This is a genomic window from Aphanothece microscopica RSMan92 (assembly GCF_046613545.2).
Lineage (GTDB): Bacteria > Cyanobacteriota > Cyanobacteriia > PCC-6307 > Cyanobiaceae > NIES-981.
On the sequence record NZ_JBKKKY020000008.1, the window covers coordinates 1 to 54069 of the forward strand.

Below are 54069 nucleotides of genomic sequence, written 5' to 3' on the forward strand. Positions count from 1 at the left end.
ACGGCTTCGCCCAGTCGGAACCCGATGCCCAGCGGCTGCGGCGCCTTGGCCTCCACCGCGTCGAGGCGGTGGGCTCCACCAAGTGGGATGCGGAGTCTCCCCGCCGGGATCCGGCGCTGCTGGAGCGGCTCGAGCCCTTCCGGGCGGGGCGACGGGTGCTGCTGCTGGCCAGCAGCCACAACGGTGAGGAGCAGCTGCTGCTGCAGGCCTGGCCGCGGCTGCGCCAGGCGCTCGGCCCCCTGCTGCTGCTGCTGGTGCCGCGCCATCCCGAGCGGGCCAGGGCCGTCTGTGCCCTGGCGGCACGAAGGCAGCTGAAGGCGAGACCCTGGGATGATCTGGAGACTGATCGGGAGGCCATGGCGGATCCTGGATCCTGCGGAGCCCTGGATGCGGTGGTGGTGGATCGGCTTGGCAGCATGGGCAGCTGGATTGCTGCGGCCGATCTGGTGGTGATGGGAGGCAGCCTGGCCCCGCACGGGCGCTGCGTCGGGGGCCACAACCCGCTCGAACCCGTGCGCGCCGGCAAGGTGGTGGTCTGCGGTCCCGACATGGCGAACTTCGCCGGGCTGACCGAGACCCTGGCGGCCATGGGCTGGCTGCATCAGTTCCCCAGTACCGAAGCCCTCTGGTCCGGGGTCGTCAGGCTGCTGGAGGGCGCCTGCCCGGCCCCGCCACCGCTTCAGCTGGAGGGCCCCTCCGCCCAGATCGCACGGCGGATCATCGCCGAACTGGTGTCGGGCGCGAAGCTGCTGCCGATGGCGTCCCGCTGATGCTGCTGGCCACCCCCCCGTTCTGGTACCGCCGCCGTCCCTCCCTGCGTGCCCAGCTGCTCAGGCCCCTGGCCCTGCTGTATGCCCTTGGCGTCGGGCTGCACCGTGGCTGGGTGAGGCCTCTGCGGCTCCCGGTGGCCGTGGTCTCGATCGGCAACATCACCGTCGGCGGCACGGGCAAGACCCCACTCGTGATCGGCCTGGCCCGGATCCTGCGCGAGCGGGGCGTGCGGCTGGCCGTGCTCACCCGCGGCTATGGCAGTGGTCGCCGCAGCCCGATCCGCCTGCTCGGGGCCCTGGGTCAGGAACCGCGGCTCCCCGGCCTGCTCACCGGGCTGGGGGACGAAGCCCTGGAGCTGGCCGGCAGTCTGGCGGATGTGCCCGTCTGGGTGGGTTCCGATCGCAGGGCCGCCGCCCGCCAGGCGGTGGCGGAGGGGGCGGAACTGCTGCTGCTCGATGACGGTCTGCAGCACTGGCCCCTGGCCCGTGACTGTGACGTGACCGTGCTGGATGCCCGCCATGGGCTCGGCAACGGCCTGCTCTTCCCGGCCGGTCCCCTGCGGGAGCCGGCGTCGCACTTCGGTCGTGCCGACCTGCTCGTGCTCACTGGCTCCGCCGCCGACGCCGCTCCCGAGGGCTGGCCGGCGGACAAGCCCTGGCTGGCGGTGCCCACCAGCGTGCATCCCGCCCCCAGCCTTCGCCATCGACCCCTGCTGGCGTTCTGCGGGATCGGACTGCCGCGCAAGTTCTTTGCCGCCCTGCGTCACGCCGGCCTGCACCTGGTGGCCACCGAGGTGTTCCCGGATCACCACCCCTATGCTCAGGCTGACATGGACCGGCTGGCGGCATTGGCCCAGGCCAGGGGAGGAGCCACCCTCGTGACCACCGTCAAGGACTGGCACCGCATCCCGGCCAGCCAGCGTGCCGGCGTGGCCGCCGTGCCCCTGCTGCTGGATCCCGAGGCGCTCACCTCCCTGGCCGATGCGGTGCAGAGCCTCCTGCGCCAGCGGGATGCCGGCCGTCATGGCTGAGGGCGCCCGCCGGCCGAGGGTGCTGCTGGTGGCGGGGGAGGCCTCCGGCGACCTGCACGGGGGGTTTCTGCTCGAGGCCCTGCGGCGGCGCCTGCCCCGGCTGAAGGCGGTCGGCGTGGGGGGCGAGCAACTGCGGGCCGCCGGGCTGACCCCGTTGGCCGACATCCGCAGTCTCTCGGCGGTGGGGCTGATCGAGATCATCGGCAGCCTCGGGCGGCATCACCGGGTGATGGAGCTGCTGAAGCACCAGATGGACCACCACCGCCCCGATGCGGTGGTGCTGATCGACTACCCGGGCTTCAACCTGCTGGTCGCCCGCCAGGCCCACCGCCGGGGCATTCCCGTCTTCTTCTACATCGCGCCGCAGGTGTGGGCCTGGGGGCGGGGCCGGGCCCGCCGCATGGCGCGGTTCATCGACCGGCTGGCGGTCATCTTCCCGTTCGAGGAGCCCCTCTTCAACGCCTACGGCCGCTCCTTCGCCCGCTATGTGGGCCATCCCCTCGTGGATGAACTCCAGGTGACCGTCGGCCGGGAGGAAACCCTGCGCCGCCACGGCTTCCGCGTCGATCAGCGCCTGCTGCTGCTGCTGCCCGGCAGCCGAAGGGCGGAGATCCGCCTGCTGCTGCCTGCGCTGCTCGGCGCCGCCGCGATCTTCCGGAGTGAGGGCTGGCAGGTGGGGCTGCTGCAGGCTCCCACCGTGGATCAGGCCTTCCTGGAGCAGGTCGCCGGCCAGGCCCCACTGCCGGTGACCTGCATCCAGGGCGATACCTACAACCTGCTGGCCGCGGCCGATGCCGGTCTGATCACGTCGGGCACGGCCACCCTGCAGGCCGCCCTGCTCGGCTGCCCCCATGTGATCGTCTACCGCTTCTCCTGGCTCACCCACCTGCTGGCCAGGCTGATCACCCGCCACCGGGTGCTGGGCCTGCCCAACGTGATCCTGGGGCGGGGGGTGTTCCCCGAACTCCTGCAGCAGGCCGTGTCGGTGCCCAACCTGGTGGGGGCCCTGCGGGGCCTGCTGGCCGAACCCGCCGCCGTCAGCGCGGCGGTGGAGGACCTCAGGAGCAGGATGGGGCCGCCCGGCGCTTCCGAGCGGGCGGCGGATGAACTGGTGGACCTGCTGTCATGAGTGTGGATGTCTACGGGCGCTTTTTCGCCTACGGGAAGCGCTACCTGTGGCCCACGTTCCTGCTGGCCCTGCTCTTCAACCTGGGCTACGGCGCCTCCACGGGTTTCGTGCCCCTGGTGATCCGCTACCTCTTCGATGAGATCCTGCCGGGGAGTGATCGAACCCGGCTCTATGCGGCGCCCGCGGTCATCCTCGGGGTCATCACCCTGCGGGCCGTCTGTCAGTACCTCGGGGCCTATCTCACCGAAAGCGTGAGCCAGTCGATCACCGCAGACCTGCGTTCCGACCTGGCGGCCAAGGTGATGGAGCTGCCCCAGGCGTACATCGATCGCCATCCCTCCTCAGGCCTGATCTCCCGGGTGCTGAGTGATGTGAACCTCGTCAAGACCGGGATCGTGGATGGCTACTCCTCGATCTTCAAGGACACCCTCACCCTGGTGGCCCTGGTGATGGTGGCCTTCTACCAGGACTGGCTGCTCGCCCTGATCGCCTTCATCCTCTTCCCGGTGGCGATCCTGCCGATCCTGCGCTCCTCGAAGAAGGTCCGGCGCCATTCCAGTCAGGGTCAGTCGAGCCTGGCCCGGCTGGCCAGCTACCTGCAGGAGTCCCTGGTGGGATCCCGGGTCGTGAAGATCTTCGGGATGGAGGCCTACGAGCTGCGGCGCTTCCAGGAGGAAAACCAGTCGGTGCTCCGCTCGGCGCTGCGCACCACCCGCGCCAAGCTGGCCAACCAGCCCCTGATGGAGCTGCTCGGGGCGGTGGGCTTCAGTGCGGTGCTGCTCTACGGCGGCGAGGCGGTGATGGCCGGAACCCGCACCACCGGCAGCTTCTTCGCCTTCCTCACCTCCCTGTACCTCTGCTATGCGCCGTTCAAGGGCCTGGCGAAGGCCAACGCCACCCTCCAGCAGGGGGTCTCGGCCGCCACGGACCTGTTCGCCATACTCGACACCTCCCCCGATCCGGTCGAGGCGGAGCGCCCCCGCGTGCTGGAACGCTTCAGCCAGGGACTGCTCGCCGAGGGGGTCCGTTTCGGTTACGGCGAGGAGCTGGTGATCCGCGACCTCGACCTCGCCGTCCCGCGAGGCAGCACCGTGGCCCTGGTGGGAGCGAGCGGCGGCGGCAAGAGCACCATCATCGACCTCTTCTGCCGGTTCTACGACCCCAGCGCCGGTCGCCTCACGATCGACGGCATCGATCTCCGCCAGCTCTCGCTGCGCTCGCTCCGCGCGCTGATCTCCGTGGTGGACCAGAACACCTTCCTGTTCAACGACACCGTGGCCAGCAACATCGCCTACGGCCATCCCGAGGCCTCCCCCGAGGAGATCGTGGCCGCCGCCCAGGCCGCCAACGCCCACCGGTTCATCGACCGTCTGCCCCAGGGCTACGACACCTTGATCGGCGAGAACGGCACCCTGCTGTCGGGGGGGCAGCGCCAGCGGATCGCCATCGCCCGGGCGCTGATCAAGAACGCACCGATCCTGTTCCTCGACGAGGCCACCTCGGCCCTGGATTCAGCCTCCGAGCAGGTGGTACAAGAGGCCCTCGACCGGCTGATGAGCAACCGCACCACTCTGGTGGTGGCCCACCGGCTGTCCACCGTGGTGAATGCCGACCGGATCTGCGTGATCGAAGCCGGTCAGGTGGTGGAGTCGGGCACCCACGGGGAGCTGCTGGCCAGGGACGGCCGCTATGCGAGCTTGTTTTCGACACAATTCTCAAACACAGACACGGTGGTTCCGGTATGACCCTTGCTCCCAGCCGTCCTGCGGCCTACGACCGCGCCGACTGGTCCAGCGCCTTCCGGAACGTCTCCACGGAGCTGGTCGATGTGGCGCTCCAGCCGGCCCGTGGGGTGATCCCGGCCGAGCTGGCCGGCAGCCTCTACCGCAATGGCCCCGGCCGGCTCGAGCGCGGCGGGCAGTGGGTGCACCATCCCTTCGACGGCGACGGGATGATCACCGCCCTGCAGCTCGAGGCCGGTCAGGCCCGCCTCACCAACCGCTTCGTGCGCACCGAGGGCTGGAAGGCGGAGGAAGCGGCCGGCCGCTTCGTCTACCGGGGCGTCTTCGGCACCCAGAAGCCCGGCGGCCTGTTCGCCAATGCCTTCGACCTGCGGCTCAAGAACATCGCCAACACCCACGTGGTGCGCCTGGGGGATCAGCTTCTGGCCCTCTGGGAGGCGGCCGGGCCCCATGCCCTCGATCCCCTCACCCTCGAGACCCGTGGCCTCACCCTGCTGGACGGGGTGCTCAGGCCCGGGGAGGCCTTCAGTGCCCACCCCCGTTTCGATCCCGGTCACCACGGTGCTCCCCGGATGGTGACCTTCGGCGTCAAGGCCGGGCCGACCAGCACCATCCGGCTGATGGAGTTCGCCACGGCCGACGATCCGGCCACGGGCGTGCGGGCCGGCCAGTTGCTGGCCGAGCGCCAGGACAGCTTCCGCGGCTTCGCCTTCCTGCATGACTTCGCCATCACCCCCAACTGGGCGGTGTTTCTCCAGAACGCCGTGGCCTTCAACCCGCTGCCCTATGTGCTCGGTCAGAAGGGAGCAGCCCAGTGCCTGGCCTCCCGCCCCGGCGAGGCCGGTCAGTTCTGGCTGGTGCCCCGCCCCGGGAGCGCGGCGGCCTCCCGCCATCCCCGGCCGCTGCAGATTCCTGCCCCTGAGGGGTTCGTCTTCCACCACCTCAACGCCTTCGAGGACGAGGCCAGCGGCGAGCTCGTGGTCGATTCGATCTTCTATGCCGATTTCCCCTCGATCGGTCCGGGGGAGGACTTCCGTGAGGTCGACTTCGAGGCGATCCCCGAAGGTCAGCTGCAGCGCTGTCGCATCGACCTGGCCGGGGCCGCGGACGATCCCCACGCAGCGGTGCGAACCACCTGGCTGGAGCGCCGCTGCTGTGAGTTCGGGATGGTCAACCCGGAGCGCCAGGGGCTGGAGGCCCGCTACGCCTGGATGGCCGTGACGGAGCAGGAGCGCGGCAATGCCCCCCTGCAGGCGCTGGAGAAGCTCGATCTGCGCAGCGGTGAGCGGCGCCTCTGGAGCGCGGCGCCCCGGGGGTTCGTCAGCGAGCCCGTGATGGTGCCCCGCCCGGGGGCCGTGGCGGAGGACGACGGCTGGCTGCTGTGCGTCGTCTGGAATGGCGCCCGCTCTGCCAGCGATCTGGTGATCCTCAACGCCGCCGATCTCTCCGAGCAGGCCCTGCTGGAGCTCCCCCTGGCCATTCCCCACGGGCTGCACGGCAGCTGGGTGGCCAGGCCCCCCAGCGGTGGCTCCGCTTCGTAGACACTCCCCCCGCCCATCCCCCGGGCCCCTTCCCCGTGCCCGGCCTCAGGACCGCAGCAGCTGGCGCAGCCGCGGTTCCAGGGCCGCGAAGGCGCGGCCGCGATGGCCGATCCGCTGCTTCGTCTGCCGGTCCATCTCGGCGAAGCTGAGGCCGACCGCAGGCACGTGGAAGACCGGGTCGTAGCCGAATCCCCCCGCACCGCGCGGTGACGGCAGGATCGTGCCGGGGCAGACGCCTTCCACCTCCAACCGGATGGTGCCCGTGGGGTCGGCCACCGCCAGGGCCGCGGTGAAGTGGGCGCTGCGGTCGGCCGGCTCTCCCCGGGAGGCGGCGGCCTGAACGGCCGCGTCCAGTTCGCGCAGCAGGCGCGCGATCCGTCCGGCGTCGCTGTCGCCGTAGCGCGCCGAATGCACGCCGGGGGCGCCGCCCAGGGCATCGACGCTGAGGCCGGAGTCGTCGGCCAGGGCCCAGCAGCCGGTGCGGCGGGCCACCGCCTCGGCCTTCAGCCGGGCGTTCTCGGCAAAGGTGCGGCCGCTCTCCTCCACCTCCAGGCCCTCGGGCTGGGGGTGGAGCTCGAGCCCCAGTCGGGCCAGCAGCTCGGAGAACTCGCGCACCTTGCCGGCGTTGCCGCTGGCGATCACCAGCACGGACGGGCCGGCCGAGGGCTGGGCCGGGGAGGGCTGGGCTGGGGAGGGCTGGGGGTGGGCGCTACACATCGGGGCAGCCGCTGATCGGGGGGCATGGGGCGCGGCTCGGGCGAGCGGTGCGGGTGTGGGCGGTTCAGACCTGCTCGGCGAGCTGCCGCGCCCAGTCCAGCACCGCGGCCACCCGCTCCTCCCCCGGGGCCTCGCAGTACAGCCGCAGCAGGGGCTCGGTGCCGGAGAAGCGCAGCATCAGCCAGTGGCTCGGACCCAGCCGCAGCTTCACCCCATCGGTGCGGATCACCTCCTGCACGGCAGCGCCGGCCACTTCGGCCGGGGGGGTGGCGTTCAGCAGGGTCTCCAGCCGGCCCCGGGCCGCCATGTCCGGCAGGCGCAGGTCGAGCCGGTCGTAGGCCGCCGCGCCACCGCAGCGCTGCTGCAGCGCATCGATCCGCTGCCCGAGCGGCACACCGCCCTCCACCAGGGCCTCGATCAGCAGCAGGGCGGCGAAGGGGGCATCGCGCTCCGGCAGGTGCATGCCGAAGCCCACCCCACCGGATTCCTCCCCGCCCACCAGCACCTCCCCCGCCAGCATCTCCGCGGCGATGTACTTGAAGCCCACCGGCTTCTCCAGCACGGTGCGCCCGAGGTCCTCGGCCACCCGCTGCATCAGGTCGGAACCGCTCACGGTCTTGATCACCGTGCCCGGCAGCTGGCGGCAGCCGGCCAGGTGGTCGATGAACAGGGGCATCAGCAGCTGGGTGCTGCAGAAGCGGCCGGTTTCATCCACGGCCGCGATGCGGTCGCCGTCGCCGTCGAACACGATCCCCATGGCCGGCCGGCCGGCGGCCGTGCTGGCCTGCACCGCCGTGATCAGCTCCTGCAGGTAGGGGGCGAGCGGTTCGGGCGGATGGCCGCCGAAGAGGGGATCGCGGCCTGAGCGGATCTCCTCGATGGCCCCGGAGGCCACGGCCTGCTCGCCCAGCAGGGCCGGCAGCACGCCCGCGGCGGAGCCGTGCATCGGATCCACGATCACGCGGAGGCCCAGGCGCTGCAGCCCCTCGGCCAGTGCCGTGGTGTCCACCTTGGCCTTCAGGCCCGCCAGGTAGGTGCCCAGGGCGTCGAAGCGCTGCACCGGCCCCGGTCGTGGCACCGTGATGCCGCCGGCGGCCAGCCGGGTTTCCACCCGCTGGGTGAAATCCCCCTCCACCGAGCCGCCGAAGGGACCCTTGATCTTCAGCCCCAGCCACTCGGGGGGGTTGTGGCTGGCGGTGATCACCAGGGCCCCCAGGGCCCCCCGCTCCACCACGGCCCAGCTGGCCGCCGGCGTGGGGCTGGGGGTGTCGGCCAGGATCGGCACCAGCTCGGCGCCCCGCACCGCCGCGCAGATCGCCTCGGCCAGCTCGGGGGCGAGGAAACGGCGGTCGAAGCCGATCACCACCTCCCGACTGGCCAGATCCGGGGGGGCGGAGGCCTCCAGCTCCCGGGCCGCGGCCGCGGCCACCGGCAGCAGCCGCTCGACGGTGATGTCGACACCCAGAATGCCCCGCCAGCCATCGGTGCCGAAGCTGATCGGTGCAGCCTCCAGGGGCAGGGGGGCTGAAGCCATGGACCTTGCATGCTGTGCCCGCCAGCTTGCCCGATCCGTTGCCTCCCTAGCCTGGCCGGATGTCCCAGGTTGTGGTCACCGACCGGCTGCTGCGCAGCTGGCTCCGCTGCCGGCGGCGCGCCTGGCTCGATCGCCATGGCGATTCCCGACAGCGCCTCTGGACGGCCCACCGCGCCCTGGCCCTCAGCGATCAGCTGGCCAGCTTCCAGACCCTGTTGCCCCAGCGGCCGGGCCACGGGGAGGCGGCCTGTGCCGCCGGGGCGCCGGGGGTGGTCGGGCTGCGGCTGCGCGGCCGGGCTGCGGGCGGCGAGGACCTGGAGGCCCATCCCGTTCTGCTGGAGAGGGTGAACGGTGCCAGTGTCTGGGGAAGCCATGCCTACCGGCCGGTGCTCGGACGGCAGGGGCGCCGCCTCACCCGGGAGCATCGGGTGCTGCTGGCGCTGTGGGGGCGCCTGCTGGCCGAGCGTCAGCAGGCGCCTGTGCCCGAGGCTCTCGTGGTGGCGGGTGCCGGCCGGGGGCTGCAGCGCGAGCGGCTCTCCCTGGGGGGAGGGCTTCAGCGCCAGCTGGATGAAGCCATCGCGCGGCTCGTTTCCGAGCTGCAGCGCCAGGAGCCCCCGCCGCTGGTGGCGGACCGCAAGAAGTGTGTGCTCTGCAGCTGGCGTGGTCTCTGCGACCAGGAGGCCGCGGCGAGCGGCCATCTGAGCGAAGTGAGCGGGATCGGCGGCAAGCGCCGCGAGCTGCTGCTCCAGCTGGGCATCACCAGCCTGGCCGAACTGGCGGCCCGGGAGCCCGACGGCCTTGCAGAGGCCCTGGCCGTGCACGGTGAGCAGCACCGGGAGATCGCCTCCCAGCTGGTGGCCCAGGCCCGGGTGCAGGCCAGCGGCCGACCGGAGCGGCTGACCGCTGGGGCCGGCGCGGGCCCCGCCGATCCCTTGCCGGAGCTGGCGGGATGTCCAGGCGTCCTCCTCTATGACATCGAGTCGGATCCCGACGCCCGGGACGACTTCCTCCACGGCTTCGTGGTGGTGCCGCGGGCTGACGACGGCCGCTGGCGGCCCGGCCTGGCGGCCAGCGGCCGCTACCAGCCCTTGCTGGCGCTGCATGCCCATGGCGAAGCGCGGCTGTGGCATCGGCTGCGGCGTCTCCTGGCCCGCTATCCGGACTGGCCGGTGCTCCATTACGGCGAGACCGAGGCGATCGCCCTGCTGCGCCTGGCCCAGCGCCAGGGCGTCGGGGAGGAGGAGCTGGCGGCGCTGCGGGCCCGCCTGCTCGATGTGCACGCGCGCCTGCGCCGCCACTGGCGGCTGCCCGTGAGCAGCTACGGCCTCAAGGCGGTGGCCAGCTGGCTCGGGTTCCGCTGGTCGCAGAGCGGGGTCGATGGGGCCCGCTGCCTGCTGTGGTGGCGCCAGTGGCGGCGCGATGGCGGCACCCAGCGGCTGCAGAGGATCTTCCGCTACAACCGCGATGACAACCTCGCCACCTGGGCGGTGGTGTGCTGGATGCTGGATCAGGGAGCCTGAGCGCCCGCCCCCACCGGTGGGGGCACGAAGGTCGGCGGCACCGAGAGCTGCAGGCGGGGCCCCTGGGGGTCGTCCCCGAGCCGGAGCTCCCGGGCCAGCAGGGCCTGGCGCCGGACCAGAGCCAGCCCGATCCAGTCGCCCGAGGGCAGCTGCAGCACCGAGGTCACCGTGCCGAGACGACCCCCGAGCGGGTCGTCCGGGTCGACCAGCCGCTCGCCTGGCTGCGGTGCCTGGGCCGGCGGGAGGGGTCCGGCGCTGTGCCAGCGGCGCAGCTGTTGCTTCACCCCGTCGTAGGTGGCGAGCTTGGCCAGGGTCTCCTGGCCCACATAACACCCCTTGGCGAGGCTGACCCGCTCGGCCAGCCCCAGCTCGAAGGGGTTCGTGGACGCATTGATTTCCCCCGGCACCGCCGGCAGGCCCTGCTGGATGCGCCAGCGTTCCTGCTCGTGGGGTTCCAGCCGCGGGCGCTGCGCCAGCTCCGCAGGGCAGCTCCCGGGGACGCCGGGGGCGAGCGGCACCAGGATGTGGCTGCCCATCCGCCACCCCCCTCCGCCCGGCAGCTCGGCCCAGGCGAGGGGCGTCGCATCCGCGGCGGGCTCGCCTGGCGGATCGACCGGGCTGACCAGCAGCGCGGTCTCCAGGGGGCCCAGGGTCACCTGATCGGCCGGGAACAGAACCCGGTCGAGGGATTGCCGCACCGCTGCGCCATCGCCTGCGGTGACGACCAGCCAGGCCCCCTGCTCCTCCACCAGCACCTCCACCAGGGCCAGCATCCGCCCCGTGGGGCCGATGCAGCAGGTGGGCACCCAGGCGCCCGCCGCGGCCTGCTCGATCGCCGCGCTGGTCTGGCCGTGCAGAAAGCGTCGCGTGTCCGGCCCGGTGAGGTGCAGCAGGCTCACGCTCCGCTCCAGGCGGGCGGGCTGCGCCGGTGCCCAGCCCCAGATGGTCTCCATCACAGTTCAGCCGCCCGGGACGCCACCTCATCGAGCAGAAAGAGGCTGCAGAGCTCCAGACCGGCGGCCTGCATCGCCTCAGCTCCGCCCTCCTGGCGATCGACGATCGTCACCACCCGCTCCACCCGATAGCCGGCCTCCCGCAGCTGGAGGACGGCCTTGAGCGAGGAGCCGCCGCTGGTGACCACGTCCTCCAGCACCGTGATGCGGCTGCCGGGGCTGGGCAGGGGGCCCTCCAGCCAGGCGCCGGTGCCGTGGCCCTTGGCCTCCTTGCGCACGATCAGGGCGTCGAGGCCGCGGCCCTCGAGGGCCGCCTGCAGCGCGACGCCGCTGACGAGGGGATCGGCCCCCAGGGTCAGACCGGCCACGGCGACGGCCTCCGCTTCCACCTGCTCGAGCAGCAGGGGGGCGAGCAGCGCGAGGCCCACGCCACTGAGGCTCACAGGTTTGCAGTTCACGTAATGGTCGCTGGTGCGGCCCGAGGCCAGGGTGAAGCTGCCGTGGCGGTAGGCCCCATGGGCCAGGCGATCCAGCAGTTCCTGGCGCCTCGCTGCGGGGGTGGCCGGCAGAAGCGCCCGGGTGAGTGGCGCGGAACCGGATGGATTCGACGAGGAAAGCCTGGACAAGACTGGTCGAACGGCGTTGTCTTGATTAGTTTGCGTCCACCCTGGTCGTGTTGTCCGTCGCGGACGGCCGATCGCAGCCCCCCCCCCCGGCACCCTCGGAGATCACTGGCGATGGCGAACCCCCAGTTGTTGGAACCCCACACCTCAGTTCCGTTCCCAGCGCAGTTCCCAGCTCGGTTCGGACCCGTAGCGCTGCTGGCGCTGGGGACTGCCGCCCTGGCGATCACCCTGGCGCCGGCCGCACCCGCTCAGGCCAGTCCGATCGTCTGCACCACCACCCTCGAGGCTCCGCTGACGGGCGGTGGCGGTCTGGATGGGCGGCCGCCGGCCCCCGTCGAGGTCACCCGCTGTGAGGCGGTTCAGACCGTGCCCAGCCTGGTGGAGCGCCGTTACTACAGCTACACCGCCCCGTATGCCCGCGGTGTGAGCATCACCAACCAGATCACCGACCTGCTCGGCATCGCCATGGGCGGTGGTGACGGCACCCGGATGATGGGGTTCGGCTTCCCAGACCAGGCCATCATCTGGGACGGATCGGCCATCCAGAACACCTACCAGGTGCTGAACGAGAACCAGAGCGATCCGATGCCCTGGCGCACGGCGGATGTCTCGAACGGCTTCTCCGGCAACCTCGGCAACGAGCAGCCCGCCCAGACCCCCTGGCAGGACACGGGCTCCACCTGGTCCCCCCCGGTGCGGGGCCTGTGGTAGACCTCCCGCTGCGGGGGTCTAGCAATCTGGTGAATGCAGCGGACTCATAATCCGCCTTAGGCGAGTTCGATCCTCGCGACCCCCACTCGAACCGGGGTGTGCGCGGTCCCGTCCGGCGTTGGGAACCGGTGCTCCCGGTTGCCCAAGCCGGTCGTGTACACCCGCAAGCCTTAGGGTTCGTGCCGTCCACCGGAGCGCCATCATCCAAGCCGACGGCCTGCGACATCCCCTGCTTGCCCTGCCACGGTCCGCCGGGCCTCGGGGGATGTGATGCAGCTGCTGGCCCTGCTGGTGCTCGTGGCCCTGCTGGCCTTCTTCTCGGCGGGGGAACTGGCCGTGATCCGGCTGAGGCCCAGCCGGGTCAGCCAGCTGGTGGAGAGCGGCGAGCCCGGCGCCAGGGCCGTGGCCGTGCTTCAGCAGCGTTTGCGCAGGGTGCTGGTCGCCACCCAGCTGGGGGCTGTGCTCGCCCTGGTGGCGATCGGCTGGGCTGGGCGGGGCGTGGCGGAACGGCTGACCGTCTCCGTCTTCGGGGCTGGGATGCCCCCGTCGTGGGTGGATGCCGGCGTCTTTCTGGCCCTGGTGCTGGGCGCCACCCTGGTGGGGGGGCTCGCCCCGAAGGCCTGGGTCCTGCATCGCCCCGAAGAGTCCGCCCTGCGGCTCTCCCCTCTGCTGGCGGCGGTGACCCGCAGCCTTGCCCCCCTGATCGGACTGATCGAGCGGATGGGGGGGATCCTGCTGCGCCTGCTCGGGCTTCCCCGCAACTGGGACGAGCTGGTGCCCCTGCTCTCGGCCGGCGAGCTGGAAACCCTGATCGAATCCGGCAGTGTCACCGGGCTGATGCCCGATGAGCGCAACATCCTCGAAGGGGTCTTCTCCCTGCGGGACACGATGGTGCGGGAGGTGATGGTTCCCCGTTCCGGCATGGTGACCCTGCCGGTGGATGTGACCTTCGCCGAGCTGATGCGGGCCGTGCACGACACCGCCCACGCGCGCTTTCCCGTGATCGGTCAGTCCCTCGACGACGTGCGCGGTCTGCTGGATCTGCGGCGGCTGGCCGATCCGATCGCCCGGGGCCTGCTCAGTGCCGACTCACCGCTGGCTCCCTATGTGGTGCCCGTGGCCCAGGTGCAGGAGAGCACCTCCCTGGCCGACCTGCTCCCGCTGATCCGCAGCGGCCAGCCGCTCCTGGTCGTGGTCGACGAACATGGGGGCACCGAGGGGCTGGTCACGGTGGCCGACCTCACCAGCGAGATCGTCGGTGAGGATGACGATCCCCAGGAACTGCAGGATGACCTCCAGCAGCTCGGCGAGGGGCTGTGGTCGGTGGCGGGGGACCTGGAGATCTTTGAACTCAACCGGCATCTGCCCCTGCCCCTGCCGGAGGCCGAAGGCCACCACACCCTGGCGGGATTCCTGCTGGAGCGGCTCCAGCACATCCCCGCCGCTGGGGAGAGCCTGCGCTGGAAGGGGTACCAGTTCCACATCCAGGCGATGGAAGGTCCGCGGATCGCCCGGGTGGCCATCGAGCGCCGCAGCGAGGGCCCGCCGACCGCCTCTGTGGCGGCTGGGCCCCGCGAGCCCGTGGGGGAGCCTTGATCCCTGATAATTCCGCTGTTTGGGTGCCCTTGCCATGAACCCGGTTCGCGTGGGTGTCATCGGCATCGGCAACATGGGCTGGCACCACGCCCGGGTGCTCAGCCTCCTCAAGGATGCCGATCTGGTGGGCGTGGCGGATCCGGATGTCCGGCGTGGGCAGCTCGCGACCGAGCAGTTCGGATGCCGCTGGTTTCCCTCCTTCGAGGAGCTGCTTCCCCTGGTGGATGCGGTCTGCATCGCCGTTCCCACCCTGCTGCATCACCGGGTGGGCCTCTGCTGTCTGCAGGCCGGCCGCCATGTGCTGATCGAGAAGCCGATCGCCGCCAGCCAGGACGAGGCCTCTGACCTGATCGCCGCCGCCGAGGCCGCCTCGGTGCTGCTCCAAGTGGGTCACATCGAGCGGTTCAACCCCGCCTTCCGGGAACTGATGAAGGTCGTGGCGGGAGAGGAGGTGGTGGTGCTCGAGGCGCGCCGCCACAGTCCCCATCCGGATCGTGCCAACGACGTGTCGGTGGTGCTGGACCTGATGATCCATGACATCGACCTGGTGCTGGAGCTGGCCGGGGCCCCCGTGGTGCGACTGGCGGCGGCCGGGGGGCGGTCCGGCGAGGGTCCGATCGACTACGTGAATGCCACCCTGGCCTTTGCCAACGGCGTGGTGGCGAGCCTGACGGCGAGCAAGATGGCCCACCGCAAGATTCGCAGCCTGAGCGCCCATTGCCGCGCTTCGCTGGTGGAGACCGACTTCCTCAACCGCACGCTGCACATCCACAGGCGCGCCCATGAATCGGTCAGCGCCGACCATGGCGAACTGGTCTACCGCTCCGATGGGGTGATCGAGGAGGTCAGCACCACCTCGATCGAGCCGCTCTACGCCGAACTCGAGCACTTCCTCCAGTGCGTCCGTGGTCAGGAAACCCCTGCCGTGGATGGCCTCCAGGCTTCGCGGGCGCTGCTGCTGGCCGACCTGATCGAGCAGTGCGTGGATCAACCCAGCCTCTGCATGACGCTGGAGCAGCCGCTCTGACCGTGGATCCGCCGATCCGAACTCAGCCGTCCAGGGTCAGCTGACGCAGGGCCTCCAGCTGCCAGTGGCGGCAATGGGCCGGGGACGAGCGGTAGAAGGCATCCCAGGCGGCGGCCTTGTGGGCCCCGTACTCCTCATCGCTCACCTCGGGATGGCGCTGCTGCCAGCCCACCCGCACGGCGTGGCCGATGACGACGTCCAGGGCCAGGTCATCCTCGAAGGACACCTGGGGATTGGCTCCCGCGAAGGCCATCAGGGTGATCAGGGTCTCGGTGCAGAGCTGGCGGTATTCCGGAGCCTCGATCTTGCTGAGCAGATGCTCGATCAGCGAGGCGAAGTTCCGCTCTCCCGGCGTCTTCTCGCTCAGCAGGGGCCCGCTGGCCAGCCGGTTGCGCTTCTCCAGCTTGTCGCCGATGACGATGCCGCGGCAGTGGTGGAGCAGTTCCCAGATGCCGGCGTAGAAGTCCCGCGGCACCTGGCCCAGGGCCCCGAGGCGCACCCGGTGCTGAAGCCAGCAGTTGCCGCTGGGCAGTTCCTCCAGCGGGGGCGGGACACTCCAGTGCACCCGCCCGCTGACGTGGAGCTGCTCCTTGCGTTTCAGGGAGGCCTTGGCATGCTCCACGTCCGCGAGCAGGGCCTGCAGGCGGCGACGGATCGCGTGGGGGGGCTGGCCGCAGAGCGCTTCGAAGGCCTCGCTCGGACTGAGGTCGTCTTCGGCGGCCAGTTCACTCGTCAGCAGCAGCAGCAACTGGCCGAGTTGCAGGGTGAGGCTGCCGCTGAGCAGGCGGGGTTCGTGGCGGGCCAGCCCATCGAGGGCCAGCAGCAGTTCCTGCTGCAACATCCATTCGCGGCTGTCCTCACCGCTGAACTGCCGGATCATCTCCGCGATCGCCGCGCTCCCCTGGGGTTCGGTGAGCAGGGAGTCGCGCGTGTAGTTGCGGCCCACCACCACCTGCCGCTGCCGCACCAGCAGGTCCGTCAGGGCATCCTCCAGCTGGGGGTGCACCAGCCCCAGGCAACCGGCCACCCGGCGCACCACATCCCAGTCCGTCTCGGCGAGGGCCCGGCGGTAGACCTCCTCCAGCAGGCTGCGCAGGGAGACGGCCTGCTGGCCATGGGGGCCGTGGAGCACCGCCTCGAGCCCGAGCCGACGGACCAGCTGCTCCAGCACCTCCCCCTGTTCCTCCAGGGAGGTGCTCTGCCAGAGCCGCTCGGCCAGCTCGCCGATGCTCAGATCGTCGCGCTCGAGTTCCTGTTCCTCGGCGGCGGAGAGGGGGGCCTGGCGGGTGCTCGCCAGCAGCGGCAGACCCGCGGCTTCAGAGGCCGGGGCGGCGGCGGTCGCCTGCGGCGGCAGGTCCACCCAGTGGGCCCGTTCGGCCAGCTCGTCCAGGCTGCCGAGCTGGACGGGGACTCCCTGCACATCGCCGGCCAGCAACTGGGCCCCCAGGGCGAAGAAGGGGGCGGGATCGCTGCGGAAGGTCGCCTCGGCCACCGGCACGAGCAGCAGCGGTGCGCCGGGACCGCGCCACTGCCGCTGCAGCATGCGCAACTCCGCTTCCACCGTGTCGACCAGCTGCTCCGGGTCATCGACCAGGTAGAAGGTGCCCTCCTCCAGCACGGCCGGAATGAAGGCGAGCCGCTCCTCTCCCGGGCCATCGGGCCGGGGGCCGCGGTACAGCCGCGCCGTGGCCAGGGTCTCCATCCGCACGGGCGGATGACCCGACAGCCCCAGCCGGGGGTTCGCGCCCACCTGGGCCAGACGCCGGGCCAGGGCCTGGGAACCCTGGATGCGAATGGTCTCACCCCCGGCCTCACGGCCGGTGGCGGCCTCCTCCTCGCCACCAGGGCTGACCATGGTGGTGGGCAGGCCCCCCTCCGCCAGTGCTGAGGCCACGGCTGCGCTGCCGGGCACCAGGGCCACGAGCACCTGGTCCGCCCGGGGCGGGGCCGGATGGCGCCGTCCGCAGGGATCGAGGTCGGCCGGGGTGATCAGGCCGGCCAGGAGCAGGTCGCCCAGCCAGGTGAGGCTCTGGGTCCACAGCAGGGGGACGTTCGGGTTGGGCTGGCGGGGCTGGCTGCCGGGTTGGCGCCGTTCCCGCTCCACGGCTTCCTGCGGCACCAGATAGAGCTCCGGGAGCAGCGGGATCCCCTCCACGACCAGGCTGACGCTGGCCAGCCGGCCCCGCCACTGGCGTGCCTCGTTCCAGCGCTCCTCGCAGCAGGCCGTCACCAGTTCATACGCCCAGAAGAGCGGCCACTCGCACTCGATGTGCTCGAACTGCGCCAGTTCCTCCCGCTCGTAGTGGAGGCGGGTGTGGTCCTCCACCACGGTCTGATGGCCGTCGCGGCGGAAGCGCTTGTACCCGTAGGCGCCGCCCAGCTCCGCCCGGATCTTGTTGCGGGTGCGCTCGGCCAGCTCCCGATCCTCCACCGCCCAGGCGGGATAGCCGATCACCGCCAGGCAGGCGGCATCCACCTCCTTGCTGCCCGATTCCCGGGGCAGGAGCCCCTGCAGGGCCCGGCGCAGGCGCACGATGGCGTCGTGGGGAATCACCAGGCAGCAACTGCCATCTCCGTGGGGGCCGTAGAGATCCAGCCCTTCCAGGGCTTCCAGCGCCGCCTTCACCATCCCGATCGAGCTGGCATTGCGCTCGGGCAGCCCGTGGTTGCCCTTGTCGCCCCGCTCCCAGATGCCGTAATCGGCGACCCGGTAGGCCCGGGCCACGTAGTACACCAGGTTCTGGACGAAATCGCACTCGTGCTGGCTCTGCACCACCACGAGGCCCGAGCGGGTCAGCTGGGCCAGCTGCAGCAGGAAGAGGGCGGTGGCATCCAGCTGGAGATGGCCCCAACCGTCGTCCGGCACCACCGGCGAGCCCGTGGCGGTGTCGAACTTGGCGTGCAGCGCATCCCCACGCTGCAGGCTGTGCTTGAACCGCTCCACCTTGGGGGCCTGGCGCAGCATGGCGTTCATCAGCCCCCGCATCAGCAGCAGGACCCGTTGCTCCAGCTCGAAGGCGCGGCGGCAGGGGCCCCGCAGCCGGCGATGGGCCAGGGCCAGCCCCCACACGCACTGGATCGCATAGACCCCGTCCCGGACCCAGGCATCCCCGTAGTTGCCATGCACGGTGTGGGCCGTGCTGGCGGGCAGCAGGCCGGTGATCGGATGCTGGCGGTCGATCACCACCTTCTGGATCTGCTGGTCCAGTTCCTGCAGCAGGGCCCAGGCCTGGTCACCCCCTGAGGCCTGCAGGGGGCTCGGTGCTGTCCGGACGAGCTCGGATGGGGGCATGGGCAAGGGAACGGGGCCTCCGTTCAGGGCCAGCCATAGATTCTCTCCCGCGGCGTCACCCTCCATGGCAGCGAAGGCAACCGAAGCGGGGCGCCCTCCCCTGCGCACCCAGGTGCTCTCCGTGCCGGTGGATGTCTGCCCGGACGTGAAGGCCGCCGCCCTGGCCCTCCACGCGGCCGGCGGCGGTCAGATCGTGACCCTCAATGCCGAGATGACGATGGCGGCCCGGGCCAACCCCGCTCTGGGCGCGGCGATCGACGCGGCCCAGCTGGTGATTCCGGATGGCGCCGGGGTCGTGTGGGCCCTCGGGCGTCAGGGGTTCAAGGTGCGCCGCAGCCCGGGGATCGAACTGGCCCACAGCCTGCTGTCCCATGCCGCCAGCCACGGCTGGCGGGTGGCGTTGGTGGGGGCGTCCCCCGAGGTGATGGAGCAGCTCACGGGAAGCCTGCGCCAGAGGATGCCCGAACTGGACCTGGTCTTCGCGCTGCATGGTTACCAGCCGCCTGAAGCCTGGCCTGCCCTGGAGGCCCGGCTCCTCGCCGCAGCCCCGGACCTGGTGCTGGTGGCGCTCGGGGTGCCCCGGCAGGAAGTCTGGATCCAGCACCTGGGGGGTCGGCGCGGGGGGCTCTGGATGGGCGTGGGAGGCAGCTTCGACGTCTGGGCAGGCGTCAAAAAAAGGGCCCCCGCCTGGATGGGAGCCCTGCAGATCGAATGGTTGTACCGGCTGATCCAGGAACCGAGCCGCTGGAGGCGGATGCTGGCGCTGCCGGCCTTTGCCTGGGACGTGATCCGAGCCGGCTGACGTTCCTCTCTGGCCTGCTGGTTTTCGAGCCGGTCAGCCTGCCCGGCACCCAGCCATCTCGGCGTCCGGGACCTGCCTTCCTGGTTCCTGGGGCGTTGGCCGGACGGGGAGGGACCGATCAGCGGAAGCCGACCGAGGCCTGCCAGACGAAGGCCAGCAGCAGGAAGAAGAAGGGAATGATCGGCAGAATGTCCACCAGGGGACCGAAGGCCTGGTAAGCCTCGGGCAGCTGGGCCAGGGTGTGGAACGAGGTGGTAGCCAGCAGCGCGGAGACGGCCATCCCTGCAAGTCAATCAGCGAGAGCCGGACGCTACCACGTGTGGGCGGCCGGGGAATCGGCTTCCCATGGAGCGAAATCCTCTGCAAAACAGCCTTCCCGGATCGCCTGGCCCATCGCGTTGCTGAACCGTTCCAGCTGGGTGATGTTGTGAAGGCTCAGCAGCGTCTTGGCCAGCATCTCCCCGGCCCGGATCAGGTGATGCAGGTAGGCCCGGCTATGGCCCGTGCAGGCCGGGCAGGGGCAGCCGGGATCCAGGGGGCTGTGGTCATGGCGGAAGCGGGCATTGCGGAGGTTCCAGCGCTCGCCACCCACCAGGGCGGTTCCATGGCGCCCCAGCCGGGTCGGCAGCACGCAGTCGAACAGATCGAAGCCCTCGGCCACCGCGAGGGCCATCTCCCGCAGGCTGCCGACCCCCATGAGGTAGTGGGGTTTCGGGTCGGGCAACAGCGGCCCCATCTGGCGCACGACGCGATGCATCGCCTCGACCGGTTCGCCCACGCTCACCCCGCCCACGGCGATGCCCGGCAGGTCCATCGCCGCCACCACCCGGGCAGACTCCTCCCTCAGTCGGGGGAAACACCCCCCTTGCACGATGCCGAAGAGGGCCTGGTCGCTCTTCTGGTGGCTGGCCACACAGCGCTCCAGCCAGGCATGGGTGCGGCGGCAGGCGGCGGCCACGTCCGCCTCGCTGGCCGGGAAGGGCGGGCACTGATCGAAGGCCATGGCCACGTCGGCCCCGAGGGCCATCTGAATGGCCATGGAGCGCTCCGGGGTGAGGGCGATCTGTCGCCCGTCGCGGGGCGAGCGAAACGTCACGCCCTCGTCATCGATCCGGTTGATGTCCCCCAGGCTGAACACCTGGAAACCGCCGGAATCCGTGAGCAGTGGGCCGGTCCACCCCATGAACCGGTGCAGGCCCCCGGCCTCGCGGACGATCTCCTCCCCGGGCTGGAGGTGCAGGTGGTAGGTGTTGGCCAGAACCATTTCGGCGCCGGTCCCCACCAGCTGCGCCGGCATCACCCCCTTGACCGTGGCCAGGGTGCCGACGGGCATGAAGCGCGGCGTGTGGACCGGGCCGTGGGGGGTATGAAAACAGCCGCAGCGGGCCCGGGTGCGTTCGCAGCGCGCCGTGATGGCGTAGCTGAAGGGTGGCGGTGGGAAGCTGATGGCGCCGCGCCGGTTCTGCTCCGACGCTAGAGGCCGTGTGTCCGTGTCCCGAGATGCCTGAGCTGGGATGAGGGGATCACCCGACTGGTTCCGGGATCTGGCTGGAGCCTGGGTCTTCTACACGGTGTTGCCGGCCTGGCCCCGGGTCAGGCCCAGCTTTGCCCGCATCGCGCGGTTCGCGCCCCTGATCGGTCTGGTGCTCGGCGGTCTGCAGGCCCTGCTCTGGCTGGGGACCGCCCGCTGGCTGCCCCTCGGCGCCCAGGTGGCCCTGGTGATGGCCCTGGGGCTGCTGCTGAGCGGTGGTCTGCATCACGATGGCGCCCTGGACACGGCCGATGGGCTGGCCGCCGGGCCGCGGGCCCTCGAGGCCATGGCGGACAGCCGCATCGGCGCCTCCGGGGTTCAGGCGGCCCTGCTGCTGGCGCTGCTGCGCGCCGCCGGGCTGTTGTCCCTGGCCGGGGCCGCACCGCTGGCCCTGGTGTGGGCAGGCTTCTGGGCGCGGCTCTCCCCGCTGGTGGCGATGCAGTGGTTCCCCTATCTGCGCGCCCGGCCGCAGGGAGGCGGAGGGACTGCCGCCTTCCATCGGGACCACTGGCGCGGCCTGGCGCGTGAGCTGCGGCCCGCCCTGCTGGCGCTGCCGGTGCCCGTGCTGCTCACCATCGCGGCGGGCGGACGGCCCTGGTCGGGCCTGGCCGTGCTGGGGCTCGCGCCGGCGGTGCTGGTGCCGCTGCGACTGGGCCGCCGCCTCGGCGGCCACAGCGGCGATACCTATGGGGCCTGCGTGGAATGGACGGAGTCTCTGGCCCTGCTGCTCATGGGCGCGGCTCTGCGGGCGGTGGCAGGGTGAGCCTGAAGCCGTTGCCCTGGGCGGGCAGGGTGGTGTCGATGGCGGCCGGCGGGCAGACCAGCTCCAGGTTCCCCCCCAGGTTGCGGGCCAGCTCCCGGGCGAGGGCGAGGCCCAGCCCCGTGCCCGGCAGATCGGCGCTGCTGCTGCCGCGCTCCCCCTTGGTGAAGATCCGCTCGCGCTCCTCGACGGCGATCGCAGGCCCTCCATCCCAGACCACCAGCTCCCAGCCGCCCTGGGGTTGGGGGCGGCAGTGCAGCCCCACGGCGGCGGCGGCGGGGCTGTAGCGGAAGGCGTTTTCCAGCAGGTTGGCCAGGATCTCCGCCACGGCGCCGCTGTCTCCCTGCCAGGTCGGCTGGACGTCCGGGCCGAACCACGGGCGGGACTGCAGGGCCGCCGTGGCGGCGGCCCGCTGCACCAGGGGCGTCAGCAGCGGGGGCAAGGGCTGGCCTGCTGCCCCCCCCAGGGTGGGGGGCAGCAGCAGCGGTGGGGGGGCGCCCGTGCCGGCCATGGCCCCTCCGCCGGCGTCCAGTCGGCTGATCGCCTCCACGTAGCGCTGCAGCTGGCGCTCCTCCGCCAGCAGGCCCTCCACCAGCGGGCGGTTGCGTTCGTCGGACTCCAGGCGCCGCAGCAGCAGCTGGCCGAAGGTGCGCAGGGCGGCCAGGGGATTGCGCAGTTGATGCAGCAGCACACCGAGCTGTTCCTGCTGGTGATGCAGCCGCTGCTGCAGCCGCTGCTGTTCCAGATCCAGGCACAGCCCTTCGGTGAGGCACAGCGCCACCGCCTGCAGGCGCTGGCGCAGGGGTTCGGGCCAGGGCAGCTCCAGGGTGTCCACCTGCAGGGCGCCCAGCAGCACCCCCTGATGCCTCAGGGGAAGCCAGCGCCGCCGCTCGGCGGGAGCCCGCAATGGACTGTCGACCGCGATCGCCGGCAGCGCCAGGCCGCCGGCCGGCCACTGGCCCACCGGAACCAGGCTGGGCCCTTCGCCCTCCCTTTCCCCCGGTTCGGTGACATAGACCACCAGGGACTGCACGTCGGGGCGGTCGGCGAACTGGGCCAGCTGGAACTTCAGCAGGCTCAGAAAGCCCTGGGAGACGGCCATGGGGCCTCCGAACCGGCCATCCCGGGAAATTTTCGCGGGATGCAGTGAAATCCGAGAAAAAGTCTTAAGATGTCCGTATCGACCAATACCTCGCGGGCCGCTCCCGGGCCGTGAGCTGTCGTCGCCACAGCCGGAGTTGCGCTTTCGCTCATCCGAGGCTACAGCAGTGGGAGGGCCACAGACTGGCCCGCTCAATCTGCTGGTCCCTGTCCGAATGGGCGGACCGGGATCTGACGACGGTGGCCCACTGCACCTGCGGTTCTCAGTCGGTTGGGCGTCGTTCGTGCTGGGTTCCCTTTGTCCCGGCTCCACTGCAGGCGGGTCCCCCCGTTCGCTCCTCCTCGTCCCCCTCCACCCTCCCGTCTCCGGGATCTGCCCCATGTCAAAGAAGCGCAAGCGGATCAGCCGCCGCCGTCTCGCCGGCCAGCGGGTGCTTGCCCACGTGGCCACCTTCAATCTGGAGACCGGCTCCCACAAGCCCGTCACAGCGGCCCGCCGCTACATCGCCGAGCAGGCGCTGGTGCCCCCGGCCATCCTCAACGTGCGCCGCAACGAACACACCACCGATCGCTTCTTCTGGGGCGAGAAGGGTCTGTTCAGCGCCCAGTACGCCGAAGAGAACCACTTCCTGTTCCCTTCCCTGCGTTCCATCGTCGACACGATCGGTGAGGACGTGCTGTTCGAAGGCATCGAGGCCCTCGCTTCCGATGACTGGGAAGAGATGGAGGAGTACGAGTACGCCTTCGTCTGAGCGCATCCGCTGCGCCTTCCAGGGGCGGACACCGTCCTGCCGGTTCCACCCTCCAGCCCCCCTGCCGTCAGGTCCAGGCCCGCCGGATGAAAGCCCTGATCGTCTCGAACAGGCTGCTGTCGATCGTGTGACCGCCAGGGAAGAGGTGCAGCTCGACGCCATGCCCCCCTGCGCTGAGGCGTTGACGCAGGTCCTCACTGGCTGCCACCGGCACCACCGGGTCCAGCTCGCCATGGGTGAGCAGGATCCGGCTCGTCTCTGGCCCCTGCACGGCTCCCGGTTGCCAGTCGGGGTGGGGGTAGCCGCTGCAGCCGACCAGGGCGGCCACAGGCAGGCCAGGCCCCCGCGTCCCCACATCGAGCGCCATGGCGGCCCCCTGGGAGAAGCCCAGCAGGACCGTGGCGCTCAGGGGGACCTCCGCATCCAGGGCGAGCAGGCGCCGCTGCAGGTCGGCGCGGGCGGCGGGCAGCTGCGGCCAGCCGGGCTGCTGAAGGTCGTACCACTGGCGCCCGATCCCGGCCGGATGGGGCAGCGGAGCCTGCAGGGCCACCACACCCACCTCGGGGCCCACCAGCAGGGCGCCGAGATCGAGCAGGTCATCGGCGTCGGCACCCCAGCCATGCAGCAGCACCAGCCGCTGGTCGCCGCGACGGGGACCCTGGCGAATCAGACCGGCGTCGGTCCCGTCGGTCGGTTGGGGGAACGGGGTGGGGGCCATCGTGGTCTCCGGGCGGCGGGGATGCTGCTGCGTAGGTTGGCCTGACAACCATCGCAGCTGCAGCCATGGCCCCCACGGCCCTCCTGAGCGTGTCCGAGAAGGAGGGGCTTGTGCCCCTGGCCCAGGGCCTGATCGAGGCAGGGTATCGGCTGATCTCCAGTGGTGGCACCGCCGCGGCGCTGCAGACCGCTGGCCTTGCCGTGACCAAGGTCGCGGAGCACACCGGGGCCCCCGAGATCCTGGGGGGGCGCGTCAAGACCCTCCACCCCCGCATCCACGGCGGCATCCTGGCGCGCCGCGACGAGCCTTCCCACCAGGCCGACCTGGACGCCCAGGGCATTGCCCCGATCGACGTGGTGGTGGTGAACCTCTACCCCTTCCGGGAGACGGTGGCCGATCCGTCGGTGGCCTTCGAGACCGCCATCGAAAACATCGACATCGGCGGGCCCGCCATGGTGCGGGCCGCTGCCAAGAACCATGCCGATGTGGCGGTGCTGACCAGCCCCGAGCAGTACCCGGCCTTCCTGGAGGCGCTCCGGGCCGGCCGCGTGGACCAGACCCTGCGCCGCCGCCTGGCCCTGGCGGCCTTCCGGCACACCGCGGAGTACGACGCCGCCATCAGCGCCTGGCTGGCCGGCCGGATCGAGCAGGAGCCCGCTGCCGGGCTGGCCGCCCCCCTGCGGCTTGAGCTGCCGGCCCGCCAGGCGCTCCGCTACGGCGAGAACCCCCACCAGCCGGCCACCTGGTACGGCGACCCCACGGCGGGATGGGGCGCGGCGCGGCAGCTGCAGGGCAAGGAGCTCAGCTACAACAACCTGATCGACCTGGAGGCCGCTCTGGCCACGGTGCGGGAATTCGGCTACGGCCCCTCGGCCCAGCCCGCCGCTGTGGTGGTCAAGCACACCAACCCCTGTGGGGTGGCCACGGGCAACGGCTGCTGCGATGCCCTCGGACGGGCGCTCGAGGCCGACCGCCTCTCGGCCTTCGGCGGCATCGTGGCGCTCAACACGCCGGTCGACGCCACGGCGGCGGCCCATCTCACCAGCCTGTTCCTGGAGTGTGTGGTCGCCCCGCGCTTCGAGGACGCCGCGCGGGAGCCGCTCGCGGCGAAGGCGAACCTCAGGCTGCTGGAACTGCCACCGGAGGCGATCGGGCGGGCCTCGCGTCAGCAGCTGCGCAGCGTGCTCGGGGGCGTGCTGGTGCAGGAGCTGGATGATCAACCGCCGGAACAGAGTGCCTGGCAGGTCGTCACGCAGCGGCCCCCGACGCCCCAGGAGCTGGAGGATCTGCGGTTCGCCTGGAAGCTGGTGCGCCACGTGCGCTCCAATGCCATCACCGTGGCCCGGGCCGGCCAGAGCCTGGGGATCGGCGCCGGCCAGATGAACCGGGTGGGTTCGGCCCGTCTGGCCCTCGAGGCCGCCGGTGCCCGCGCCGAGGGAGCGGTGCTGGCCAGTGATGGCTTCTTCCCCTTCGATGACACGGTGCGGCTGGCTGCCGGCTGCGGCATCAAGGCCGTGATTCAGCCCGGCGGCAGTGTGCGTGATGCCGATTCGATCCGGGCCTGTGACGAGCTGGGTCTGGCGATGGTGGTGACAGGCCGCCGCCACTTCCTGCACTGAACCTGCACTGAACCGGCTCGGGCCGAACCGGCGCCTGTCCCTGCCCAGTTGTAGTTTCGCAGGATCGCCCGAAGCCCCTCCCGGTCGCGCCATGCCCGAGTCGCTCGCCTACAACCTCAACTTCCTCCATCCCCTGATGATGTGGAGCCTGCTGGCCGTCTCCGGCTACGGCATGTTCCTGGGGATCAAGGCGAAGAAGACCCGCACCGCCGACGCCGAGACCCGCAAGCAGCTGATCAAGGGCAACTACGCCCGCCGTCACTTCCAGGTGGGCAGCATCCTGCTGGCCCTGCTGGTCTTCGGCACCTTCGGCGGCATGGCCGTCACCTACCTGAACAACGGCAAGTTGTTCGTGGGGCCCCACCTCCTCGTGGGCATCTCCATGACCTGCTTGATCGTGCTGGCGGCTTCGCTCACGCCGCTGATGCAGCAGGGCAATCTGATCGCCCGCAAGGCCCACGTCGGGCTCAACATGCTGATGGTCACCCTGTTTCTCTGGCAGGCCGTGAGCGGCATGCAGATCCTCAACAAGATCTGGGAGAACCGCCCCGCCTGAGTCCCTGCCGATGGGCCCCTTCAGAACTGGGCCCCTTCAGAACTGGGGCCCGTCAGAACTGGGGTCCGTCAGAACTGGGCCCGCCGCCGCGGCGGACAGTCGAGGCCATGGCTGGCGTGGAAGTCTTCCTGCACCTTCCAGGTGAGGCGACGGGAGATCTGGCGGACGATCTGGCGCAGCAGATGCTCGCCGCTGCTCTGCACCAGATTCTCAGGCAGCAGGGTGATCACGCCGGGCAAGCGGATCCACACGCTCAGGTCCAGTTCCCAGCGCACCAGGGTCAGCTCCTCGTCCTGGGCGGCGGCCGGGTCCAGGCGCAGGGAGGCCTGGAAGTCGACGTCATAGAGCCCCTCAAGACCCGAATCGGTGCCGGTTGCTCCGTTGGGCACCGTGACGATGCGGTAGATGCCCTGGCTCTGGGGGAGCAGCTCCAGGCCGATGGTGGGCTCCACCTCGAAACCGAAATTGCCGAAGCGACCGAGCGTGAGGCAGTACCCGTTGGCCCCCAGCGGTGTCACGGTCATCGGGCTGGCGCAGCGCCGGAACCAGCCCTCGTGGCTGTCGAGGTAACGGCCCACCGGTTCTGCCGCGGCCCGCATCTCCATCAGGTCGGCAAAGCTGCTGCGGTAGCACCGCACCCTCGGGTCGTCGGCGTGCCTCAGAGCCATGCCGGTGCTCGTGCCGGTACGCGTCGGTTCGGATCGAGCCGTCGACAGGGGGGTGGACGACAACAGCGGCGAACGCGACAACGGTGGGATGGGGACGGCGGGGAAACAACGGCTGGGGGGCCGTTGGGATGGAGCGGGGATCAGGGGGGTGGGGGTCCGATCCTGTCGTTGCCGTCCTCCCGGCCGGGCTGGCTGAAGCCTTACGTCAATGTAAAGCCCCGCTCCGGGGTGATTGGCAGTCCCTGCGACAACCCTGGCTCGAAGCCGTCGTCGTCGCGGCGGGGGCTCAGGCTTCGCTGAGCTGGATCAGCCGTTCGATCACGGCCTCCACGATCCGGTCGGGGGTCGAGGCGCCGGAGGTGATGCCAACCCGGATGGGACCCGCCGGCAGGAAGGGCTCCTCCACCTGCAGGTCGCCCCCGAGTGGCTTGTGCTCGATCCGGTTGCCGGGCCCGATCCGCTCGGGCGTGTCGACGTGGAAGGAGCGGATGTCCCGGCTGACGGCGATCTCCTGCAGGTGGGTGGTGTTGGAGGAGTTGTAGCCGCCGATGACGACCATCAGATCAAGGGGTTCATCCACCAGGGAGAACATGGCGTCCTGCCGCTCCTGGGTGGCGTCGCAGATCGTGTTGAAGGCCAGAAAGTGCTCCGTGAGGTCGGCCGGGCCGTAGCGCTGCAGCATGGTGCGCTCGACGAGGCGACCGATCTCCTCGGTCTCGCTCTTCAGCATGGTGGTCTGGTTGGCCACGCCCACCCGGATCAGATCGCGGTCAGGATCGAACCCTGGTGAGCAGGCCTTGGCGAAGCGGGCCATGAAGGCCTCGCGGGCCGCCTTTCGGGTGGCGGCATCGACATCGCGGGCTCCCAGAAGTACGTAATCGCAGACCTGCTGGGCTTCGGCCAGATCCAGCACCACCAGGTAGGTGCCCGCAAACGAACTGGTGGCCAGGGTCTCCTCGTGCAAGACCTTGCCGTGGATGATCGAGGTGAAGGCGTGCTTCTTGTGCTTCTCCACGGTGTTCCACACCTTGGAGACCCAGGGACAGGTGGTGTCGACGATGTGGCAGCCCCGTTCGTTCAGCAGCTGCATTTCCTGCACCGTGGCGCCGAAGGCGGGCAGGATCACCACGTCGCCACAGGCCACCTCGGAGAAGTCCTTCACCCCGCCGTCGACCTGGATGAACTGCACGTTCATCTCGCGCAGGTGGTCGTTGACGGAGGGGTTGTGGATGATCTCGTTGGTGATCCAGATCCGCTCGCTGGGGTAGTGGCGGCGGGTTTCGTAGGCCATGGCCACGGCCCGCTCCACGCCCCAGCAGAAGCCGAAGGCCTCGGCGAGCCGCACCGTGAGGCGTCCGCGCTGCAGTTCGTAGCCGTTGCTCCGCAACTTGGCGACCAGATCGCTCTGGTAGGCCTGCTCCAGGCTGCCGGCGACTTCCTCGCCCAGGCCGAACCCTCGGCGGTTGTAGCGATCCGAGTGGTGCAGGGAGCGCTTGAAGGCACGGGTATCCACGGCAGCGTTCCTGGCGGCAGGTGATGGCCTGAACTCTATGGGTGCCGGTGGGGCCGCGGCCGCGATCCCGGCTTGCGAGCGGCTGCTGCTGCTGCTGCCTTGCAACCTTCCTGTTGTTCAGACCTGTCGTCCAGAGGGTGTCGGTGCCTGGGTGGTCTGGAGCGGATCGGGCTGGCTGGCCAGGCTGGCTGGCTCGAGTGGCTGGATCGAGACGAGGAGCGTGCTTGGGAGCATCGGCGAACGGCCCGTTGCTGGTGCGGCGTTCCGCAGAGGCTTCAGGCAGCCAGTCCCGGGCCGTGAACAGTCAGCGATGCCTGTGGATGATGACGCCCCCCGTGCATCGATCGCGCGCGATCTTCAGCGCAATGCAGCGAATTCGGCATCGTCGTGTGGCGCTCTTGGTGTTGTGTCCCTGAGACTGTGCTGGGCACCTGAAGAAGCGACCATCGATTCTGTGGCATGGGGATGCTGTGGCCATTGGCGCCCTGAGGCCCTCGACAAGCGCTGCTGACCGCTGATGAGGATGTCAAGCTCCTCCGGCATTTCCGCCTCCATGCCCGTTCACCCAGGCTTTCCGATCCGGCTGCCGTCGTGGAGCGTGGAGCGGTGTTGCTCGCTGTGGCTCAGCGCCGGTTGTGTCGAGATCGGGCCGGCGAGGCTGCAGGGGTGAATGAGCCCACGATCGGCTGCACCACGGTGTGGGCGTTCGCCTTCGCGAGCCAAGGCTGAAGGGAGAACTTGATCGCCGTGAGGCCCAGCAGGCCAGCCATGACCGCGATGGCGGCCCTGGCGCGGCGGCTCAGACGATGCTGGCCGTGGCGCGTTCGCCATGGAACAGTCCCGCCTGTCGGGCACATCACGATCGGCCGCCCCATGTTCAGATCACATCCACTGTCCGAACGCCGCCAGCGGCACACATCGCCAGGGTCGGGTATTGCTGCGACGGGCTACCTGAAATGCGGTAGCCATGGCCGTGGGCCGCTGGTGGCGACAGGTCTTGAGCCCATGCATCCAGTGGTCTCGATCCAGGCGGCGATGGCCATTCGTGTGGAGTGATGTCTGATGGGGCTTCGTGATTGTCTGGCAATGCCATGAATTCCTAGGCTGGATCAGCCTTGCCGGGGCCAGGTGTGGCCGGACGGCAGCTTCCCTGCAATCAAGAGATGGATCCAGTGGCCCAGGGCGGCAAGTTTCGATGATCAGGCCCGCAGCGCAACTCTGTTCAGTTCCCGGTAGGTGAGTTCATTCATGTCCATCACTGCGGCCAATCGTTTTCTATGCGGATCTCCTCTTGCGAATCCAAGGATTGCCAGGTTTGTGGCGATTGTCCTGGCGCTTCTCCTTGAGGCCTCCGTGATTGTTCTGGTCAAGTTCAATCTGATGAGTCTGGAGGCCTCGGCCCTTGGGGTTTTCATTCGCGGCTTGCTTATGTCCACCGCATTGTCGAGCCTTCTCCTGCTGGCTCTGTGGTTTCTGGATCGACGCGAGAGGGAGTCGATCTGGCTGTATGCCGTGATGTTCCTCTGGGGGGCGTTGATTGCCACGGCTGTTGCTTCGCCACTGGATGCCTTGCTCTCCTCCAAGGCTGCGCATCTGCAACTGCTTCACGCGGGTGTTCTGAAGAAGTTATCGGAGAACTCAGGGCAGATTTTTCCCTTGCTGTTTTTGGCCCCCGCCATTCAGGAGCTGATCAAGGGGATTGGGGTGTTCGTGGCTTTCGTCATGCTGAAGTCAGAGTTTGATGGTGTGCGTGATGGGTTTGTCTACGGAGCGTTGGTTGGTATTGGCTTCAACCTGGTCGATTCTTCCTTCTACCTTGCCAACGCTTATGCCCAGACGGGCGTGGCGTCGTGGTGGCAGTATTTCGTCACCCATCACGCCCTGCTTGGCTTTGGGGGGCAGGCGCTTTATACCGGCTTGTTTGGAATGGGATTGGGCCTGGCCCGTCAGACAACACGCCCCTGGCTCAGAGTTGTGGCGCCTGTGACAGGCTGGTTCGCAGGATTGCTGGCCAACATCCTCGGCACGCTGATGGGCTGGTTGACGATCTTTCTGGCCGTTTCGATGGCAGCTCAAGGGCTGGTTCCCCCCTTCAGCCCTGGAGATCCTCTTGTCTCCAGTTCCTCCTTTTGGGCACTGCTGATTTCCGGGAGTTATCTGAGTTTCTTCTGGTCGTTCCCCTTTGTCGCCTTGGCCGGTCTGATGCTCTGGCAAAGCGGCGAGTGGGAACGCGGCGTGATTCGTGGAGAGTTGGCTGATGAGCTTGATCCGGTGATCACGCCAGCGGAATATCAGGCTGTTCTGGCGGATCGGATGTTGCGCACGCGACGGATCCCAGCTGTGAGCAGGTCGTTGTCCGCGGGCATCGTCAATGCCCAGAACGAGCTCGCCCTTCGGAAATGGCGGCTTCGTCACGATGGCAAGCCGCTTGAGGGGGACCCCCTGCTCGTCTCCTGGCGTGAGGAGTTGGCACGCCTGCGGGGGAGGGCATGAACGAGTACGCCTGCTGCTCTGAGTGCTTCTGGACGTTGAACGTGGAGATCTCCGGCCTCTGCCTGAAGGCCATTCGCAGCTGCTGAAGCCAAGCGACAGGACTGGCTCAGATGGGGGGTCACGCCGTCACGACGTGAACCCTCATCTGAGTGGTGCTCTGGGAACTGTCTTGCAATCAGCGGGCAGTCTGGCGATCAGCGGGCAGTCGGTGCGAAGTCCGGATAGGCTTCCATCCCGTGCTCACCAATGTCGAGACCTTCGATCTCTTCGGAATCGGTGACCCGGATTCCGTCGAAGATCACGGCAAGAATGTTCCAGAGAATGATGCCGGTGAGGATGGCCTCCACCGCGATCGCCAGCACGCCGACAACTTGAATACCCAGCTGTCGGAGGCCATGGCCGTAGAAGAGCCCATGGTTCCTGGCAAAAAGGCCGACGGCCAGCGTGCCCCAGATGCCGTTGGTGCCATGCACCGACCAGGCACCGACGGGATCGTCAATCCTGAGCTTGTCGATCCAGCCGACCGAGAAGACCACCAGGGTTCCCCCGATGAACCCCACGATCCATGAGGCACCCAGGGGAATGTCGTTACACCCTGCGGTGATCGACACCAGGCCGGCCAGAATGCCGTTGATGATCATCGAGAGGTCGGGCTTGCCGCCGGTGATCTGCGAAAACATGGCGGCGGCGATGCCACCGGCAGCTGCCGAGAGTGTGGTGGTGACGCAGATGTAGGGAACGTTCTGGTTCATGGCGAGCTCGGATCCACCATTGAAGCCGTACCAGCAGATCCAGAGAATCAGGGCCCCGAGTGTGGCGATGGAGAGATTGTGTCCGGGGATGGCAACGGCACGACCATCGACGAACTTGCCGATGCGGGGTCCGAGAATGATCGCGCCCACCAGTCCACCCCAGGCTCCCATGCTGTGCACCGCGGTGCTGCCGGCGAAATCCAGGAAGCCGATCTGTTTGAGCCACCCGCCAGAATTCCAGATCCAGGCGGAACCCAGTGGGTAGATGATTCCGCGCTTGATGGCTGAAAAGATAACAAACGGCATAAACTTGATCCGTTCGGCCACCATTCCCGACACGATGGTGGCCGAGGTGCCGGCAAATGCGGCCTGGAATAGGAAGTCAACCGTCGGTACAAGGGCGCCATCCTTGATCATTTCAGCGGTCACGGTTGGGTCGAAGAAGAGCCCCTTCAGAAACACCCAGCCGGGCACGACAGCGTCCCCATACATCAGCGAATAGCCGATCAGCCAGTAGGAGGAGACAGCTACTCCGAAGACAATCAGATTCTTGGTGAGGATGTTGACGGCGTTCTTCGAGCGGCAGAGGCCGGTCTCCACCATGGCAAAGCCGGCGTTCATGAAGATCACCAGAATCGCCCCGATCAGCACCCACATGTTGTTGGCCACGAAGGCGGGGGTGAGCTCGGGAAGATCAGCCGCGTGGGCTGCCAGGGTGAAGACACCAAGGCCGAACAGCGCCACGGGAACGCAGGCCAGCCAGCTCAGCTGGCTGGCCCTGATCCATCTCCTGAAACGGTCCGTGAGCAGGGCTGCTGTTTCGAGCAGGCTGGCGTCTCTGAGGCGGCGCCGACTCCGGTGGGTGATGGCACCTGATGCCGCTGATGCAAGGGTCATGGAGTGCTCCAGGAGATGGGTTCGTTGCTGTAACGGATTGGGTTCGGAAAGTGGCTCTCCAGTACAACGAACCATCAACCTCTCTCTGGCCGGGGGCCGAGCCGGTTGCGTTTGCTACAGAAGTGGCGATTCCTGCCCGGGTTGCTCTGGCCGGCCGGCCTTCGGCTCGACGGCCGCCAATCCCAGCCAGCTGATGCCATCCGCCTCGAACTGGTAGCGACAGGGGAGAACTTCCACGCCCATCGCCAGGGCCTGCCGGAACAGCTCGCCGTAGTGCGGATCGGCGGAATCACCCGGCGCGAAGCGCCGGACGTCGGCTCGGCTCAGGCAGGGCACGAGAACGGGCCGTGCCTGCGGGAGCAGTCCCATCAGTTCCCGCAGGTGCTTCTGCCCCCTTTCGGTCACCGTGTCGGGGAAGAGCGCCAGATCGCCTTGGCTCCAGGTGGTGTTCTTCACCTCCACATAGATGGGCCGTGGATCCGGGGCGCCCGCGGCGGGGCTGAGCAGCAGGTCGATGCGGCTGCGCCGCCCCTCGCCGTAGGGCACCTCGGCCCGGATGGCGCCGATCGGACCGAGCTGGGGTTCGAGGCAGCCCGCCTCGATCGTGGCCCGCACCAACCGGTTGGGCAGCGCGGTGTTGATGCCCACCCAGATCGGCGCGCCCTGGGCCCCCGGCACCTCGGCCTGCTCCCAGGTCCAGGCCAGCTTGCGGCTGGGGGAGGGGGCATGGCGCAGCCGTACCCGCCCGCCGGGATGGAGCACCCCGGTCATCGGACCGGTGTTGGGACAGTGGGCCGTCACCACCTCGCCTCCGTCGAGGGCGACATCGGCCAGAAACCGCTTGTAGCGCCTCAGCAGCACGCCCTCCACGAGGGGGCCGAGCTCCAGAATCGGTTGGGCCATCGGGCTCGCCTCGGTGGGAGCTGGGGAGGTATGCCCGCCATACTGCCGCTCGAGCTCACGGGCCAGGGGGCCCGGCCGGATGCCCCAATCCCTGCGTCGCATCGCCCTGATCGTGGCCATCGCCACGGCGATCAGCAAGGTGGCCGGTCTCGTGCGCCAGCAGGTGATCGCCGCCGCCTTCGGGGTCGGCGCCGCCTACGACGCCTACAACTACGCCTATGTTCTCCCCGGCTTTCTGCTGATCCTGCTGGGGGGGATCAACGGCCCGTTCCACAGCGCGATGGTGAGCGTGCTGGCCCGGCGGCCGCGGGAGCAGGGGGCCCATGTGCTCGCGGCCATCAACACCCTGGTGGGGGTCGCCCTGCTGGGCGTGACCCTGCTGCTGCTGGTGGCGGCGGATCCCCTGATCACCCTGGTCGGGCCCGGGCTGGATGCCGAGCGCCATGCCATCGCCGTGGTGGAGCTGCGCTGGATGGCGCCGATGGCGCTGTTCGCCGGCCTGATCGGTCTCGGCTTCGGGGCCCTCAATGCGGCCGACGAGTTCTGGCTGCCCTCGGTGAGTCCGCTGCTCTCGAGCGTCGCGGTCATCGTCGGTCTGGGCATCCTGTGGTGGCAGCTGGGGGCCGCGATCGCCCTTCCCGAGTACGCGCTGATCGGCGGGGTGGTGCTGGCGGCCAGCACCACGGCGGGAGCCCTGCTGCAGTGGCTGATCCAGCTTCCGGCGCTCGCACGGCAGGGCCTGCACCGGTTCCGCCTGGTGTGGGACTGGAAGGACGACGGCGTGCAGGAGGTGCTCAAGGTGATGGGGCCCGCCACCCTCTCCTCGGGCATGCTCCAGATCAACGTGTTCGTGTCGCTGTTCTTCGCCTCGGGGATCCCGGCGGCGGCGGCGGGCCTGGGCTACGCCAACCTGCTGGTGCAGACCCCCCTGGGGCTGATCTCCAATGCCCTGCTGGTGCCGCTGCTGCCGGTGTACTCCAGGCTGACGGGGCCCGAGGACCGGCCTGAGCTGATCGCGCGCATCCGCCAGGGGCTGATGCTCTCCAATGCCTCGATGCTGCCGCTGGGGGCGCTGATGACGGCCCTGGCCGTGCCGATCGTGGCCCTCATCTATGAGCGAGGCGCCTTCGATGCCGGTGCCGCCACCCTGGTGGGCCAGCTTCTGATGGCCTACGGCATCGGCATGCCGGCGTACCTGGGGCGGGACGTGCTCGTGCGGGTGTTCTACGCCCTCGGGGACGGCGTCACCCCCTTCCGCTGGTCCCTGGCGGGCATCGGCCTCAACGCCCTCTTCTGCTGGGCCTTTGTCGGTGGCCCCACCCCCTGGAACGCGCAGCTGTTGCCGATGCTCTACTGCGGTGCCGCTGGGCTCGTGCTGGCGACCGTGGCGGTCAACCTGATCACCTGCGCCGGCCTGCTGCTGGCGCTGCATGGGCGCCTGGACGGCCTGCCGCTGCTGCGCTGGGGGCGGGACACCGGCCTGCTGCTGCTGGCGGCCGTGGCCGGTGCCCTGGTGGCCTGGGCGCTGGCCGGCCTGATCGGCTGGCCCAGCGGGCTGGTCGGACGTCTGTTCCAGACCGGCCTCAGCAGTGCTGCTGGCCTGGTCCTCTATGCGGTGCTCGCCCATGCCGCCGGGGTGCCGGAAGCCCGGCACGTGGTGCAGCAGCTGACGCGTCGGCTGCCGCGCTTCAACCGCTAGCGGCGCGCCAGCCGCAGAAGGGGGCCGGCCCCAGGGGGGATCCGCTCAGCTCTCGGGTCCGACCCGCCGTTCCTCCCGCACCTGCACGGGCATCTCGAGGTGGCAGCGGCCCAGCATCCGCGGGCCCTGCACCGAGAGGATCCGCGCCTCGATGCCGAATTCGCGGAAGGCCGTCTCAAGTTCCTGGATCAGGGCCTTCTCCACCTGGGCCTCGGCATCGACCACCTTGCCGATCAGGCGGCTGCCGAGGCGCCCGATCCGCTGGCGCATGACCTCGCGGGCGTTGGTGACCTCGATCAGCAGCACGGCCCGCTTGCAGTGGCCGCAACCCTATCCGCAAAACGGTTCCAGAACTTCCTCCAGGTCCCGCAACTGGCCGGTCGGCATGAGGCGCGCCAGGGGCAGCCGGGTGACGCCGCCGCCGATCGGCACCTGGACGGCTTCCAGGGCCTGGCGGGCACAGACGGTGCTGCCCTGGTCGATCCGGGCGGCGCATTCGATCGCCAGGGTCTGGGCCAGGCCCGCATCCCCCAGATACAGATGCCAGCCGGCCACCTGCAGGTAGAGGCGGTCGGCCAGGGCCACTTCCAGGTCCTTGAGTTGGCTGGCGGAAAGGCTCATGCTTCGCGGGCGGGACGCAGGGCCAGAACAAACCCAGCGTGCACCATCAGCACGGCCAGCCAGGTCAGGGTGAACCAGTTGAGCCGGCTCCAGGGATGGCGCAGTTCCTGCACCACCCAGAGCCCGCTGTTGATCGCGGAGAACAGTGCGGCGTGGAGGGTGAGGTTCACGATCCGCTCAAAGTGCCGATAGGTGGGGTCTTCGGGGTTGGCGGGGCCGTACCAGCGGATGGGCATGGGGAAGGTCGGGCGGGATGTTTGACGGATGGGCCCTCCGTGCGGTGAGAATGGTCCCATGCGCTTGTAGCTCAGCGGATTAGAGCATCTGACTACGGATCAGAGGGTCGGGAGTTCGAATCTCTCCAGGCGCGTTCACCAGTGCACCGCTTCCCATCCGTGGGAGGCGGTTTTTTGTGGATCCCCTGCCGGAGGGGGCGGCAGGGTTCTCCCCTGCTTCCTGCCCAGGGAGGTGTTTCCTTACGATCCCTAGCAGGACCAGCCTCCCCCCTCCCTTCCCACCGATGGCCGACACCGCCGCCGCCGCGATCAACCAGTCCCTGGCGGCTGGGGATCCCGCCATCGCCGCCCTGATCGGCAAGGAGCTGGAACGCCAGCAGACCCACCTGGAGCTGATCGCCTCCGAGAACTTCGCCTCCCGCGCCGTGATGGAGGCCCAGGGCTCGGTGCTCACCAACAAGTACGCCGAGGGCCTGCCCCACAAGCGTTATTACGGGGGCTGCGAACACGTCGACGCGATCGAGGAGCTGGCGATCGAGCGGGCCAGGCAGCTGTTCGGCGCCGCCTGGGCCAACGTCCAGCCCCACAGTGGCGCCCAGGCCAACTTCGCCGTGTTCCTGGCGCTGCTGCAGCCCGGCGACACGATCCTGGGCATGGACCTCAGCCACGGCGGTCACCTCACCCATGGCTCGCCGGTGAACGTGAGCGGCAAGTGGTTCAAGGCCGTGCACTACGGCGTCGACCCCGAAACCCAGCAGCTCAACTTTGCGAGCATCCGCCAGCTGGCTCTGGAGCACCGGCCGAAGCTGATCGTCTGCGGCTACTCGGCCTATCCGCGCACCATCGATTTCGAGGCCTTCCGCGCCATCGCCGATGAGGTGGGCGCCTACCTGCTGGCCGACATGGCCCACATCGCCGGGCTGGTGGCCGCCGGCGTGCACCCCAACCCGGTCCCCGTCTGTGACGTGGTGACCACCACCACCCACAAGACCCTGCGCGGCCCCCGCGGCGGTCTGATCCTCTGCCGTGACGCCGAGTTCGCCAAGCCGTTCGACAAGGCGGTGTTCCCGGGGAGCCAGGGCGGCCCGCTGGAGCACGTGATCGCCGCCAAGGCGGTGGCCTTCGGTGAGGCCCTCCAGCCGGCGTTCCGCACCTACAGCCAGCAGGTGGTGGCCAACGCCCAGGCCCTGGCCGCCCGCATCCAGGAGCGCGGCATCGCTGTGGTGAGCGGCGGCACCGACAATCACCTGGTGCTGCTCGATCTGCGCAGCATCGGCATGACCGGCAAGGTGGCCGACCTGCTGGTGAGTGATGTCCACATCACCGCCAACAAGAACACCGTGCCGTTCGACCCCCAGTCGCCCTTCGTGACCAGCGGCCTGCGGCTGGGCACCGCCGCCTGCACCACCCGCGGTTTCGACGAGGCGGCCTTCCGCGAGGTGGCCGACGTGATCGCCGATCGGCTGCTCAACCCGGAGGACGCCGCCATCGAGGCGGCTTGCCGTCAGCGGGTGGCCCAGCTCTGCCAGCGCTTCCCGCTCTATGCCGCCGAGCGTGAGCTCCAGCACGCCTGAATTGCCCTGATGCCCCGTAAGGTGGCGCCCCAAGCACTGCCTTCCGGCACCCGCGTCGGCCCGCTGCCGTGACTCTTGCCTACAGCCCCAACGCGGCAGCGTTGCTCACCTTCGCCGTGGCCACGGTGCTCACCGCACTCGTGGTGCCGATCGTGCGGCGGCTGGGTCTGCACTGGGGCCTCACCGACACCCCCGACTCCCGCAAGCAGCACACCAAGCCCATGGTGCGGCTGGGTGGCATCGGCATCGTGATCGGCTTCAGTCTGGCCCTGAGCCTCACCTGGATCCTGGGAGGCTTTGCCCAGTTGGAGCCCAGCAAGGACGCCCTGATCTGGACAACCCTGGGAGGCGCGCTCTGCTTCTTCGTGATCGGCCTCGCCGATGATCTGTTCGCGCTGCCGCCGCTGCCCCGGCTGCTCGGCCAGCTGCTGGTGTCGCTGGTCGTCTGGCAGGAGGGCGTGCGGATCGGCAGCATCGAGCTGCCGTTCGGCTGGATGGGATCGGTACCTTCGGCGCTGCAGCTGCCGGACTGGTTGAGCCTGCTGGCCACCATGGTGTGGCTGGTGGGGATCACCAACGCGATCAACTGGCTCGATGGCCTCGATGGTCTGGCCGCCGGCGTGAGCGGCATCGCCGCCGTGGGGCTGCTCTCGGTCAGCTTCAGCCTGCACCAGCCTGCCGCCGGCCTGCTGGCCGCCGCCCTGGCCGGCAGCTGTCTGGGTTTCCTGCGCCACAACTTCAATCCCGCCCGGATCTTCATGGGCGACGGCGGTTCCTACTTCCTCGGTTTCGCCCTGGCCGCGATCAGCATCGTGGGCCCCGCCAAGGGGCTCACCAGCGTCAGCCTGCTGCTGCCGCTGCTGATCCTTTCCCTTCCCCTGGCCGACATGTCGGCGGTGATCATGGGCCGGCTCAGCGAGGGCCACTCCCCCTTCTATCCCGACCGCCGCCATCTGCACCACCGGTTGCTGCGCACCGGCCTCAGCCAACGCCGCACGGTGCTGCTCATCTATGCCTTCACCCAGTGGCTGGCCTCCGTGGCCCTGGTGCTGGTGAATGCGGAGATGCGCTTCCTCTGGCTGGCCCTGGCCACGGCGTTGCTGATCTGGGTCCTGGTGAGCACCCGTCGCGAGCTCCAGCGCCAGGACCGCCCCTCCGCCCGCCTGCGATGACGGCCGAGATTCTCTGCATCGGCACCGAGCTGCTGCTGGGCAACATCACCAACGGCAACGCCCGCTGGATCGCCGAGCAGCTGGCGGCCCTCGGCATTCCCCACCGGCGCCAGGAGGTGGTGGGTGACAACCGCGACCGGGTGATCGCTGCCGTGCAGGAGGCCTCCCGGCGCTGCCGCGTGCTGATCACCACCGGCGGCCTCGGCCCCACTCCCGACGATCTCACGACCGAGGCGATCGCCGCGGCCTTCGACACGCCCCTCACCGAGCGGCCGGAGGTGTGGGCCGACATCGAGGCCAAGGCACGCGCCAGGGGGCGGGAGCTCTCCCCCAGCGTGCGCCGCCAGGCCCTGCTCCCCGAGGGCGCGGCCGTGCTGCCCAATCCCACCGGCACGGCAGCCGGGATGATCTGGAGCCCCGTGTCGGGCTTCACGCTGCTCACCTTCCCGGGGGTGCCCAGTGAGATGCGCGCCATGTGGGAGGCCACGGCGGCCCCCTGGCTGCAGCAGGCGGGGCTCTCCCAGGGGGTGTATGCCAGCCGGCTGCTGCGCTTCTGGGGCGTGGCCGAATCGGCCCTGGCCGAAGCGATGGCCGATCTGCTGGAGGGCACCAACCCCACTGTGGCGCCGTACGCGGGGGGCGGGGAAGTGAAGCTGCGGCTCACGGGCCGGGCGGAGACGGCGGCGGCCGCCGCCGGGATGCTCGCGCCGTTGGAGGCGGAGATCCGCCGCCGGGCCGGCCAGAGCTGCTTCGGGGTGGATGACGAGAGCCTGGCGGCGGTGGTGCTCGAGCAGCTGCGGCGCCGCGGTGAGACGGTGGCGGTGGCCGAGAGCTGCACCGGCGGAGGGCTCGGTGCGGCCCTGGCGGCGGTGCCCGGGGCCTCGGACGTGTTCCTGGGCGGGGTGATCGCCTATGCCAACGCCGTCAAGCAGCAGCTGCTGGGGGTGAGCGCCGAGGATCTGGAGCGGCATGGAGCCGTGAGCGATCCGGTGGCCCTGGCGATGGCGGCCGGGGCCCGGCGCCTCACGGGCGCCACCTGGGCGATCGCCGTCACCGGCATCGCCGGACCTGGTGGCGGCAGTGAGCAGAAGCCAGTGGGCCTGGTGCACATCGCCGTGGCGGGGGCCGCGGGGGTCTGGAGCGAGGGTGTGCGCTTCGGCGGCAGCCGTGGCCGCCACTGGATCCAGGCGCTCACGGCCGGCGAGGCGCTCAACCGGCTGCGCCTGCGGTTGCTCGCCTCCTGAATCCCCGCCCCAGGCGCGCTTTCGACAGCCCCGCTCGCGGCCGCCACCCGTTGGCCTCTGGCGGCTGGAGCCGTTGCCTGGCAGGGTTGGCCTCCTTCACCCACACGTTCAACCCAGGATGCGGGTCTCGCTGCTGCTGCTGGCCACGGTGCTCCTGGGTGGCTTCGCCCCCCAGGGCAGGGCTGCCTCGACGGCAACGTCGAGCGACTGGCAGCGCTACCGCGATTTCTACCTCGGGGTCGGCCGGCCCCACCTGCTGAGTTTCTGTGCCATCTGGCGGGACGCCAACGCCCAGGGCCACTCGCTCTGGGAGCCGGGGCTGCTGCGCCGGCTCAACGCCCCCCTGGCCCGCGAGGGTTTCACGGAGGTGGAGATCGACGCGATCACCGCCGGTCAGGTGGTGGCCATGAGCCAGGCCTGCCCGGGGATCCGTTGATTAGGGTTGCCGATTGCGCGTCAAGGGATCCGGTGAGCGCCGCCACGCTGTACGACAAGGTCTGGGACCTGCATCGGGTGGCCGAGCTGCCTGGGGGGGCGACCCAGCTCTTCATCGGCCTGCATCTGATCCATGAGGTCACCAGCCCCCAGGCCTTCGCGGCCCTGAAGGATCTCGGCCTGGGTGTCCGCCACCCTGAGCGCACCGTGGCCACGGTCGATCACATCGTGCCCACCACCTCCCAGGCGCGGCCCTTCGCCGATCCCCTGGCCGAGGAGATGCTCGCCACCCTGGAGCGCAACTGCGCCGAGCACGGCATCACCCTGCACGGCCTCGGCAGCGGCCGCCAGGGCATCGTGCATGTGATCGCCCCGGAACTCGGCCTCTCCCAGCCCGGCATGACCGTGGCCTGCGGCGATTCCCACACCTCCACCCACGGCGCCTTCGGCGCGATCGCGTTCGGGATCGGCACCAGCCAGGTGCGTGACGTGCTCGCCAGTCAGAGCCTGGCGATGGGCAAGCTCAAGGTGCGCCGCCTCTGGGTGGACGGGCAGCTCCAGCCGGGGGTCTATGCCAAGGATCTGGTGCTCCACATCATCCGCACGCTCGGCGTCAAGGGCGGTGTGGGCTACGCCTATGAATTCGCCGGACCGGCGATCGCGGCGCTCGCGATGGAGGAGCGCATGACCCTCTGCAACATGGCGATCGAGGGCGGCGCCCGCTGCGGCTACGTGAACCCGGACGCCGTCACCTTCGCCTACCTCCGGGGCCGCCCCTGCGCCCCCAGCGGCGATGCCTGGGAGCGGGCGGTGGCCTGGTGGCGTTCCCTGGCCAGCGGCCCGGATGCCGTGTTCGACGACGAGGTGCGTTTCGATGCGGGATCCATCGCCCCCACCGTGACCTGGGGCATCACCCCCGGCCAGGGCATCGGCGTGGACGAGGCCGTGCCGAGCCTCGCGGAGACCCCCCCCGATGAGCGGCCGCTCGCCGAGGAGGCCTACCGCTACATGGACCTGCAGCCGGGCACCCCGATCGCCGGTACTCCGGTCGACGTCTGTTTCATCGGCAGCTGCACCAACGGCCGGCTCAGCGACCTGCAGGCCGCCGCCGCCGTGGTGCGTGGCCGCCATGTGGCTCCGGGCATCAAGGCCTTCGTGGTGCCGGGCAGTGAACAGGTCGCCGCAGCCGCCGAGACCGAGGGGCTGGATCGCGTCTTCACCGAGGCCGGTTTCGAGTGGCGCGAGCCCGGCTGCTCGATGTGCCTGGCCATGAATCCCGACCGCCTCGAGGGGCGCCAGATCAGCGCCAGCTCCAGCAACCGCAACTTCAAGGGCCGCCAGGGTTCAGCCTCCGGCCGTACCCTGCTGATGAGCCCGGCGATGGTGGCCGCTGCCGCCGTCCACGGTCGTGTGACCGATGTCCGTCAGCTGATGTCCTGAGCGTTCTGCCATGTCCAGCTCCAGTGCCGCCCCCTTCCCCGCAGGTCCGGTCGCCTCGCACCGTGGCCGGGGAGTGGCCGTGGTCGGCTCCGACATCGACACGGACCGGATCATCCCGGCCCGCTTTCTCAAGTGCGTCACCTTCGAGGGCCTGGCTGCCGGAGCCTTTGCCGATGACAGGACCGAGCTCAACGGCGAGCACCCCTTCGACCGGCCAGTCCATCAGGAGGCCTCGGTGTTGGTCGTGAACAGCAACTTCGGCTGCGGTTCCAGCCGCGAGCATGCCCCCCAGGCCCTGATGCGCTGGGGAATCCGGGCGCTCATCGGCGAGAGCTTCGCCGAGATCTTCTTCGGCAACTGCCTGGCCCTCGGCCTGCCCTGCCTCACGGCTGAGCCGGACACCATCCGGGCCCTGCAGCAGGCCATCGCCCTCGATCCGGCCGCCGAGCTCTACCTGGATCTGGAAGCCCTGGAGGTGGAGCTGGAGAGCGAGTTTGTGGGCGCCAACCGCTGGCCGGTGTACCTGGATGCCGGCCCCCACCGGATGCTGCTGAGTGGGCAGTGGGATGCCACCAGCCAGCTGCTCGCCCATGACGCGGAGCTGACACGTACCCTGGCCGCCCTGCCCTACGCCAACGGCTTCTAGCGGCCGGTTCTTAGGGCAGGCCCACCAGCCGGTCCGGCCACCCAGTCCGGGCCAGCCTCCATCAGGGCCTGTCCTCCGGCTGGGTGACCAGGTCCCCGCCCCGATGCTGGGGCCGTGGCACGAACGGTGTGCCGCCACCCGTGAAATCGAAGTCGTTCAGCCGGACCCGGATGCCGCCGATGCCGTCGTAGGGGCTGTAGTACAGACCCAGTTCGTAGGCCCGCTGCTGCAGCTTCAGCTCCACGTAGGAGAAGCTCACGTCGCCGTAGTAGGGCGAGGTGCTGTCGATGTTGAAGGTGGCGCCGGCTTCGAGCACCAGCGGGCCATAGATCTGTTGGGCGGCGTTGAAGCTCACCGTGCGCAGATCCACCGCCCGATCGAACCCGAACGGGCTCCTGCCGTCCCGGAAGGTCTCGCTGAAGGAGGCGGAGAACCGGGTGTAGTCGAGGTAGGTGCGCTCGAAGCGGCCGAGCGTGAACGAGGGGCCGGCGGCCACGGTGAGGGTGTTCTGCTGGGAGCCGTCCTGGTAGAAGGCACTGCTGCCGTTGACCCCGAAATCCAGCCCCACCCCCGGAACCACGGGGATCGCCGAATAGCGCAGCTGTTGCAGCGGGTCGGGATCGCCCTTCAACCCGCTCTCCCACAGCCGCAGTGAGCTGGTCACCCCACCCCGGAGCGCGGTGCGCCACTGGGTGTCCAGCTGGTCCGTGTCGAACAGGGCCGCCTGGTAGTTGCCGCTCTGGGCTCGCCAGTTCAGCTCGACCGGGGTGAAGTAGGGTGTGGTCGGTCGGGGGGCCTCTGGCGAGGGGGCGGGGTTGAGGCTCGCCCGCCCCTCCAGCTCGGCGCCGTAGGAATACACCACGGTCTGCAGGCCGAGGCTGCCGTTGTAGACGCGCTCCCGGTAGCTGCCGAACAGGGCGCCCCTGGAGAAGCTGTGGAGGGGAAGGCCCAGAGGTGTGCTCAGCATGGCGTTGCTGCGGGTGCCGGCGCGGAAGTTGTCGGGGTTGAAGGTGGAGAGGTTGGCATCGCCATAGAAGCGGAACCGGCCCAGGGGCAGGTCCATCAGGGCGGCCAGGCCGAACAGATCGCTGACCTTGGCGTCCTGCACCACATCCGGCCCCACCAGGCTGCGACCGGGCCGGGTGTAGCTGTCGGTGCGTCCATCGATGGCCCGCTGGATCAGCAGCTGGGGCTGGAGTCGGAGGCTCCCCTCCCCGCCGAGCCGCAGTGGCGGCAGGTTGTAACCGAGAAAGACGCCGTCCCGGTCGCGCCGATCCGCATCCAGGGTCACGGCCAGCTGCTGCTGGCCGATCTGCACGTCGCGGATGCTGGGCAGGGAAAGCCTCTCGCCCAGGAGGATCCGGCTGTCTCGCGCCCGGATCGTGGTGACCCCGGCGGGATTGATCGCGGCCTCGACACCCCGGGCGATGGTCCAGGCCTTGGCCGGGGTGAAGGGGTCGTTGGTGAATGCGACCTCCTCGGCGAACCAGCCATTCCTGCGGATGCGGAGGCTCGAGGCCTGGAACCGCAGCCGGGTGAGGTTGCCCTTCTCCTGCCGCAGAGGTCGGTAGGTGCCACCGCCACCGGGGGGGTTGTCCTCCGATTCGATCAGGGGCACCAGGTTCAGCCGGAATGTCGTGTCGACGCTCTGGCTGAAGCGCACGTTGCTGACCCGCTGGCGGATGGCCCCGGCGGGCACCTCCCCGGTGGCGGGGACCACGAGGCCTGGCCCGGATCCGGTGGGGGGTGGCAAGGTCGAGGGGCCGGCCGGCTGCCCCCGATCGGTACGCGGCTCCAGCGCCACCTCCTCTAGCAGCTGGTTGAGGGGGCGGGCGCGCTGACCATCGCCGGCGCCTGGACAGCCCTCGGGAGCCGGCATGGTGGGCAGCGCCGTGCGGCGGGGAGGCAGCAGCTGCTGCACAGGCCGGGCTCCGGGGTCGGTGCTCAGCTCAGGGCAGGCGAAGCTGTCGTCCTCGGGCTCGGGTCTGGCGACGGCCTGCTCGCCCGGCGCCGTTGGCGGGCCCTTGAGCACTCCCTTCGGACGGTGTCCCAGGGCCAGGCCCAGGGAGGCCATGTCGCCGGCGAGGGACTCCTCGTCCACCACCCCATACACATCGCTGATCTCGCCGCTGCCCTCCCAGTCGCTGTAGCGCAGGGTGCCGGCCTGCAGGTACTGGTCTCCACGGAAGAGCCGGATGCGCCCGCTGGCGAAGACGCTGCGATGGCCCTCGCTCAGTTCCACCCTGTCGGCGAGCAGCCGCCAGCCCTCCAGGCGGGCCTCCACGTTGCCGCTCACGGTCAGCCGGCCGGTCTGGCGGTCGTAGCTCTGGCGGTCGGAGCGCACCACGAGGAACCGAGGCGTGGGGGCCCCGGGGCCCTCGGGACGTGGAACCTCGGCAGCGGGAGCGTCGAGCGGTTCCGACCGGGCCGCGACGCTGAGACCGGACGTGGCCACCAGCATGGCCACGGAGACCCCTCGCCAGTTGATCGGGCTCCTGCTCACGGCCATGGTCGGTGCGGGGAGGCGAGCATCGTGCCCCTTGGACAGGCCTTCAGCGCCCCAGCCTGCTGGTTGGATGCACCGCGTTGAAGTGCGGGGAGGACGGGATCTGAACTGAACGCAGCTAGGGAAGGCCCCTGAGGGGGGGGATCGCCGCAAGGGAGAGCCGGCCCGGCGCGGGCCCTGGCTGCCGGCAGACCGGGTTCAGGCCTGGGCTTCCATCCCCGGGAGGACGTCAGGCGCGTCAGTCTTCGAGATCCTTGCGGCTGGGGGTGCGGCTCGGGTCGCTGGCGAGAAAGCCGAACACAAAGATCCCGATGAAGAAGAAGACGACCGAATAAACCGAGATCTTGAGAGCGAGCATGGTTCGGTCTGGCGCGAAGCGGGCGGGTGACAGGGAGTGACGGCCGCCTCTGAGGAGCTGGTCGTCCCCCCGGCAGCCAGATCATCCTATGGGACCTGGCCTGCCATCCAACGATGCCCCCGGTCTCTGCAACGGGTGAGCAGCCTCAGATTGAAACGATTCAGTCACCTTCTGAGCCCCCATCGGTGTCCCCCTCCCTGCTCGACCTCCAGGCCGCCTGGCTGTGCCCGCAGCCCGGGGGAGATCTGGGCTCCGCCCTCGATCACCCCTGGGGCCCGCTCCATCGTCCCGACTGGGTGGCCCGGGGGCTGGTGGTCTGGCCCCGGGGGGGGCAGTGGCGCCGGCTGAGCCAGCGGTTGGTCTGTCCGGATGCCTGGCGGGCCCTCCAGGCGGATCCGCCCGGGCTGCGCGCCCGGCTGGTGTTGCGCTGGTGGGCCGACCAGGCGGAACTGCGGGTCGACGGCACGGCCATCCATGCCGGGGACCTGTTCGACACGGCGTGCCGCTGGGTCCTGCCGGAGCAGTGGTGGCGGGGGGAGCCGCTGCAGCTCGAGCTGCGACTGAGGAGTCCGCTGCATGACGACGGTGCCCTCCTGCACAGCCGCATCGAGCTGGAGCCCCTGGATCCTTCTGACCCGCTCGGGGTTCTTGCCGAGACCCGCGCCGCCCTGGTGAACCTGCGCCGCGAGGCCGGCCGGCCGGATCTCCCGGAACCGGAGGCGGGCTGGCATCTGCTCGGCCATGCCCACCTCGATCTGGCCTGGTTGTGGCCGGTGGCGGACACCTGGCAGGCGGCGGAGCGCACCTTCGCTTCGGTGCTCGCGTTGTTCGAGCGCTTCCCCCGGCTTCATTTCGCCCATTCCACTCCGGCCCTCTATGGCTGGCTGGAACGGCACCGTCCAGCCCTGATGGCCGCCATCCAGGCGGCGGTGCGCGCCGGTCGCTTCGAGCCGATCAACGGCCCCTGGGTGGAGAACGACTGCGTGCTGATCAGCACGGCCTCCCTGCTGCGCCAGTTCCAGGAAGGGCAGTGGGACAGCCGCCGCCGCTTCCCCCAGCTGGCCCATGAGCTCGCCTGGCTGCCGGACAGTTTCGGCTTCGCCGCCGGCCTCCCCGCGGTGGCCGGGGCCACGGGCGTGCGCTGGTTCTGCACCCACAAGCTGTTCTGGAATGCGACCAACCCCTTCCCCCATCGCCTCTTCCGCTGGCGCAGCCGCTGCGGCACGGAAGTGCTGGCGCTGATGACGGCGCCGATCGGCACCGACGGGGACCCGCTGGCGATGGAGCGCTACCGCCTGGAATGGCAGCGCTCCACCGGGCTGGCCCGGGCCCTCTGGCTGCCGGGCGTCGGCGACCACGGCGGCGGCCCCACCGCCGAGATGCTCGAGCAGCTGCAACTCTGGGAGCATCAGCCCGAGGCGGCTCCCCAGGCCCACGGGACCCTGCGGGCCTATCTCGCCGGACTGGAGCCCCACGCGCCAGCCCTGCCGGTCTGGCGGGATGAGCTCTACCTCGAGCTGCACCGGGGCTGTGCCACCACCCGGCCGGATCAGAAGCGCCACAACCGCACGCTCGAGCGGCTGCTGCGGGAGGCGGAGATCGCCGCCGTCCTGGCGGGCTCGGGCCCTGGGGCGGACTGGCGCCCCCTGTTGTTCCAGCAGTTTCACGACATCCTGCCGGGCACGGCGATCCCCGAGGTGTTCGAGCAGGCCGAGCCCCAGTGGCGGGCCGCCCGGCGCCAGGCCCGCCGCCGGCGGGATCGGGACCTGGCCGCCTGCCTGGGGGGGGGCGCTCCCTGGGATCGGCCGCGACCCGTCAGCACCGGCCGGCCCTGGTGGGCCCTTCAGCTGGTGCCCCTGGCCGGGCGTCACCGCACCGTGCGGCTCCCGGCCGGCCAGTGGCAGGCGCAGGGACAGGAGCAGGGGCCGGCCCAGTGGCAGGCCTTGCCCACCCAGGGCGCCATGGCCGGAGGGTGCTGGGTGCAGCTCCCCCCCGCCGCTGGGATGGTGGCCCAGCCCCTGCAGCACCATCCAGGCCCGCCGGATGCCACGGCCCCGGCGCCCAGCAGCGTTCACCAGCCCGTCTGGGTCGCGGGCCTGCGGGCCGGCAACGGCATGCTGTCGGTGGAGCTGGGGCCCCGAGGGGTGGAGCAGCTCTGGGACCGGCAGGGGCTGCCGCTGCTGGCGGCCCCGCTGCTCTGGCAGCGGTTCGCCGACCGGGGTGAGTTCTGGGACGCCTGGGACCTGGCAGCGGACCATGCCGACCACCCCTTGCCCTGGTCCTGGCAGGGCTTGCCCGCCTGGCGGGAGCGGGGGCCGCTCTGTGCCAGCTTCGTCTGGCGCGGACGCTTCGGGGCCAGTCGGGTGCGGCTCGAGGGGCGCCTGCTCGCCGGCACGCCCTGGTTGGAGCTGGTCTTCAGCGTCGACTGGCGGCAGCGCCATGAGCTGTTGCGGCTGGAGGTGCCCCTCGCCTCCCGCGCCGTGCGATGGGCTGCCGATACCGCCGGGGGGGTGTTGGAGCGCCCGGCCGAACCGCTGACGGCGCGGGAGAAGGCCCGATGGGAGGTGCCGGCGATCAGCTGGCTGTGCTCGGTCGGCCCCCGCGGCGGCCTGGCGCTCCTGCTGGATGGCCCCCAGGGGGTCTCGGCGGCGGCCGGGAGCCTCGGGGTTTCGCTGTTGCGCGGGCCCACCTGGCCCGATCCCGGCGCTGATAACGGTCGCCGCCGCCAACGGCTGGCCCTGCTCCCTGCCAGCCCGAACTGGCCCCAGGCCGCCGTGCCCGAGCACGCCCAGGGGTTTCGGGAGCCCCTGTGGCTGCGGCCGGCGGGGTCAGCAGCGGAGCCTGCGGCCACGCCGCGCCGTTTTCTGCCGCCCCTGGCCCCGGGGTTGCAGCTCATCGGGCTGCGTCCGACTGCGGTGCCGGGCGAAGCGGTGCTGGCGGTGGCCAACCAGTCCCCTCGCCGCTGCCATCTGGAGCTGGGCGAGGCCTGGGAGGTGCTGGCCCGGGTCAATGGGCTCGACGAGGGTCCGGTTGCCCAGTCAGGCGAGGCGGAGCGGATGCTCCTGCGGCCCTGGCAGCTGGGGTTCTGGCGCCTCCGTCCGAGCGGAGCACCGGCCTGATCCCCGGCTGGTGGCTGCCGTTCAGGCCTCGTGTTCAGTCCTCGTGATCGTCGAAGGGGTCGGTGAGCTGCTTGGACGGTGGGCCGAAGGCCAGATAGATGCCGAAACCGGTGAGGGCCAGCAGGACCGCGAGCACAGCCAGGGCCACCGATAGGGCGGGAGAGCCGGTGGTGCTGGGGTCCATGGGAATCAGGCTGGTGGGAGCTTCCGTCACAACTCTCGACAGCCCGGCGCGCCGGGCTGTCGAGGCCTTTACACTAGCCAGAGCGATTCCCTGCGCGAGAGGACCAAGCTGCCATGGCTCAACGCACCCGTCTGGGAGACCTGCTGCGCCCCCTCAACTCCGAATACGGGAAGGTCGTGCCCGGCTGGGGCACCACGCCGGTCATGGGCGTGTTCATGCTGCTCTTCCTGGTCTTCCTGCTGGTGATCCTTCAGCTGTACAACCAGTCCCTTCTCCTCGAAGGCATCAACGTCAACTGGAACGGCGCCGGCTGAGCGTCCAGGCGAGCGGCGGCCTACACGGGAGGACCCATGAACATCTTCGGAATCGGCCTGCCCGAAATGGCCGTGATTGCGGCGATCGGCCTGCTCGTCTTCGGTCCGAAGCGTCTCCCGGAGCTGGGCCGCACCCTTGGCCGCACTCTGAAGGGTTTTCAGAGTGCCTCTTCCGAGTTCGAACGGGAGTTCCGCACCGCCATCGCCACGTCGGAACCTGCCTCGGCGGACTCGGTCGCAGCGGAGCCCCAGGCGGGCACTCCTGCGCCCCTGCCGCAGGGGGAGCCAGAGCCGATCACGCCCCAGGCAGGCGCGGCTGTCCCGGCGACCGCTCCGGCCGAGTCTCCGTCTGAAGGCTGAGTCCGGGTGCCTCCGCAGGATTTCCCGTGACGGCTCAGGCCCCCCTGCCTGCCCTGAAGCTGGTGGCGGGACTCGGCAACCCCGGCAGCAAGTACGCCGGAACCCGTCACAACGTCGGTTTCATGGCCCTCGAGAGGCTGGCGGCTGAGGGCGCCACGGGCTTTCGCCAGAACCCCAAGCTGCATGGCCTGCTGGCGGAGCTGGGCCAGGGGGCGGCACGGCTGCGGCTGCTGATGCCCCAGACCTACATGAACGACAGTGGCCGCTCGATCCGGGCCGCCCTCGACTGGTTCTCCATCGAGCCGGAGGAGTTGCTGGTCGTGGTGGATGACATGGATCTGCCGCTCGGCAAGCTGCGCCTGCGGGCCGGCGGCAGTGCCGGCGGGCACAACGGTCTCCGCAGCACGATCAGCCATCTGGGAACCCAGGACTTTCCGCGGCTGCGGATCGGCATCGGCGCGCCGTGCTCCGATCCCTCCGATCGCAAGGCCCGCACGGTCGGCCATGTGCTGGGCCGGTTCCATGCCTCCGAACAGCCCTGTCTCGAGGACGTGCTGGCTGAAGTGGCGGCCGGGATCGGGCTGATCCAGCGCCTGGGCCTGGAGCGTGCCGGTAATCGTTTGAACAGTTTCCAGCCCCTGAGGGCTCCAGCCTGAAGGCATGGCCCGTCTGCCTGCCACCACCGCCCAGCTCAGGGTGCTGCACCAGAGCTTCAGCCAGCGGGTGCTGGAGGGGGAGGTGACAGCCGGGGGGTTCCACTGGACGTTCAGCTGGGCCTTTGATCGCGGCGAGCTCAGCGTCGAGCCTTCGCTGGGCCGTGCGCTGATTCAGGACGCCCTGCTGCGCTTTCTGCTCAAGGCGGATTACCAGCTCGAACCCGGCGGGGACTATGCCTTCACGGTGCGGGCCCGTTTCTAGGTGGCGTTCTCCCTCGCGCTGAGGTGGGCCTGATCGGCCAGCTCGCGAAGCACGCCCGGACCGCGCCGTGAGAGCGGCTGGCCGAGATGGCGTTCCACCAGCAGCTGCGCCACCACGTCGTCGATGTCCCGCGGCGGCAGCCGCAGCCCCTCGGGAAGCAGCCGCCGCCAGCCGCCGCTGCCGGCCAGCTGCCAGTAGCGCCGGCGGGCGGCCAGGGTGGTGCCCGCTTCCTCCACCGTCTCGGATTGCAGCCCCAGGCGCGCCAGCTGGGGGGGCCAGCTCCGGCTGCCAGTGCCGTTGCCGAGCACCACGGTGACCAGGCCGGCCTGCTGCTGCCACTGACGCAGCAAGGCCAGGCTCTCCGCCGGCGGCAGGATGGCCGCGGCGAGAATCGTGCCCAGGCCGGCATCGGCCAGGACCAGGCCGCATTTGCTGCGGCCGGGATCCAGCCCGGCCAGGCGGGACGCCTGCGGCGGGACGGCAGGCTCGCTCATGGCCGTCGCAGGGGCGGGCTCTCCGCAGGGGCGCCACCGGCGATGCGCAGCTCCACGGTGATCGGGTCCGGCGTCTCGGCGTCCCGCAGGGCCACGGCCACCAGCTGGATCACCGTGCCGGGGGGACGTGCGGCCAGGGTGCGTGCCAGCTGGTTGAACATGGCGGCGTCGAACTGCAGCCCGTCCACCAGGGAACCCTGCCGCTGGGCCCGCGCGTAGGCGGCCGCCAGCAGCAGATTGAGGCGCCGCACCAGCTGTTCGGGGTCGCGGAGATCGGCCTCGACCGTCGTGCTGGCCAGCACGTCACCGGCCTTGACCACCGGGCGGTTGGGACGGAGATCCGGGAAGGCCAGCACCTGACGTTCCCCCCGCAGCACGTTTGCGGCGGAGAGGATGCTGACCACCCAGCTTCCCGGTCGGGTGAGCAGGGATTCCAGCCGGGCGACGTCGGTCGTGGGCACCAGCAGAATCTGGCGGTCGACGGGCTGGCCGGGCAGGACCCGTTTGAAGGCCGTGATGTTGGCCTGCTGCAGCAGGGCGGTGATCACCTCCTTGGCCTGTTCCGGGCGCTCGAGGGTCACCTTCGCGCTCGCCAGCGGCTGGCCTGTGGTGATCACCACATCGCCCCGGCGCAGGGCGAGCAGGTTGTCCTCCAGGTCCTCGAGCTCCCGGGCGCCGGCCTCGATCCGTCGTCGCACCTCGGCCAGTTCCGCTTCGGTGCGGCGGATCTCGGCGTCGCGGGCACCGACCTCGCCGGCCAGCCGGTCCCGCTCACGCTCCAGCGCCATCCTCTGGGCCTGCAGAGGAGCGAGTTCCCGGCGCAGCGCGGTGGCCCGGGCCTGGGACTGGGCCAGTTCCCGCGCCACCTTGCGCTGGCCCTGCTGGGCGCGGGCCACCTCGGCCTGACTGGTGATCAGGCTCTGCTGGCTGGCTTCAAGCTGCCGCCGCGCCGTGCTGAGGCGTTCCTCCAGCCGCTCGAGTTCGAACAGACCGGTGCGAAGCCGCTCGCTCACCAGCAGCAGCAGGCCGAGGGACATTGCGCTGATCAGGCTCCCCGTCAACACCGTGATCAGCACGGCCGTGCGCCGGGGGCGCAGGTTGAACAGGCTGAGTCGCGCCTTGCCGACGCGGCTGCCCAGCCGATCTCCCAGGGTGGCGAGCACACCCCCGAGGAGCAGGAGCGCCAGGATCAGCAGCCAGCCCGACACGTGCGGTCCCGAATCGGCCCAGTATCCCCCGCTTGCGGTGGCTCCATGCCAGGGGTGTCAGCTGAAACGCTTGGCCAGGGCGATGGGGTCGAACACGGTGATCTTCTTGCGATCGATCTGAACGAGTCCCTCGTTGCGCAGATCACCCAGGAGCCGGGTGATGGTCACCCGGGTGGAGCCGATCGCTTCGGCGATCGCCTGGTGGGAGAGGCGCAGGTCGATGGTGATCCCTTCGGTGCTGGGGACCCCGAAGTCCCGGCAGAGCACCAGCAGGAAACTCACCAGCCGGGAGCTCATGTCCCGGTGGGTCAGGGTCTCGATCATGGTCTCCGTCTGGAGGATCCGTGAGGAGAGACCCTGAAGCAGCAACAGCCCCACGCTGGCGTCCTGCTCGATCGCCTTGCGCACCGAGGTGGCCGGTGCGCTGAGCAGCTCGACCCGGGTGAAGGCGATGGCGTGGTAGAAGCGATCGGAACGTTGACCGGTGAGCAGGGAGAGCACGCCGAACAGGCTGTTCTCCCGCAGCAGCGCCACCGTGATCTCCTCGCCCGATTCATAGACCCGCGACAGACGCACCGCGCCGCGCCGCAGCAGGTAGACGCGTTCCGCCGGATCGCCGGGGAAAAAGATCGTCTTGCCCCGCTCGATGGTCTCGACATTGCTGCCGCCCAGACCGCGGATCACCTCCAGCAGGGTGTGGCTGCCCTGGCCGGCCGTGCCGAGGCCGGTCACAACCCCGGGGGCCCCGCCGCTCGGTGTGTTGGCGGTCCTGCTGAATCCGCGTGGGGCGCCAACCATGGAGAGGGGCAGGCAGTTGGGCGGACCCTATAGATCAGCGGGGGCTCTCCCTGTAACAACGGGCACGCTTTGCGGCGCGCTGTCCCGCCCGCCGGTGGGCGGGCCGCGTCGAGGCCGTGGGCAGTACGGATGTATCCACCAGGGATGGTGTCCATCGCTTGGAATCCGGCTCGATCCCGCTACATTCAGTCCTGCGTCGTTGCGCATCCATGACCGTCAGTCTCCCGACCAGCTCCGGTCCTGGCAGCGTGGCCAGGTCGGGTGGTGCCGGGTTGCGGCGTGCCCAGCGCCACGAGGTGTTCCCTGCCCAGGCGCTCGAGACGGCCCCTGCGGCTGTGCCCCTGCGGCTGGTGCCGCAGCCGGAGGGCTTGCTGCAGGTGCACACCGCGCCCTTCCGGGGCAGTGTGGGGTCCGTGCTGAGCCAGGCCCTGCGCAGCGCCGGGCTCGGCAGCCGGGTGCTCATCACCCAGCTGCTCAAGGGAGGGGTCGCCCAGGGGCTGGAGGCGAGCCCCTGGCTCTGTGGCCGGCTCCAGTGGCTGCGCCCCGCCGTTCCGAGCTGTCTGGCCGAGCCGGCCACCGACCATCCGGACGAGGTGTGTGCGGCGGTTCAGGAGGTCTGGGAGTACAGCCGGCTGTGCCTGCTCGAAGGCGGAGTGGACCTGATGGTGCTCGATGAACTCGGCCTGGCTGTCGAGCTGGGCTATCTCCCCCTGGCCGAGGTTCTGGGGGTGCTGGAGCAGCGGCCGGCCCATCTGGATGTCATCCTGACGGGACCCTCGATGGGGCCTGAACTCATGGCGATGGCCGATCAGGTCACCCAGCTCCGTCGCGGCGTCTAGGCCGGCTTCCGATGCTCAAGAACGACCGTTGGATCAAGGAACAGGCTGCCGCCGGCATGCTCGATCCTTTCCAGTCCTCGCTGGTGCGCCATCTGGATCCGGACAGCGCCGGCCGTCCCGTGCTGAGCTTCGGCTGTTCCTCCTACGGCTATGACCTGCGGCTCTCGCCCCAGGAATTCCTGATCTTCCGCCACGTGCCCGGCACGGTGATGAACCCCAAGCGGTTCAATCCGGCGAACCTCGAGCCTGTGCCCCTGCGGGATGATGAGGACGGCAGCTATTTCATCCTGCCGGCCCATTCCTATGGCCTCGGGGTGGCTCTGGAGCGGATGCGAGTCCCTTCCAACATCACGGTGATCTGTCTCGGCAAAAGCACCTACGCCCGTCTCGGGATCATCGTCAACACCACGCCGGCGGAAGCCAGCTGGGAGGGACACCTGACCCTGGAGTTCAGCAATTCCTCCGGGGCCGACTGCCGGATCTATGCCAATGAGGGGATCTGCCAGCTGCTCTTCTTCGAGGGCGATCCCTGTGACACCACCTACCGGGACCGGGCGGGCAAGTACCAGCATCAACCCGAGCGGGTGACCCTGGCGAAGGTCTGATCAGGGCGCCAGCCGCGCCTTGTGCAGACGGGTCCGTTCGTACCA

Annotated in this window: 53 protein-coding genes and 2 tRNA genes (1 of these 55 only partly in view); 31 read left to right on the top strand and 24 right to left on the bottom strand. The window is 70.0% G+C overall.

The window, feature by feature from the left end:
• From ACLD7X_RS03515 to ACLD7X_RS03535, 5 genes are all read left to right on the top strand, one after another.
• Window positions 1-770, top strand: a 770-nt coding sequence (locus ACLD7X_RS03515; protein ID WP_411422080.1) for a 3-deoxy-D-manno-octulosonic acid transferase, incomplete at its 5' end; no start/stop codon positions are given.
• The gene (lpxK, locus tag ACLD7X_RS03520) at window positions 770-1801 is read left to right on the top strand and encodes a tetraacyldisaccharide 4'-kinase (RefSeq protein WP_411422081.1); all 1032 of its coding nucleotides are present in this window, start codon (window positions 770-772) and stop codon (window positions 1799-1801) included. The genes ACLD7X_RS03515 and lpxK, both read left to right, overlap by 1 nt.
• Window positions 1794-2930 (top strand): lipid-A-disaccharide synthase, encoded by a 1137-nt coding sequence (gene lpxB / locus ACLD7X_RS03525; protein WP_411422082.1) that lies wholly within the window; start codon window positions 1794-1796, stop codon window positions 2928-2930. Before lpxK ends, lpxB begins: the two co-directional genes overlap by 8 nt.
• Window positions 2927-4675, top strand: coding sequence for an ABC transporter ATP-binding protein (locus ACLD7X_RS03530; RefSeq protein WP_411422083.1), 1749 nt, complete (start codon window positions 2927-2929; stop codon window positions 4673-4675). The genes lpxB and ACLD7X_RS03530 overlap by 4 nt, the downstream gene beginning before the upstream one ends.
• Window positions 4672-6213, top strand: a complete 1542-nt coding sequence (locus ACLD7X_RS03535; protein WP_411422084.1) for a carotenoid oxygenase family protein — start codon at window positions 4672-4674, stop codon at window positions 6211-6213. The genes ACLD7X_RS03530 and ACLD7X_RS03535 overlap by 4 nt, the downstream gene beginning before the upstream one ends.
• 45 nt (window positions 6214-6258) lie before the next feature.
• Here ACLD7X_RS03535 and rdgB read toward each other — a convergent pair whose 3' ends face one another.
• Together rdgB and ACLD7X_RS03545 are read right to left on the bottom strand one after the other, a co-directional pair.
• Window positions 6259-6930, bottom strand: coding sequence for an RdgB/HAM1 family non-canonical purine NTP pyrophosphatase (gene rdgB, locus ACLD7X_RS03540; protein ID WP_412007157.1), 672 nt, complete (start codon window positions 6928-6930; stop codon window positions 6259-6261).
• A gap of 64 nt (window positions 6931-6994) precedes the next feature.
• Window positions 6995-8464, bottom strand: a complete 1470-nt coding sequence (locus tag ACLD7X_RS03545) for a phosphohexomutase domain-containing protein (RefSeq protein WP_411422086.1) — start codon at window positions 8462-8464, stop codon at window positions 6995-6997.
• Window positions 8465-8523: 59 nt separating this feature from the next.
• Here ACLD7X_RS03545 and ACLD7X_RS03550 point away from each other — a divergent pair, with 59 nt between their 5' ends.
• Window positions 8524-9984: a TM0106 family RecB-like putative nuclease gene (locus ACLD7X_RS03550; protein ID WP_411422087.1), complete on the top strand. Its 1461-nt coding sequence runs from the start codon at window positions 8524-8526 to the stop codon at window positions 9982-9984.
• On the opposite strand, the gene ygfZ is transcribed toward ACLD7X_RS03550, so the two are convergent.
• A complete protein-coding gene (ygfZ, locus tag ACLD7X_RS03555; protein ID WP_411422088.1) occupies window positions 9972-10937 on the bottom strand; it encodes a CAF17-like 4Fe-4S cluster assembly/insertion protein YgfZ in 966 nt (321 codons plus the stop codon). The two genes, ACLD7X_RS03550 and ygfZ, sit on opposite strands and share 13 nt — an antisense overlap.
• Window positions 10937-11563 (bottom strand): orotate phosphoribosyltransferase, encoded by a 627-nt coding sequence (gene pyrE / locus ACLD7X_RS03560; RefSeq protein WP_411422089.1) that lies wholly within the window; start codon window positions 11561-11563, stop codon window positions 10937-10939. The genes ygfZ and pyrE overlap by 1 nt, the downstream gene beginning before the upstream one ends.
• 111 nt (window positions 11564-11674) lie before the next feature.
• Here pyrE and ACLD7X_RS03565 point away from each other — a divergent pair, with 111 nt between their 5' ends.
• The 4 genes from ACLD7X_RS03565 to ACLD7X_RS03580 all read left to right on the top strand — a co-directional run bounded on the left by ACLD7X_RS03565 (window position 11675) and on the right by ACLD7X_RS03580 (window position 14897).
• A complete protein-coding gene (locus tag ACLD7X_RS03565; RefSeq protein ID WP_411422090.1) occupies window positions 11675-12274 on the top strand; it encodes a hypothetical protein in 600 nt (199 codons plus the stop codon).
• Between the two features lie 12 nt (window positions 12275-12286).
• Window positions 12287-12359: transfer RNA gene (locus ACLD7X_RS03570), tRNA-Ile, on the top strand.
• A 185-nt stretch (window positions 12360-12544) separates the two neighbouring features.
• Window positions 12545-13870 carry a hemolysin family protein gene (locus ACLD7X_RS03575; RefSeq protein WP_411422091.1) on the top strand — a complete coding sequence of 442 codons (1326 nt, stop codon included), beginning with the start codon at window positions 12545-12547 and terminating at the stop codon, window positions 13868-13870.
• A 34-nt stretch (window positions 13871-13904) separates the two neighbouring features.
• Window positions 13905-14897, top strand: coding sequence for a Gfo/Idh/MocA family oxidoreductase (locus tag ACLD7X_RS03580; RefSeq protein WP_411422092.1), 993 nt, complete (start codon window positions 13905-13907; stop codon window positions 14895-14897).
• A gap of 22 nt (window positions 14898-14919) precedes the next feature.
• Here the strand turns inward: ACLD7X_RS03580 and ACLD7X_RS03585 are convergent, their stop codons facing one another.
• Window positions 14920-18189: a glycoside hydrolase family 15 protein gene (locus tag ACLD7X_RS03585; protein WP_411422093.1), complete on the bottom strand. Its 3270-nt coding sequence runs from the start codon at window positions 18187-18189 to the stop codon at window positions 14920-14922.
• Between the two features lie 64 nt (window positions 18190-18253).
• Between ACLD7X_RS03585 and ACLD7X_RS03590 the strand changes: the two genes are divergently transcribed.
• Entirely contained in the window at window positions 18254-18991 is a 738-nt protein-coding gene (locus ACLD7X_RS03590; protein WP_411422094.1) for a WecB/TagA/CpsF family glycosyltransferase, read from the top strand.
• 118 nt (window positions 18992-19109) lie between these two features.
• Here the strand turns inward: ACLD7X_RS03590 and ACLD7X_RS03595 are convergent, their stop codons facing one another.
• Together ACLD7X_RS03595 and tgt are read right to left on the bottom strand one after the other, a co-directional pair.
• A complete protein-coding gene (locus ACLD7X_RS03595; RefSeq protein WP_411422095.1) occupies window positions 19110-19271 on the bottom strand; it encodes a photosystem II reaction center protein K in 162 nt (53 codons plus the stop codon).
• Window positions 19272-19301: 30 nt separating this feature from the next.
• The gene (gene tgt / locus ACLD7X_RS03600) at window positions 19302-20438 is read right to left on the bottom strand and encodes a tRNA guanosine(34) transglycosylase Tgt (RefSeq protein ID WP_411422157.1); all 1137 of its coding nucleotides are present in this window, start codon (window positions 20436-20438) and stop codon (window positions 19302-19304) included.
• Between the two features lie 67 nt (window positions 20439-20505).
• Here tgt and ACLD7X_RS03605 point away from each other — a divergent pair, with 67 nt between their 5' ends.
• The gene (locus ACLD7X_RS03605; protein WP_411422096.1) at window positions 20506-21285 is read left to right on the top strand and encodes an adenosylcobinamide-GDP ribazoletransferase; all 780 of its coding nucleotides are present in this window, start codon (window positions 20506-20508) and stop codon (window positions 21283-21285) included.
• On the opposite strand, the gene ACLD7X_RS03610 is transcribed toward ACLD7X_RS03605, so the two are convergent.
• Window positions 21251-22384 (bottom strand): sensor histidine kinase, encoded by a 1134-nt coding sequence (locus ACLD7X_RS03610; RefSeq protein WP_411422097.1) that lies wholly within the window; start codon window positions 22382-22384, stop codon window positions 21251-21253. The genes ACLD7X_RS03605 and ACLD7X_RS03610 overlap by 35 nt on opposite strands.
• Window positions 22385-22763: 379 nt before the next feature.
• On the opposite strand from ACLD7X_RS03610, the gene ACLD7X_RS03615 reads away from it, so the two are divergent.
• Window positions 22764-23135 carry a DUF3155 domain-containing protein gene (locus ACLD7X_RS03615; RefSeq protein WP_411422158.1) on the top strand — a complete coding sequence of 124 codons (372 nt, stop codon included), beginning with the start codon at window positions 22764-22766 and terminating at the stop codon, window positions 23133-23135.
• A 67-nt stretch (window positions 23136-23202) separates the two neighbouring features.
• Here ACLD7X_RS03615 and ACLD7X_RS03620 read toward each other — a convergent pair whose 3' ends face one another.
• A complete protein-coding gene (locus ACLD7X_RS03620; protein WP_412007158.1) occupies window positions 23203-23853 on the bottom strand; it encodes an alpha/beta hydrolase in 651 nt (216 codons plus the stop codon).
• A 65-nt stretch (window positions 23854-23918) separates the two neighbouring features.
• Here ACLD7X_RS03620 and purH point away from each other — a divergent pair, with 65 nt between their 5' ends.
• The gene (gene purH, locus ACLD7X_RS03625; RefSeq protein WP_411422099.1) at window positions 23919-25472 is read left to right on the top strand and encodes a bifunctional phosphoribosylaminoimidazolecarboxamide formyltransferase/IMP cyclohydrolase; all 1554 of its coding nucleotides are present in this window, start codon (window positions 23919-23921) and stop codon (window positions 25470-25472) included.
• 91 nt (window positions 25473-25563) lie between these two features.
• On the top strand, window positions 25564-26028 hold the full coding sequence (locus ACLD7X_RS03630; protein WP_411422100.1) for a DUF4079 domain-containing protein: 465 nt from the start codon (window positions 25564-25566) through the stop codon (window positions 26026-26028).
• A 68-nt stretch (window positions 26029-26096) separates the two neighbouring features.
• Here ACLD7X_RS03630 and ACLD7X_RS03635 read toward each other — a convergent pair whose 3' ends face one another.
• The 3 genes from ACLD7X_RS03635 to ACLD7X_RS03645 form a co-directional block, all read right to left on the bottom strand.
• On the bottom strand, window positions 26097-26777 hold the full coding sequence (locus ACLD7X_RS03635) for a DUF1997 domain-containing protein (RefSeq protein ID WP_425625064.1): 681 nt from the start codon (window positions 26775-26777) through the stop codon (window positions 26097-26099).
• A gap of 205 nt (window positions 26778-26982) precedes the next feature.
• Window positions 26983-28209: a 4-hydroxy-3-methylbut-2-enyl diphosphate reductase gene (locus ACLD7X_RS03640; protein ID WP_411422102.1), complete on the bottom strand. Its 1227-nt coding sequence runs from the start codon at window positions 28207-28209 to the stop codon at window positions 26983-26985.
• Between the two features lie 623 nt (window positions 28210-28832).
• A complete protein-coding gene (locus ACLD7X_RS03645; protein ID WP_412007159.1) occupies window positions 28833-28979 on the bottom strand; it encodes a hypothetical protein in 147 nt (48 codons plus the stop codon).
• 478 nt (window positions 28980-29457) lie between these two features.
• Here ACLD7X_RS03645 and ACLD7X_RS03650 point away from each other — a divergent pair, with 478 nt between their 5' ends.
• Entirely contained in the window at window positions 29458-30702 is a 1245-nt protein-coding gene (locus tag ACLD7X_RS03650; RefSeq protein ID WP_411422103.1) for a PrsW family intramembrane metalloprotease, read from the top strand.
• A gap of 194 nt (window positions 30703-30896) precedes the next feature.
• On the opposite strand, the gene ACLD7X_RS03655 is transcribed toward ACLD7X_RS03650, so the two are convergent.
• Together ACLD7X_RS03655 and sfsA are read right to left on the bottom strand one after the other, a co-directional pair.
• Entirely contained in the window at window positions 30897-32198 is a 1302-nt protein-coding gene (locus ACLD7X_RS03655) for an ammonium transporter (RefSeq protein ID WP_412007160.1), read from the bottom strand.
• 267 nt (window positions 32199-32465) lie between these two features.
• Window positions 32466-33254: a DNA/RNA nuclease SfsA gene (sfsA, locus tag ACLD7X_RS03660; protein ID WP_411422105.1), complete on the bottom strand. Its 789-nt coding sequence runs from the start codon at window positions 33252-33254 to the stop codon at window positions 32466-32468.
• A gap of 79 nt (window positions 33255-33333) precedes the next feature.
• Here sfsA and murJ point away from each other — a divergent pair, with 79 nt between their 5' ends.
• On the top strand, window positions 33334-34953 hold the full coding sequence (gene murJ, locus ACLD7X_RS03665; RefSeq protein ID WP_425625066.1) for a murein biosynthesis integral membrane protein MurJ: 1620 nt from the start codon (window positions 33334-33336) through the stop codon (window positions 34951-34953).
• A 45-nt stretch (window positions 34954-34998) separates the two neighbouring features.
• Here murJ and ACLD7X_RS03670 read toward each other — a convergent pair whose 3' ends face one another.
• The 3 genes from ACLD7X_RS03670 to ACLD7X_RS03680 are packed head-to-tail and all read right to left on the bottom strand — an operon-like array spanning window position 34999 to window position 35810.
• On the bottom strand, window positions 34999-35259 hold the full coding sequence (locus ACLD7X_RS03670) for a cytochrome-c oxidase (RefSeq protein ID WP_411422107.1): 261 nt from the start codon (window positions 35257-35259) through the stop codon (window positions 34999-35001).
• Window positions 35260-35283: 24 nt separating this feature from the next.
• The gene (locus ACLD7X_RS03675; protein ID WP_411422108.1) at window positions 35284-35574 is read right to left on the bottom strand and encodes a DUF3181 family protein; all 291 of its coding nucleotides are present in this window, start codon (window positions 35572-35574) and stop codon (window positions 35284-35286) included.
• Window positions 35571-35810 carry a hypothetical protein gene (locus tag ACLD7X_RS03680; protein ID WP_411422109.1) on the bottom strand — a complete coding sequence of 80 codons (240 nt, stop codon included), beginning with the start codon at window positions 35808-35810 and terminating at the stop codon, window positions 35571-35573. Before ACLD7X_RS03680 ends, ACLD7X_RS03675 begins: the two co-directional genes overlap by 4 nt.
• Window positions 35811-35870: 60 nt before the next feature.
• Here ACLD7X_RS03680 and ACLD7X_RS03685 point away from each other — a divergent pair.
• The 7 genes from ACLD7X_RS03685 to leuD all read left to right on the top strand — a co-directional run bounded on the left by ACLD7X_RS03685 (window position 35871) and on the right by leuD (window position 42321).
• A tRNA-Arg gene (locus tag ACLD7X_RS03685) sits at window positions 35871-35944 on the top strand.
• A 150-nt stretch (window positions 35945-36094) separates the two neighbouring features.
• Window positions 36095-37384: a serine hydroxymethyltransferase gene (glyA, locus tag ACLD7X_RS03690; protein WP_411422110.1), complete on the top strand. Its 1290-nt coding sequence runs from the start codon at window positions 36095-36097 to the stop codon at window positions 37382-37384.
• A gap of 68 nt (window positions 37385-37452) precedes the next feature.
• A complete protein-coding gene (locus ACLD7X_RS03695) occupies window positions 37453-38556 on the top strand; it encodes a glycosyltransferase family 4 protein (RefSeq protein WP_411422111.1) in 1104 nt (367 codons plus the stop codon).
• On the top strand, window positions 38553-39800 hold the full coding sequence (locus ACLD7X_RS03700; RefSeq protein WP_411422112.1) for a competence/damage-inducible protein A: 1248 nt from the start codon (window positions 38553-38555) through the stop codon (window positions 39798-39800). Before ACLD7X_RS03695 ends, ACLD7X_RS03700 begins: the two co-directional genes overlap by 4 nt.
• A gap of 118 nt (window positions 39801-39918) precedes the next feature.
• Complete coding sequence (locus ACLD7X_RS03705) at window positions 39919-40236, top strand: hypothetical protein (RefSeq protein ID WP_411422113.1); 318 nt, start codon at window positions 39919-39921, stop codon at window positions 40234-40236.
• A gap of 32 nt (window positions 40237-40268) precedes the next feature.
• Complete coding sequence (gene leuC, locus ACLD7X_RS03710; RefSeq protein WP_411422114.1) at window positions 40269-41675, top strand: 3-isopropylmalate dehydratase large subunit; 1407 nt, start codon at window positions 40269-40271, stop codon at window positions 41673-41675.
• A gap of 10 nt (window positions 41676-41685) precedes the next feature.
• A complete protein-coding gene (gene leuD / locus ACLD7X_RS03715) occupies window positions 41686-42321 on the top strand; it encodes a 3-isopropylmalate dehydratase small subunit (RefSeq protein WP_411422115.1) in 636 nt (211 codons plus the stop codon).
• 61 nt (window positions 42322-42382) lie between these two features.
• Here leuD and ACLD7X_RS03720 read toward each other — a convergent pair whose 3' ends face one another.
• Both ACLD7X_RS03720 and ACLD7X_RS03725 read right to left on the bottom strand, forming a co-directional pair.
• The gene (locus tag ACLD7X_RS03720; protein WP_411422116.1) at window positions 42383-44830 is read right to left on the bottom strand and encodes a DUF3769 domain-containing protein; all 2448 of its coding nucleotides are present in this window, start codon (window positions 44828-44830) and stop codon (window positions 42383-42385) included.
• 235 nt (window positions 44831-45065) lie between these two features.
• Window positions 45066-45185, bottom strand: coding sequence for a photosystem II reaction center protein I (locus tag ACLD7X_RS03725; protein WP_006172424.1), 120 nt, complete (start codon window positions 45183-45185; stop codon window positions 45066-45068).
• Window positions 45186-45370: 185 nt separating this feature from the next.
• Between ACLD7X_RS03725 and ACLD7X_RS03730 the strand changes: the two genes are divergently transcribed.
• A complete protein-coding gene (locus ACLD7X_RS03730; RefSeq protein ID WP_411422117.1) occupies window positions 45371-48304 on the top strand; it encodes an alpha-mannosidase in 2934 nt (977 codons plus the stop codon).
• Window positions 48305-48338: 34 nt separating this feature from the next.
• Here ACLD7X_RS03730 and psbN read toward each other — a convergent pair whose 3' ends face one another.
• On the bottom strand, window positions 48339-48488 hold the full coding sequence (psbN, locus tag ACLD7X_RS03735) for a photosystem II reaction center protein PsbN (protein WP_412007216.1): 150 nt from the start codon (window positions 48486-48488) through the stop codon (window positions 48339-48341).
• 113 nt (window positions 48489-48601) lie between these two features.
• Between psbN and psbH the strand changes: the two genes are divergently transcribed.
• From psbH to ACLD7X_RS03755, 4 genes are read left to right on the top strand one after another with little or no spacing between them, the layout of a single operon-like run.
• Window positions 48602-48802, top strand: coding sequence for a photosystem II reaction center phosphoprotein PsbH (psbH, locus tag ACLD7X_RS03740; RefSeq protein ID WP_411422119.1), 201 nt, complete (start codon window positions 48602-48604; stop codon window positions 48800-48802).
• Window positions 48803-48838: 36 nt separating this feature from the next.
• Window positions 48839-49162, top strand: coding sequence for a TatA/E family twin arginine-targeting protein translocase (locus ACLD7X_RS03745; RefSeq protein WP_411422120.1), 324 nt, complete (start codon window positions 48839-48841; stop codon window positions 49160-49162).
• Window positions 49163-49188: 26 nt separating this feature from the next.
• A complete protein-coding gene (gene pth, locus ACLD7X_RS03750) occupies window positions 49189-49818 on the top strand; it encodes an aminoacyl-tRNA hydrolase (protein ID WP_411422121.1) in 630 nt (209 codons plus the stop codon).
• A 4-nt stretch (window positions 49819-49822) separates the two neighbouring features.
• Window positions 49823-50080, top strand: a complete 258-nt coding sequence (locus ACLD7X_RS03755; protein ID WP_411422122.1) for a DUF3146 family protein — start codon at window positions 49823-49825, stop codon at window positions 50078-50080.
• Here ACLD7X_RS03755 and ACLD7X_RS03760 read toward each other — a convergent pair.
• The 3 genes from ACLD7X_RS03760 to ntcA are packed head-to-tail and all read right to left on the bottom strand — an operon-like array spanning window position 50077 to window position 52580.
• Window positions 50077-50574, bottom strand: a complete 498-nt coding sequence (locus ACLD7X_RS03760) for a RuvC family protein (protein ID WP_411422123.1) — start codon at window positions 50572-50574, stop codon at window positions 50077-50079. The two genes, ACLD7X_RS03755 and ACLD7X_RS03760, sit on opposite strands and share 4 nt — an antisense overlap.
• Window positions 50571-51782 (bottom strand): DUF3084 domain-containing protein, encoded by a 1212-nt coding sequence (locus ACLD7X_RS03765; RefSeq protein WP_411422124.1) that lies wholly within the window; start codon window positions 51780-51782, stop codon window positions 50571-50573. The genes ACLD7X_RS03760 and ACLD7X_RS03765 overlap by 4 nt, the downstream gene beginning before the upstream one ends.
• Window positions 51783-51839: 57 nt before the next feature.
• Window positions 51840-52580: a global nitrogen regulator NtcA gene (gene ntcA, locus ACLD7X_RS03770; RefSeq protein WP_411422125.1), complete on the bottom strand. Its 741-nt coding sequence runs from the start codon at window positions 52578-52580 to the stop codon at window positions 51840-51842.
• 209 nt (window positions 52581-52789) lie between these two features.
• Between ntcA and ACLD7X_RS03775 the strand changes: the two genes are divergently transcribed.
• Together ACLD7X_RS03775 and dcd are read left to right on the top strand one after the other, a co-directional pair.
• Window positions 52790-53419, top strand: a complete 630-nt coding sequence (locus ACLD7X_RS03775) for a cob(I)yrinic acid a,c-diamide adenosyltransferase (RefSeq protein WP_411422126.1) — start codon at window positions 52790-52792, stop codon at window positions 53417-53419.
• Window positions 53420-53430: 11 nt separating this feature from the next.
• The gene (gene dcd, locus ACLD7X_RS03780; protein WP_411422127.1) at window positions 53431-54024 is read left to right on the top strand and encodes a dCTP deaminase; all 594 of its coding nucleotides are present in this window, start codon (window positions 53431-53433) and stop codon (window positions 54022-54024) included.
• On the opposite strand, the gene thyX is transcribed toward dcd, so the two are convergent.
• Window positions 54025-54069: the end of an FAD-dependent thymidylate synthase gene (gene thyX / locus ACLD7X_RS03785; protein ID WP_411422128.1), read on the bottom strand. The gene runs 681 nt beyond the window's last position; 45 of the gene's 726 nt are visible here — the last part of the coding sequence; the start codon falls outside the window, past its right edge; it ends in the stop codon at window positions 54025-54027.

Bases quoted from the DNA above. Each gene is read 5' to 3' on its own strand.
- lpxK (WP_411422081.1), top strand. From the start codon at position 770: ATGCTGCTGGCCACCCCCCCGTTCTGGTACCGCCGCCGTCCCTCCCTG.
- lpxB (WP_411422082.1), top strand. From the start codon at position 1,794: ATGGCTGAGGGCGCCCGCCGGCCGAGGGTGCTGCTGGTGGCGGGGGAG.
- ACLD7X_RS03530 (WP_411422083.1), top strand. From the start codon at position 2,927: ATGAGTGTGGATGTCTACGGGCGCTTTTTCGCCTACGGGAAGCGCTAC.
- ACLD7X_RS03535 (WP_411422084.1), top strand. From the start codon at position 4,672: ATGACCCTTGCTCCCAGCCGTCCTGCGGCCTACGACCGCGCCGACTGG.
- rdgB (WP_412007157.1), bottom strand. From the start codon at position 6,930: ATGTGTAGCGCCCACCCCCAGCCCTCCCCAGCCCAGCCCTCCCCGGCC.
- ACLD7X_RS03545 (WP_411422086.1), bottom strand. From the start codon at position 8,464: ATGGCTTCAGCCCCCCTGCCCCTGGAGGCTGCACCGATCAGCTTCGGC.
- ACLD7X_RS03550 (WP_411422087.1), top strand. From the start codon at position 8,524: ATGTCCCAGGTTGTGGTCACCGACCGGCTGCTGCGCAGCTGGCTCCGC.
- ygfZ (WP_411422088.1), bottom strand. From the start codon at position 10,937: ATGGAGACCATCTGGGGCTGGGCACCGGCGCAGCCCGCCCGCCTGGAG.
- ACLD7X_RS03565 (WP_411422090.1), top strand. From the start codon at position 11,675: ATGGCGAACCCCCAGTTGTTGGAACCCCACACCTCAGTTCCGTTCCCA.
- ACLD7X_RS03575 (WP_411422091.1), top strand. From the start codon at position 12,545: ATGCAGCTGCTGGCCCTGCTGGTGCTCGTGGCCCTGCTGGCCTTCTTC.
- ACLD7X_RS03580 (WP_411422092.1), top strand. From the start codon at position 13,905: ATGAACCCGGTTCGCGTGGGTGTCATCGGCATCGGCAACATGGGCTGG.
- ACLD7X_RS03585 (WP_411422093.1), bottom strand. From the start codon at position 18,189: ATGCCCCCATCCGAGCTCGTCCGGACAGCACCGAGCCCCCTGCAGGCC.
- ACLD7X_RS03590 (WP_411422094.1), top strand. From the start codon at position 18,254: ATGGCAGCGAAGGCAACCGAAGCGGGGCGCCCTCCCCTGCGCACCCAG.
- ACLD7X_RS03595 (WP_411422095.1), bottom strand. From the start codon at position 19,271: ATGGCCGTCTCCGCGCTGCTGGCTACCACCTCGTTCCACACCCTGGCC.
- ACLD7X_RS03605 (WP_411422096.1), top strand. From the start codon at position 20,506: ATGAGGGGATCACCCGACTGGTTCCGGGATCTGGCTGGAGCCTGGGTC.
- ACLD7X_RS03610 (WP_411422097.1), bottom strand. From the start codon at position 22,384: ATGGCCGTCTCCCAGGGCTTTCTGAGCCTGCTGAAGTTCCAGCTGGCC.
- ACLD7X_RS03615 (WP_411422158.1), top strand. From the start codon at position 22,764: ATGTCAAAGAAGCGCAAGCGGATCAGCCGCCGCCGTCTCGCCGGCCAG.
- ACLD7X_RS03620 (WP_412007158.1), bottom strand. From the start codon at position 23,853: ATGGCCCCCACCCCGTTCCCCCAACCGACCGACGGGACCGACGCCGGT.
- purH (WP_411422099.1), top strand. From the start codon at position 23,919: ATGGCCCCCACGGCCCTCCTGAGCGTGTCCGAGAAGGAGGGGCTTGTG.
- ACLD7X_RS03630 (WP_411422100.1), top strand. From the start codon at position 25,564: ATGCCCGAGTCGCTCGCCTACAACCTCAACTTCCTCCATCCCCTGATG.
- ACLD7X_RS03645 (WP_412007159.1), bottom strand. From the start codon at position 28,979: ATGGCTGGCCTGCTGGGCCTCACGGCGATCAAGTTCTCCCTTCAGCCT.
- ACLD7X_RS03650 (WP_411422103.1), top strand. From the start codon at position 29,458: ATGTCCATCACTGCGGCCAATCGTTTTCTATGCGGATCTCCTCTTGCG.
- sfsA (WP_411422105.1), bottom strand. From the start codon at position 33,254: ATGGCCCAACCGATTCTGGAGCTCGGCCCCCTCGTGGAGGGCGTGCTG.
- murJ (WP_425625066.1), top strand. From the start codon at position 33,334: ATGCCCCAATCCCTGCGTCGCATCGCCCTGATCGTGGCCATCGCCACG.
- ACLD7X_RS03675 (WP_411422108.1), bottom strand. From the start codon at position 35,574: ATGAGCCTTTCCGCCAGCCAACTCAAGGACCTGGAAGTGGCCCTGGCC.
- ACLD7X_RS03680 (WP_411422109.1), bottom strand. From the start codon at position 35,810: ATGCCCATCCGCTGGTACGGCCCCGCCAACCCCGAAGACCCCACCTAT.
- glyA (WP_411422110.1), top strand. From the start codon at position 36,095: ATGGCCGACACCGCCGCCGCCGCGATCAACCAGTCCCTGGCGGCTGGG.
- ACLD7X_RS03700 (WP_411422112.1), top strand. From the start codon at position 38,553: ATGACGGCCGAGATTCTCTGCATCGGCACCGAGCTGCTGCTGGGCAAC.
- ACLD7X_RS03705 (WP_411422113.1), top strand. From the start codon at position 39,919: ATGCGGGTCTCGCTGCTGCTGCTGGCCACGGTGCTCCTGGGTGGCTTC.
- leuD (WP_411422115.1), top strand. From the start codon at position 41,686: ATGTCCAGCTCCAGTGCCGCCCCCTTCCCCGCAGGTCCGGTCGCCTCG.
- ACLD7X_RS03720 (WP_411422116.1), bottom strand. From the start codon at position 44,830: ATGGCCGTGAGCAGGAGCCCGATCAACTGGCGAGGGGTCTCCGTGGCC.
- ACLD7X_RS03725 (WP_006172424.1), bottom strand. From the start codon at position 45,185: ATGCTCGCTCTCAAGATCTCGGTTTATTCGGTCGTCTTCTTCTTCATC.
- psbN (WP_412007216.1), bottom strand. From the start codon at position 48,488: ATGGACCCCAGCACCACCGGCTCTCCCGCCCTATCGGTGGCCCTGGCT.
- psbH (WP_411422119.1), top strand. From the start codon at position 48,602: ATGGCTCAACGCACCCGTCTGGGAGACCTGCTGCGCCCCCTCAACTCC.
- ACLD7X_RS03745 (WP_411422120.1), top strand. From the start codon at position 48,839: ATGAACATCTTCGGAATCGGCCTGCCCGAAATGGCCGTGATTGCGGCG.
- ACLD7X_RS03755 (WP_411422122.1), top strand. From the start codon at position 49,823: ATGGCCCGTCTGCCTGCCACCACCGCCCAGCTCAGGGTGCTGCACCAG.
- ACLD7X_RS03760 (WP_411422123.1), bottom strand. From the start codon at position 50,574: ATGAGCGAGCCTGCCGTCCCGCCGCAGGCGTCCCGCCTGGCCGGGCTG.
- ntcA (WP_411422125.1), bottom strand. From the start codon at position 52,580: ATGGTTGGCGCCCCACGCGGATTCAGCAGGACCGCCAACACACCGAGC.
- ACLD7X_RS03775 (WP_411422126.1), top strand. From the start codon at position 52,790: ATGACCGTCAGTCTCCCGACCAGCTCCGGTCCTGGCAGCGTGGCCAGG.
- dcd (WP_411422127.1), top strand. From the start codon at position 53,431: ATGCTCAAGAACGACCGTTGGATCAAGGAACAGGCTGCCGCCGGCATG.